Origin of the sequence: Vallitalea sp. (genome assembly GCF_025211055.1) — a bacterium.
GTDB lineage: Bacteria > Bacillota > Clostridia > Lachnospirales > Vallitaleaceae > Vallitalea.
This window is the reverse complement of record NZ_JAOARO010000023.1, coordinates 1-57,671: the sequence shown is the minus strand read 5'-3', so window position 1 is coordinate 57,671 and position 57,671 is coordinate 1. Positions and strand designations below refer to the sequence as shown.

Sequence of the window (57,671 nt, the reverse complement as noted above, 5' to 3'; positions counted from 1 at the left end):
ATTGTGGATAAAACATCATTTTATATGGTTTATACTTTATTATAATCCCCTTTAGCCATAAGAGCTGCAACTATAGCTGTTATAGGAATAGATATAATAAGACCTATTGTACCAGCTAAAGCTCTAACTATTTCTGTGGAGATCAATTCCATATTAACTATATCAACTAAGGTCATATCATTTACCATAAATAACAGCATTAAACACATTGATGTACCTGCATAAGCCAAAATCAGAGTATTTGACATAGTACCCATTACGTCTTTACCTATATTCATGCCTGATTTAAATAATTGTCCAACAGTCATTAAAGGATTATTATCTTTTAACTCTTTTATTGATGAAGATATGGACATACAAACATCCATTACAGCACCTAAGGTACCAAGTAGAATACTAGCAAACAATATTCCTTTAAAATCAAGATGCATTGATTCTGTAGAGTACAAGAGCATCTGTGATTCTGATGTCTCAAGTCCAGATAAATTAGCATAGTATCCAATTACAAGTGATATGGTTCCTGCTATTATGACACCTGATAAGGTTCCTGCTATAGCAGCTATAGCTTTTTTATTGAACCCACCTATAATTAACATAGTTATAATCGTAACTACAATAGATACTAATATAGATGTCACAACTGGATTCTGACCGTTTATTATACCTCTTAGCATATAATAAACACCTACGATAGTAATACCTAATGTAAATAGTGTCTTAACACCTTTCACTCCACCCACAATAATGGTCAATAATATAAATGCTATAACTAGATAGATTAGATACTTGTCCCTCTTAACATTAGTTATGTGACCTTGTAGTATATTTCCTTCTTCATCACGTTCAATACCAACATACAGCTCGTCTCCAACTTTTGCATCAAAACTATTAGCCATTATGCCGTCTACCGTATTGTATACTTCTATTAATTTTCCTTTTTCTTTTCCTCTAGTTAGTTTTACCTTCAACACTTGTACTTTTTGTATATAATCTCCACCTGATGTCTCTAAGGTTTCATATTCATCTTTTATAATTGCAATAACTTTACCTGGTATTATTTCTTCTTTATATACTTCCTCATCATATTCCTGAGTTGAGTCAGTTGCTTGTACACTACTTGTAAATAATCCAAAACAGAGTATCGTTGCTATTACAAATAATAATTTTTGTTTCACAGTAACTTCCTCCTTTCATGATCTAATCATAGTTAATCATTATTAGCGTTAATCCTTTAGCTGGAGCAGTAGCCCCTGCTTTACTTCTATCTTTTGAGTCTATAATATCTATAATATAATCGGGCTCAATCTTTCCTCTTCCTACATCTATTAATGTTCCTGCAATAATTCTAACCATATTGTATAAAAAGCCATTTCCATTAATACTAATGACAATCATTTCATCCTCAACGGTAACTACACATTTATAGATTTCTCTGACAGTACTTTTAACGCTGCTTCCCGTTGAACAAAAAGCTTTGAAATCATGTTCACCTATAAAATACCTGGCTGCTTTTTTCATCTTATCTATGTCTAAAGATTTATGATAAAAATGAGCATACCTATTATGTTGGGGCAATGGAAATCTAGAGTTGTATATTTTATACTCATATGTTTTATTTTTTGCATTATATCTTGGATGGAAACTACTAGTAACCAATTTTGCATCTCTTATTACTATATCCTCGGGCAAATAAGCATTTATTGCATAAGGTATCTTATTTATAGGTATTGATGTTTCTACTTTTAATACAACAATTTGACCTAATGCATGAACACCTGTGTCGGTTCTGCTTGCACCGACTATTTTTATTTCCCGGGAAAACAATTTCTGACAAGCTTCATAAATCTTTTGTTCAATAGTAATCGCATTTTTTTGAACCTGCCATCCACAATATTTTGTTCCATCATAAGCTACTACTAGCATAATATTGCCCATTATCTTCACCTTCAAGTTGTTTTATAATATTACCATACTTATTAAAGAATGATAAGTATAGTAATGTAAACTACCAATACAATCAATGCAACTAGATCATATTTGGTATACTTTAGTTGTTTCATCCTTGTTCGTCCTTCTCCACCTCTATAACATCTAGCTTCCATGGCTAATGCTAGATCATCTGCTCTTCTAAACGCAGATATAAATAATGGTACAAGCAATGGAATAAGACTTTTAGCTCTTTTTACAATACCTCCTGATTCGAAGTCAGCTCCTCTAGCCATCTGAGCCTTCATTATTTTATCAGTCTCTTCTAATAAAATAGGTATGAACCTTAATGCTATAGTCATCATCATAGCTATTTCATGTGCTGGTACTTTTATTTTTTTTAATGGATTCAATGAGTATTCAATACCATCTGTAAGTTGTATTGGTGAAGTAGTAAGAGTAAGTATTGAAGAACCAATTATTAGAAAAATAAGTCTAATAGCCATTAACGCTGCAAAATACAGTCCTTCCTTATATACTACAACACTTCCTATATTAAAGAGTTTTTCTTCTCCAGGAGTAAAAAACAAATTCAGTATAACTGTTAAAATAATTATAATAAATATTGCTTTTAACCCCTTTAACATAAATTTTAAGGGTACTTTTGATATTATTATTACTGTTCCTAGATATACAAATGCTACAATATATCCCCAAACATTATTCGCAATGAACAAGGAAATAATAAAAGTAAGGGTTCCTAATAATTTCATTCTTGGATCTAATTCGTGTATATAAGAATTAGCAGGATAGTATTGACCAATGGTTATGTCTCGAATCATATTTTCACATCCTTACTAATAGCATTCATTATCTCATCGTATGCTTCTTGTATTGTAGTTACTTCATTGGTAACAAGAAAACCTTTGTTCTTAAGTTCTTTCATTAAGTAGGTTACTTGGGGTACACCAAGCCCCATTGATTCCAATTCTTCAATATGATTAAATACTTTCTTCGGTATGTCATCATATCGTACTTTGCCTTTATCCATCACGATAATACGTTCAACGTATTTACCTACATCTTCCATACTATGTGATACTAGAATGACAGTTATACCTAGTTCTTTATGTAACTTAGATATCTCATCAAGTATCTCATCTCTACCTCTAGGGTCAAGACCAGCTGTTGGTTCATCTAGAATTAGTACATCTGGTTTCATGGCTAGAACACCAGCTATAGCTACTCTTCTTTTTTGACCTCCTGATAATTCAAAAGGGGATTTTTCATAGGTTTCTTCTCCTAATCCTACAATACTTATTGCTTCTTTGATTCTTTTATCGATTTCTTCTTTTTCTAGCCCCATGTTAGTAGGTCCAAAAGCAACATCTTTATAAACACTCATTTCAAATAATTGATGTTCTGGATACTGGAACACTAGTCCTACTTTTTGTCTTATTTCTCGCAAAGGCTTTTCTTTACTATATATATCTATATTATTAACATATACATTTCCACTAGTAGGTTTTAATAATCCATTGAAATGTTGAATTAATGTAGATTTACCAGAACCTGTATGTCCGATAAGACCTACAAATTCACCATCTTTTATTTCTAGAGATACATTATCAATAGCTTTTTTTTCAAAAGGTGTATTTTGACTATAAACATATGTTAAGTTATCTATTTTAATTGACATAGTGCATCAACCATTTCCTTTACATTAAGAATATTTGCTGGTATATTAATATTATTTTTTTTAAGCATGTAAGTTAGTTCTGTTACTTGTGGAACATCAAGTCCTAATGTCTTCATCTGCTCTACCTGCGTAAAAACTTCATCTGGAGTTCCTTGTAATGCTATCTTACCTTCATCCATTACATATACTCTATCTGCTTCTATAGCCTCTTCCATATAATGTGTAATAAGAATAATTGTTATATTTTCATGTTTGTTTAATTCTTGAACAGTTTCTATTACTTCTTTTCGTCCAGAAGGATCTAGCATTGCAGTAGGTTCATCTAATATAATACATTCAGGTTTCATAGCTAAAACTCCAGCAATAGCTATTCTCTGCTTTTGTCCACCTGATAGTTTATTAGGTGAATGGGTACTATATGCTTGCATCCCTACAGTATCCAATGCACTATCTACTCTTTTTCTTATTTTCCCTGACTCTATTCCTAGATTCTCTGGTCCAAAGGCTACATCTTCTTCTACTACAGTAGCAATTATCTGATTATCAGGGTTCTGAAATACCATTCCTGCCGTTTGCCTTATGTGCCATATATCGTCTTCTTTTTTTGTATCCATACCCTTTACCCATAGAGTACCTTCTGTTGGGGTTAAAAGGGCATTTAAATGCTTTGCCATAGTAGATTTCCCTGAACCATTATGTCCTAGTATGGCTATGAATTCTCCTTTATTGATATCTATATCCACATGGTCAAGTGCTATGTTTAATTCTTCTATTTCACCCATATCATTATGGGTATGATATTCATATACTAAACCTTTTGATTTAATCATTTCCATTTGTTACACCACCTGTTGCTATATTATCATTGTTAAGTAATATAGACTATTATAAACATCAATTTTCTGTATATTAAATATAAACATCTATACACTCATTTTAATAAGTTCAATATAGTTCCCTTGATTTTATAAACCTAATAGAACTAAACATCTACGTCTATAGTAATTATTAAATTCAACTTATATATCTCACTTTATAATCAGTATTGTAGAAATATAGGTAGTATAGAAATTGAATACTTATAATAGTATATATTACCCTATCTTAAAACTCAACATATTTAATTAATTTATATTTAATTACAAATAAGGGATTAAGTGCAAATATGCCTTAATCCCTATATTATTTACTAATGCAAAATTACACTAATTCAATAATTACTTCTTCTGCACCGTCACCTCTACGAGGTCCTATTTTAATAATTCTTGTATATCCACCATTTCTATCAGAATACTTTGGAGCAATCTCATCAAATAACTTATCTACTAAGTTAACTTGTTTAGTGTTTGCTTTTTTACCAGCATTCTTTACAGGCACTTCTTTTACTGGGTATAAAACCTTAAGTATTTGTCTACGTGCGTGTAATCTAGTAGCACTATCTTTTTTAATAGTTTTTTCGATATTTTCAAATTCAGTAACTTTTTTGCCATCTACTACTGTCTTAACTCTTTTTCCATCAGCAGTTTTCTTAGGTACTTTTTGAGTTACAGTTACTGTTTCATAATTATCTTTTTCCTTTACGGATAATGCTATTAATTTTTCAGTAATTTTACGAACTTCTTTAGCTTTACTAACTGTTGTTCTAATTTGTCCATGATAAATCAAATTAGTTACTTGGTTTCTTAGTAATGCTTTTCTTTGTGAAGAAGTTCTGCCAAGCTTTCTATATCCTGCCATTTCTGCTTAACCTCCTTTTTTCCAGATGTTATAATCTATAAGACTTAATTAGTATTACTCATCACTAGGTTTTAGAGATAACCCTAATTCTTTTAATTTTGCCAATACTTCTTCTAAAGATTTACGACCAAGATTACGTACTTTCATCATATCTTCAGATGTTCTATTGGTAAGTTCTTCAACAGTATTAATACCCGCTCTCTTCAAGCAGTTATATGAACGTACAGATAGTTCTAATTCATCAATACTCATTTCTAGAACTTTCTCTTTTTCATCATCTTCTTTTTCAACCATTACTTCAGCATTCTTAGCGTTTTCTGATAGGTCAATAAAAAGATTAAGATGTTCGCTAAGTACTTTAGCTGCTAAACTAACAGATTCATCAGGAGATAATGTTCCGTTTGTCCAAACTTCTAAAGTTAATTTATCATAATCAGTAATTTGACCAACACGAGTATTTTCAACTATAAGATTAACTCTTTCTACAGGTGTATATATAGAGTCAACTGGAATAACTCCTATTGGTTGATCTTCTGATTTGTTTTTGTCAGCACTAATGTAACCTCTACCTTTTGTAATAGTAAGTTCCATGAATAATTTACTGTCAGCTCCACCGCTAAGTGTAGCAATTGGTAAATCAGGGTTTATGATTTCAATATCAGGATCAGCTTGAATATCCGCAGCTGTTACGACACCTTCACCTTCAAACTCTATATATGCCACTTTTGGCTCTGGACTATCACTATTATTCTTAATAGCTAAGTGCTTAAGATTCATAATAACTTCAGTAACATCTTCTTTAACACCTGGTATTGAGGAAAATTCATGCAATACCCCTTCAATCTTAACGCTACTTATAGAAGCACCAGGTAGTGATGACAACATAATTCTACGAAGTGAATTACCTAAAGTAGTTCCGTAACCTCTTTCTAGAGGTTCTATAACAAAACGACCATATCTGTTATCCTCAGTTATTTCAACGATATCTATTTTTGGTTTTTCAAAATCAAACATTCAATGACCCTCCTTTTTCCTTTATTTTACCATAGGATTTATAGTTTTTATAAATACCTTTTTTCCTATGTAGACTTGAAGCGCTGGGAGCGCTATGTCCATGCTCTGAGGGTAGTAAACATCAAGTCAATTTTTGTGCACACATTTTACTTGACTTATAAGTTAAATAAATTACTAATATAGATTCTATATACCTATATATTATTATTTTGAATATAACTCGACAATTAGTGTTTCTTCGATATTAGTATCGATTTGTTCTCTAGTTGGAACAGAAACAACTTTCACTGTCTTGTTTTCTATATCAGCATCTATCCATTCTGGGACAATTCTTGAACTTGTAGTTTCTACAATATCCTTAAATCTTTGGATGCTTAATGATTTTTCTTTAACTTCAATAACATCTCCTGGTCTAACTTGATATGAAGGGATGTTAACTTTTTTACCATTTACTGTAATATGATTATGTCTAACCACTTGTCTTGCTTCAGTTCTTGAACGACCAAGACCAGCTCTATATACAACATTATCTAATCTAGTTTCAAGGATTATAAGTAAGTTTTCACCTGTAATACCTTTTCTTTTATCAGCATCTGCAAAGTAATTTCTAAATTGTGTTTCTAAAACACCATAGATTCTTTTTGCTTTCTGTTTTTGTCTTAACTGTAAACCATACTCAGAAATCTTTGTACGTCTTTTACCGTGATCTCCTGGAGCATAAGGTCTACGATCTATAGCACATTTTCCTGTATAACATCTTTCACCTTTTAAGAATAGTTTTTCACCTTCTCTACGGCAAAGTCTGCATACTGCACCTCTATATCTTGCCATTTTTTATTACACCTCCTAGCCGATTGAATTATACTCTTCTACGTTTTGGTGGACGACAACCATTATGTGGTACTGGTGTTACGTCTTTTATACTTGTAACCTCAAGTCCAGCAGCTTGAAGTGCTCTAATAGCAGCTTCTCTTCCTGAACCTGGTCCTTTAACCATTACTTCAACTATTTTTAAACCATGTATCATTGCTGCTTTTGCAGCAGTGTCAGCTGCCATTTGAGCAGCATATGGTGTAGATTTTCTTGAACCTCTAAATCCAAGTCCTCCAGCACTTGCCCATGAAATTGCATTTCCTTGAGTATCTGTTAACGTAACAATTGTATTATTAAATGTTGATTTGATATGCGCTTGTCCACGTTCAATATGCTTTTTCACACGCTTTTTGGTCCCTCTTTTGGACACTTTCTTTGCCATTAATCAAACCTCCCTTATGGGTTATTTTTTCTTATTAGCTACTGTTCTTTTTGGTCCTTTTCTTGTTCTAGCATTCGTTTTAGTCTTTTGTCCTCTAACAGGAAGACCTCTTCTATGACGAATACCACGATAACATCCTATTTCCATTAAACGTTTGATGTTTAATGCTCTTTCTCTTCTAAGATCCCCTTCAACCAATTGAGAATTATCTATAATCTCACGAATCTTAGCTGATTCGTCGTCTGTCAAGTCTCTTACTCTTGTATCGGGATTAATACCTGCTTCTTTTAATATACGATTAGAGCTTGCTCTACCAATACCATAAATATATGTTAGACCAATTTCTACACGCTTTTCTCTTGGTAAATCAACACCAGCAATACGAGCCATGTGTACTTCACACCTCCGTTTTTTAAGATAAGGAATGAATAATAATCTAATGCGGTGAAATATTAGATAATATTATCCCAACATATTTTTTCACAATATTAAATGACTTAGTGAGAATCATTTAATGATCATTTTTAATTTGTGTAATAACTTACTAGAACAACACATCCTGGTGAGTCATTACTCAGCCGCTTATATCTTACTTTTTAAAACTATCATTATGACAATCTCAAAAATGTAATTCATAATTAATCATTAAGGTTATTTTATAATTTCAACCCTAATTTTGTGCATAATATCACAATTAGTAATTATATACTATCTTAATATTATATGCAATACTTTTTTAGATTTTTAACAAAAGTTATATATATTATACATTGTTGTCATGTTTTTTCTTCAATGTATAATCCTATAATTATCGTGACATAGTCACTTTCTATTCCATAAACGTATCACCGTTTTTAGAATCTCAATAAAGAAAATCTAGTTTAACTATACTGATCAACCTTGTTTTTGTTTATGCTTTGGGTTCTCACAGATAACGCGAACTCGACCTTTTCTTTTAATTATCTTGCATTTTTCACACATAGGTTTTACGGACGCTCTTACTTTCATCTTATTGCTCCTTCCTAAACAATTGAGTTTTGTTTGGGTACATTTCAAAGTTTAAGATAGCTGTGTTCTGTTAAATTGTTGACCTTATTGTAGGTTTTATTCAACTTATATCAAACAATATCAATTGTTATTTTGCTTATTACTAAAGTTACTTCGGATATTTACATAAAATATCTCTATTATTTGTCTCTCCAAATAATTCTTCCCTTAGTTAAATCATATGGAGAAAGTTCAACCGTTACTTTGTCACCAGGCAAGATTCTTATATAATTCATCCTTAATTTACCACTGATATGAGCTAAGATTTTATGTCCATTCTCAAGCTCAACTTGAAACATAGCATTAGGTAACTTCTCTAATACTGTTCCTTCTACTTCTATTACATCCTTCTTTGACATTTTATCAACCTCCTCCACCATTTAACTTTGGTCGTTAACTTTGTAAACAGCTAAATTTCTTCTTATCTCTACATTTGTAACTTTTTTATCTCTAATTAACTTCTCTTTTATCTCATATATTACATGATTTGTCGGTTGTATATGCTTAAGTTTTTTCTGCTTAGGCTTTTCAATTCGTCTTAAATTACCGTCTGCTAAATAAGCATATTCACCTTTTATATTTATTATGACAAATATTTTGTCTTTATCTCTACCGGCCTTCGATTTTACTACTTGACCATATTGTAATTCGTTCATAGTATAACACCTCAGCCTTAAATAGTAAGAAGTTCATAACCATCTTCAGTAATACAGATGGTATTCTCATAATGGGCTGATAATGATCCATCCATTGTTACAACAGTCCAATCATCATCTAACCATCTAACTTCGTACCTTCCAATATTAATCATCGGTTCTACTGCAATTACCATATTCTTTAGAAGCTTCGGACCTCTACCAATTATTTTATAATTTGGAACTTGAGGTTCTTCATGTAATTTACGTCCAACACCATGTCCAACTAAGTCTCTTACAACTGAATAGCCTCTTTCTTCAACATAGTTTTGTATAGCAGATGAAATCTGGTGTAAATGATTACCTTCTTTAATTACTTTCAATCCTTCAAAAAAGCATTGCTTCGTAACATCAATCAGGTCTCTTGCTTCCTCACTTATCTCACCAACACCATGTGTTCTAGCAGCATCGCCATGAAACCCGTTATAGTAAGCACCAATATCAATACTTATTATATCGCCTTCTTTTAAAATTCTTTTCTTGCTAGGAATACCATGCACAACTTCTTCATTAATAGAAGCACAGATGTTAGCTGGATATCCATTGTAATCTTTAAAAGATGGAATGGCATTTCTACTTCTAATAAATTCTTCTGCGGCCTTATCCAGGTCAAATGTAGATATTCCTGGTTTTATCATTGATTCTAGTAATTCATGAGCACCAGCAACTATTTTGCCTGCTTCTCTCATGATTGCTATTTCTTCGTTGGTTTTAATTGTTATTGACATAACTTTACGCTCCTAATATCTCAACAATACTCTTAGTAACATCATCAATATCAACTGTTCCATCAACAGTTATCAAGATATCTTTTTCTCCATAATATTCTATTAACGGACTAGTTTGTTTGTGATAAATTTCTAACCTCTTGAGTACTGTTTCTTCTTTATCATCATCTCTAAGTATCAGTTCTCTTGTACAGTTATCACAAATATCTTCCTTTTTTGGTGGATTATACTTTATATGATAAGTTGCACCGCAATTTAGACATGCCCTTCTACCAGACATTCTTCTTACTATATTTTCATCAGGTACATCAATATTAATTGCATAATTTATTTTTGTTTCCATAGACATTAGTGCTTTGTCTAAACTCTCTGCTTGAGGTATTGTTCTTGGAAAACCGTCTAAAATAAAGCCTTCTTTACAATCCTCTTGTAATAGTCTATCAGCAACTATATCTACAACCAATTCATCTGGAACTAATAAACCTTTGTCCATATATTCCTTGGCTTTTATTCCAAGTTCAGTCTTGTTTTTTATATTGTCTCTAAATATATCACCTGTTGAAATGTGCGGAATATTATATTTCGCTGCTACCCTCTTTGCTTGTGTTCCTTTACCAGCACCAGGGGCACCTAACATAATTAATCTCATTTTATAACCTCCAAAGTTATATCTTATATTAGATTCAGCAATTTAAGATTTAGAATGAAGATAGAATATTATTTCTGGCTTCATTCTTAATCTATTTATTATGCATTTAAAAATCCTTTATAGTGTCTCATAACCATTTGGGATTCTATTTGTTTAATTGTCTCAAGGGCAACACCTACAACGATAATAAGTGAAGTACCACCAAATGTAACATTCATGCTAAACATATTTGATAGTATAACTGGAAGTAAAGCAATAAGTGCTAGTGCTAAAGCTCCAATTAATACAATTTTATTAAGAACATTTGATAAATAGTCTACAGTTGGTTTTCCTGGTCTAATACCTGGAACAAATCCACCATTCTTCTTCATATTATTAGCAACTTCAATTGGATTGAATATGATTGAAGTATAAAAATATGCAAAGAATAATATGAATACAAAATAAATAAGTGCTCCTGATATACTAGTAATCTTCAAGAAATCAATAACAGAAGCCCACCATCCATCTGGTTTACCAAAAAACTGAGTTACTGTTCCTGGAAATTGTAATAAGGATGAAGCAAAGATAACTGGTATAACTCCTGCCATATTTACTTTTAATGGAATATGTGTAGATTGACCACCATATACTTTTCTTCCTTGCATTCTCTTGGCATATTGTACTGGTATTCTTCTTTCACCTAATTGTATTAATACTACAAATGTAACCATTAATACATATATGATTAATAAGATAATTACAGGAATTAATTTTTTACTTGCTGTAGCAAGTGTATATAATTTCTTGGTTCCAAATGGTAATCTTGATATTATGTTAATGAAGATAATTAAAGAAATACCATTTCCAACACCTTTTACTGTTATTTGCTCTCCAACCCACATTAAGAATGCAGTACCAGCAGTCATTGCAGTTACAGCAATAATTACTGAGATTAGATTATAATCATAGAATAAGCTTCTACCAAGTCCAATTGATATTGCAACTGATTGTAGTAGTGCTAATACTATAGTACCGTATCTAGTGATTTTAGCAATTTTCTTACGTCCTTCTTCTCCTTCTTTTTGCATTTCCTCAAGTTTTGGAATAGCAATTGTTAGAAGGTTCATAATGATTGAAGATGTAATGTATGGAGTAATACCCATAGCAAACAATGTCATATCCTTGAACGCACCACCTGAGAATGCATCAAACATACCAAATAATCCAGCATCATCTGCATTTTTGAACATATTTTGAACAGCTGTCGGATCAATTAATGGTATTCTGATATGTGCTCCTATACGTATAGCAAAAAACATTAACATTGTATAAATTATCTTTTTTCTTAAATCAGGTATTTTAAATGCATCACGAAGTGTTCTAAACATCTAAATCACCTCTGCTTTCCCGCCAGCGGCTTCGATTTTTTCTACTGCTGATTTACTAAACGCATTAGCTTTTACTGTAAGCTTCTTAGTTAAATCGCCGTTTCCTAAAATCTTAACACCATCTTTAGGATTTTTAACAACGCCTTGTTCAATTAGAGTTTCAACAGATACTGTAGCTCCTGCTTCAAATCTATTTAAGACATCAACATTAATTCCAACGATTTCTTTCGAATTTCTACAAGTAAAACCTCTTTTGGGAAGTCTTCTATACAATGGCATTTGGCCCCCTTCAAATCCAGGTCTTACGCCACCACCGGAACGAGACTTTTGTCCGTTTTGTCCTCTTCCTGCAGTTTTACCATTTCCAGAAGCATGTCCTCTTCCTTTTCTATAATTAGATTTTCTTGATCCTTTTGCTGGTTTTAATTCTGTCAAATTCATTTTGTTACACCTCCTTGCTTATTTTAACCCGATTAAACTTCTTCTACTTTTACTAAATGTTGTATAGAATGGACCATACCTCTAATTGCTTTATTATCTTTTTGTTCAACAGTTTTATGAAGCTTTGTTAGTCCTAAAGCTTCTACTGTTTTTCTATGTTTAGGAATGGCTCCAATTGTGGATTTAACTAAAGTAATTTTTAATTTATCTGCCATCTTGGTTCCCTCCTATCCTAAAAGCTCTTCAATTGATTTTCCACGAAGTTTTGCTACTTCTTCAGGAGTTTTAAGTCCATCAAGCCCTGCAACAGTAGCTGTTACTACATTATTCTTGTTATTTGAACCTAATGATTTTGTTCTGATATTTTTGATTCCTGCAAGTTCAAGTACGGCACGAGCAGGACCACCAGCTATAACACCTGTTCCTTCTGGTGCTCTTTTCATTAAAACGGAAGCACTTCCGAATTTACCGATGTAATCATGTGGAATACTACCATTTTCATCTATAGGAACTTCAATAAGTCTTTTTTTAGCGTCGTCGATACCTTTACGAATAGCATCAGGAATTTCAGTTGCTTTACCTACACCTGCGCCTACATGCCCATTCTCATCTCCGACTACTACTAAAGCTGCAAAACGGAAGTTACGTCCTCCCTTTACTACCTTAGTAACACGTCTTATTGATACTACTTTTTCTTTTAGATCTAGCTTACTAGCATCAATCATTGTACGCTTCATGCTTCTACCTCCTTACTTAGAATTTTAACCCAGCTTCTCTAGCTGAGTCTGCTAATGCTTTTACTTTACCTTGATAAATGTATCCGCCTCTATCGAAAATTACTTCTGTAACACCTTTTTCTACAGCTCTTTTAGCAACAGTTTCTCCAACAAGAACTGCTGCTGCAACATTATTAGTTTTTTCTAAACCACTTTTAATGTCTTTTTCAACTGTAGAAGCTGCTGCTAAAGTATGACCAGTTAGGTCATCGATAACTTGCGCATACATATGTTTGTCACTTCTAAAAACCACTAAACGAGGTCTCTCTGAAGTTCCAACTATATTATTACGTATTCTTCTATGCTTCTTAACACGTACTTTAGTTCGTGATGTTTTCTTTATCATGGATTTCACCCCTTTACTTTTTTACTATTTACCAGTTTCTTTACGTCTGATTACTTCATCAGCGTACTTAATTCCTTTGCCTTTGTATGGCTCAGGTGGTCTCTTAAATCTTATTTCCGCTGCGTATTGACCTACTCTTGCTTTGTCAATTCCTTTTACGATAATAACATTTTGTCCTTCTACAACTGCTTCAAGACCTTCTGGATCTTCCATTTCTACTGGATGTGAATATCCTAAAGATAATACTAATTTTTTACCTTGCTTTTGTGCTCTATATCCAACACCATTGATTTCTAATTTCTTTTCGTAACCTTTAGTTACTCCTTCAATCATGTTCGCAACAAGAGTTCTAGTTAAACCATGTAATGATTTCATTTTCTTTAAATCATTTGGTCTATTTACTACCACTTGGTTTTCCTCTTTAGAAATTAACATTTCTTTTGGTAATTGTTGTTCTAAAGTACCTTTTGCTCCTTTAACAGTTATAAAGTTACTTTCTGTTATATTAACTTCTACTCCTGCTGGAATTTCTACAGGTAATCTACCAATACGTGACATGCTTGCACCTCCTCGGATTAAATACCTTTGCAACAATGCAAAGCTTCATCCATTATATTTTATTTTTTATGTCTAATTCTTTCAAGAGTAGTAATTACCATATAAAAGCAATTACTTCTCCACCAACATTTTGTTTTCTAGCTTCTTTATCAGTTATGATACCTTTATTAGTTGAGATGATAGCAGTTCCAAGTCCACCTAATACTTTTGGTAATTCATCTTTACCTGCATATACTCTAAGTCCAGGTTTAGATATTTTCTTGATTCCAGCTATTACCTTTTCATTTTTATCTTTACCATATTTCATTTCTACACGGATAGTTTTGATTAAACCATCTTCTATTAATTTATATCCTTTAACGTACCCTTCATTTACCAAAATGTCAGCAACAGCTTGCTTCATTTTTGAAGCAGGTACATCTACAAAATCATGTTTAGCAGTATTTCCGTTACGGATTCTTGTTAACATATCTGCAATTGGATCGCTCATTGTCATAATTTGTGGCCTCCTTCCTATTACTAAATCTTACCAACTAGCTTTTTTAACACCTGGGATTTGTCCTTTATACGCTAATTCACGGAAACAGATTCTACATATTCCATATTTTCTTAGATATCCGTGAGGTCTTCCACATATTCTACAACGGTTATAAGCTCTTGATGAAAACTTTGGCTTAAGTTGTTGTTTAACTTTCATTGATGTTTTTGCCATTTAATCGATTCCCTCCTTATTATTTTTTAAAAGGCATTCCGAATAATGTTAATAATTCACGAGCTTCTTCATCAGTCTTAGCTGTAGTAACGAAGATAATATCCATACCTCTAACTTTATCAACTTTATCATATTCGATCTCAGGAAAGATTAATTGCTCTTTAATACCTAAAGCGTAGTTACCTCTACCATCAAATGCGTTAGGATTAACACCTCTAAAGTCTCTAACTCTTGGTAGCGCTAAGTTAATTAGACGATCAGTAAAATCATACATTCTACTACCTCTAAGTGTAACTTTACATCCTATAGGCATACCTTCTCTTACTTTGAAAGCTGCAACAGATTTTTTAGCTTTTGTTATTATAGGCTTTTGTCCAGCGATTATTGTTAAATCACTAACAGCAGAATCTAGAATCTTACGATTCTCTTTAGCTTCTCCAACGCCCATATTTATAACTACTTTTTCAATTTTTGGTACAGCCATTTTATTTTTATAGTTAAATTTTTTCATCATAGCATCTACAATTTCATTATTGTAAACCTCTTTTATTCTACTCAAGTGAGATACCTCCTCTCTACTATTAATCTATAACTTCACCTGTTGATTTGGCTACTCTATATCTAACATTCTTAGTACGTCCATTTCTGTCTTCTTTTACTACTTTAACACCTAATCTTGTAGGTTTTCCTTTATGAACATACATTACTTTTGAAGCATTTAATGCTGATTCTTGGTGAACAATTCCACCTTGCCCATTAGCAGCACTTGGTTTTGTATGCTTTGTAACCATGTTAACGCCTTCCACAATTACTTTTCCATTTTTTCTATCTACAGTTAAAATCTTTCCTTCTTTTCCTTTGTCTTTTCCAGAAATAACTTTAACAGTATCACCTGATTTAAGTCTTGTTTTATACACTTATTACACCTCCCTATAATACTTCTGGTGCTAATGATAGGATTTTCATGTATTTTTTCTCTCTTAACTCTCTAGCAACAGGTCCAAAAATACGAGTTCCTTTTGGTGTCTTATCATCTTTGATTATAACCGCTGCGTTTTGGTCAAATTTGATATAAGAACCGTCTTTACGACGTGCACCTTTTTTAGTTCTAACTACTACAGCTTTAACTACTTCACCTTTTTTTACAACGCCACCTGGTGTTGCATCTTTAACAGTAGCAACTATAACATCTCCAATGTTTGCATATCTCCTAGTTGATCCGCCTAATACTCTGATGCAAAGGATTTCTTTTGCACCTGTATTATCTGCAACTTTAAGTCTGGATTCTTGTTGGATCATTAGATGAACCTCCTTTCAGCAAATACAAAGCTTATTTTGCTTTTTCTACTATTTCTACTAATCTCCATCTTTTATCTTTTGATAATGGTCTTGTTTCCATAACACGTACTCTATCGCCAATGCCACATTCATTTTTTTCATCATGGGCTTTTAATTTGTAAGTTCTTTTTACAACTTTTCCGTATAATGGATGCTTTACGTTATTTTCAACAGCTACAACAACTGTCTTATCCATTTTATCACTAACTACTCTACCTATACGAACTTTACGTAGATTTCTTTCAGCCACTTGAATTCCTCCTTCCAAGGTTACTTAGCAACCTTTAATTGCTCAGTTATAATTGTTTGAATTCTAGCTATATTTTTTCTAACCTCTTTAATTCTACCTGTATTATCTAATTGGTTAGTCGCATTTTGAAATCTTAGGTTAAATAATTCTTTCTTTGCAGTAACTAAATCTTCATTAAGTTCTGCAGCAGATTTATTTTTTAATTCTTCAATGTATTTAGTTGACTTCACAATTATCACCGCCTTCTAGCTCTGCACGAGAATAAACTTTGCATTTACATGGCAACTTGTGCAAAGCAAGTCTTAATGCTTCTCTAGCTACTTCTTCTTCTACTCCAGCAATTTCAAACATTACACGGCCTGGCTTTACTACTGCTACCCAGTACTCAGGTGATCCTTTTCCTTTACCCATTCTTGTTTCAGCAGGTTTTGCTGTAACTGGTTTATCAGGGAAAATTTTAATCCAAACTTTACCACCACGTTTGATGTAACGAGTCATAGCAACACGGGCAGCTTCTATTTGATTGGATTTTATCCAGCAAGGCTCTAATGCAACAATACCATATTCACCGTAATTGATTTTGTTTCCTCTTAACGCTTTACCTTTCATGTTACCACGAAATTGTTTACGGCGTTTAACTCTCTTTGGAATTAACATTACTTCCCTCTCCCTTCTCTCTTAGTAACTTGACCAGGAAGAACTTCGCCATTATAAATATATATTTTTACACCGATTTTTCCATATATAGTATTTGCTTCAGCAAATCCATAATCTATATCTGCACGAAGTGTCTGTAGAGGAATTGTTCCCTCATTATATGATTCTGTACGAGCCATTTCTGCTCCACCTAAACGTCCTGAGCAGATAGCTTTAATTCCTTTTGCTCCTGCTTTCATTGTTCTTCCCATTGATTGCTTCATAGCTCTACGGAAAGATACACGATTTTCAAGTTGAAGTGCAATGTTTTCAGCAACTAATTGAGCATTTTTTTCTGGTCTTTTAACTTCAACTATATTCACAATTACTTTACTAGCAGTCATTTTTTGTAATTCAGTTCTTAATTTTTCAATTGATGAACCGCCTTTACCAATAACAATACCAGGTTTAGCTGTGTGAATGTTAATTTTTACTCTTTCTGATGCTCTTTCTATTTCTATTCTAGATACACCAGCTGAATACAATCTTTTTTTAATATATGTTCTTAATTTATTGTCTTCTATTAAAAGGTCTGCAAAATCCTTTTCTGCGTACCACTTTGCATCCCAGTCTTTAATAATTCCGACTCTTAATCCATGTGGGTTGACTTTTTGTCCCATTCTTTCCCTCCTTATCTATCTTTCGTTAAGAATGATTGTGATATGACTAGATTTCTTTTCTATTCTATACGCTCTACCTTGTGCTCTTGGTCTTATTCTCTTCATTGTAGGTCCTTTGTTAGCAAAAGCTTCTTCAACGTATAAGTTAGCTGGATCTAATCCATTATTATTCTCAGCATTAGCTATAGCTGATTTTAAAACTTTTTCTATGATTCTAGCACCGTTTCTAGGTGTGTAATTTAATATACCTACGGCTGCACCTACATCTTTTCCTTTAATTGTATCAAGTACAATTTTAGCTTTTGTTGGTGAAACTCTAGCATAGGATACCTTTGCTTTAGGTCTAGTATCTTTGTTAGCATTTCTTTCTCTTTTTATCTGACTTCTATGCCCTTTAGCCATTATAAATTAGCCTCCTTCCATACTGCATTTACCGCATTAACGTACTTTTGATTTCTTTTCGTCTTTTCCGTGACCTCTATAAGTTCTTGTTAGCACGAATTCTCCTAATTTATGTCCTACCATATCTTCGCTTATATAAACAGGTACATGTCTTCTTCCATCATGAACTGCAATAGTATGACCTAGCATCTCAGGGAAAATAGTGGAACGTCTTGACCATGTTTTAATAACTTGTTTATCGCCTTTTTCATTTAATACTCTTACTTTTTTTAGTAAGTGTTCATCTGCGAAAGGTCCTTTTTTAAGTGAACGAGACATTAATTCAAACCTCCTTTTAGTGGTTATTATTTTTTACTTGAACGTTTTCTTATGATATATTTATTAGAATGCTTATTTTTCTTTCTAGTTTTGTAACCAAGTGCTGGTTTACCCCAAGGAGTCATTGGACTTGGACGACCAACAGGTGCTCTACCTTCTCCACCACCATGTGGATGGTCATTAGGGTTCATAACAGAACCACGAACTGTAGGACGGATACCCATATGACGTTTACGTCCAGCTTTACCAACTGTAATAAGTTCATGATCGATATTTCCAACTTGACCTATTGTAGCTTTACAAAGGATTGGAACTAATCTCATTTCTCCAGATGGTAATCTAAGTGTTGCAAATTTACCTTCTTTTGCCATAAGTTGCGCTACATTACCAGCTGAACGAACTAATTGTCCACCTTTACCTGGTTTTAACTCAATGTTGTGAATACTAGAACCTACTGGAATATCTTTAAGTTGTAATGCATTTCCAACTCTGATTTCAGCTTCTGATCCACTCATTACTTTGTGTCCCACTTTTAATCCGTTTGGTGAAAGAATATATCTTTTTTCTCCATCCACATATTGTACTAATGCAATATTTGCTGAACGGTTTGGATCATATTCAATAGCTACTACTTTACCTGGAACACCATCTTTATTTCTTTTGAAATCTATCATTCTATATTTAATCTTAGACCCGCCACCACGGTGTCTTACTGTAATCTTACCTTGATTATTACGTCCAGAATGTTTTTTTAGACTTACTACTAATGATTTCTCAGGAGTTTTTTTAGTAATCTCCTCAAAAGTAGAACCTGTCATATGTCTTCTGGAAGGTGTATAAGGGTTGTATTTTTTAATACCCATGAATTGCACTCCTTTCAAAAGTATATTGACACACGCTACCGTGTGTATCTTCTAACTATCTAACTACTAGTCGTTTATACTTTAATTATATTGTTTATTACATACCTTCAAAGAAATCTATTTCTTTGCTACCTTTTGTTAACTTAACAATAGCTTTCTTTGTCTTAGCAGTCTTACCAAAAGTCATACCTCTTCTTTTTACTTTACCAATATTATTCATAGTATTAACTTTTTCAACTTTTGTTCCTTCGAACATTTTTTCTACTGCTTCTTTTACTTGAGTTTTCGTTGCTTCTGGATGAACTAAGAAAGTGTATTTTCTGTCAGCCATAACTTCCATACTTTTTTCAGTAACAACAGGTTTTAATATTATGTCATAATATTTTAAATCAGCCATTATGCATACACCTCCTGAATTGTAGCAACCGCATCTTTAGTTACCACAAAAGTATCATATTTTAGAATGTCGTATACATTAATCGTATTTGTTAATGCTGTTTTTACACCTCTGATATTACGAGTTGATAATACAACATTTTTGTCATTATCATTTAAAACTACTAATGCTTTTTGTACCTTTAGATTAGCTAAAACTTCACTCATCTTTTTAGTTTTGATTTCATCAAGTTTTAATTCATCAACAACAATAAGTTTATTATCATTTACTTTTGCAGTTAATGCTGATTTTAATGCCGCTCTTTTTTCTTTTTTATTTAATTTAATAGAATAATCTCTTGGCTTTGGAGCAAATACAACTCCACCACCTGTCCAATGTGGTGCACGAATTGATCCTTGTCTCGCTCTACCTGTTCCTTTTTGTCTCCAAGGCTTAGCTCCGCCACCTCTTACTTCTGAACGAGTTTTTGCACTTTGTGTGCCTTGGCGTTTATTTGCAAGCTGTCCTACAACTGACATATGCATTAAGTGTTCGTTTATTTCTACACCAAATATATTGTCATTAAGTTCTATTTCTTCAACTTGTTTACCTTCCATGTTGTAAACAGAAACTTTTGCCATGATCGTTCCTCCTTCCTACGTATTAACTAAGCTTTTACGCTATTTACTATTGTTACTATTGATTTTTTAGGTCCTGGCACAGCACCTTTAATTAAAAGTAAGTTGTTCTCTACATCTACTCTTACTACTTCTAAGTTTTGAACAGTTACATTCTCACTACCCATATGTCCAGGTAACTTTTTACCTTTGAATACTCTTGAAGGTGAAGAAGCACCACCCATAGATCCAGATACTCTGTGAGACTTAGAACCGTGACCCATTGGTCCTCTTGATTGGTTATGTCTCTTAATTGAACCTTGGAATCCTTTACCTTTTGATACACCAGATACATCAACTTTGTCACCAATTTCGAATGTATCAGCTTTAATTTCATTTCCTACTTCAAATTCCTCTGCATTATCAAGTCTAAACTCTTTTATATGCTTTTTGAAGCTAACGCCTGCTTTGTCAAAATGACCTTTCATTGGCTTATTAGTGTGTTTTTCTTTTCTCTCACCAAATCCAACTTGTACAGATTTGTAACCATCGTTTTCAAGTGTTTTTACTTGAGTTACTACACATGGTCCAGCTTCTAATACTGTTACCGGTACTAACTCTCCACTTTCTTCAAATATTTGAGTCATACCAACTTTTTTTGCTATAATAGCTTTTTTCATTTCCTTTGCACCTCCTAATAATCTACAGCGGATTACACATAAGTGTAATCATCCTAGATGGTTTATAGTCTATATATAAACCTCTAAGGGATATTATACTATCGTATAATTATTTAACATCTACTTTGATATCTACCCCTGCAGGTAGTTCAAGTCTCATTAAAGCATCTACTGTCTTAGCTGTTGGCATAAGAATGTCAATTAATCTTTTATGAGTTCTTTGTTCGAATTGTTCTCTGGAATCTTTGTACTTGTGTACAGCTCTAAGAATAGTTACTACTTCTTTCTTAGTAGGTAGTGGAATTGGTCCGCTCACCTTAGCACCAGTTTTCTTAGCTGTTTCAATAATTTTCTTTGAAGATTGATCGATTAATTGATGATCGTATGCTTTTAAGCTAATTCTCATTTTTTGACTTGCCATAAAAAAAGTCGCCTCCTTTTCGTACTCTAGTACGACAAGTGGTGACTGTACATCGCTCCGTGCGTATCATATATCCTACACACCTCAAATCAAGCCTACATCGCTTTGACTTTATATTGTACAGTGACCTTGCCGCCAGTTTCTTGAACATGACATTCGCTCCATGTGAATTACCCGCTTATGCGGCAACCTCACACTTCTAAGCTATCTTTGTCACAGCATTTATTAGTATACACTAAGAATCACCATAATGCAAGGGGTTTTCAATATTTTTTATGTTTTTTCTTTATTTTTGTAAACAACTACATAAATGTAAAAAAGAGTCAGTTTTATTGGAATATATTATTATTTTTACCAAAAAACAGTACCCATAGGCACTGTCTATTAATTTTGTATACATTTTAAGCTAATCTATTGTATATTAATTCTATTCTACTATAATAATAAGTACATAAATTATCTATTATATTTTCTAAATATAGCATATGGTTTAATTATAAAAAAAACAATAATAATATAAATGAATAGTATTAACATATATATCCCGTTAATATCGTACATATATTTAGCAGTTTTATACATTGGTTTTTGTTTAATTATATCAGTAATATCCTTATTATTATTATCAAAACCCCTAATTTCTCCGATTTCAAAGGTATCACTACCTATATATTTAATAAAAAAATCATTATCATTAATATCAATAATCCTCTTATCTTTACCATCAAAAGAACTTATTTGAATTGTTTTCAAACTATTTCTATTATTACCAGCTATAAATAATCTACCTTTTATTCTATTAATGACAAATAAACCTTGTGAGTATGACCTATCTATCTCAAGTATTTTAATTCTACCACATAACCCTTTTTTAAACAATACTGTTAAACAACGTACATCATTATTATTATTAATCATTTTTGAAGAAACAAGATATAATACGAATTGATTATTTATATCAATAGATGTTTCAATTCTTAAGTCCTCTAAATCAATTTCCTTTTTGAGTTGTTTTTCTAATATACTAACTTCTGATGTAAATGAATATTCTATTAGATAGATACTAGTTAAAACTAAACATAAGCATATTAAACTGACTAATAGTTTCTTCCATTTTTTCATAACTATCTCCTAACTTTAATACTAGGATACCATAAAAAATTTTCAATATACAGAGATTAAATAATCTATATATTACTCCACAAAAAATGTTTTTACATCGCATTTAGTATCAACGAATGTTGTAGGCGTTATGCTAATCGAAAACTTACTTCCACTTAAACTTGCACTTGGTTTAATGGTAAATATTGAATGTCCATATGCCCACGATACTTGAACTGCAGTATTCGTAATATCTGGATTATACAGTATCCCGTTAAAGTATCCTTTTTTCACAACATCCAATGGATATTCATTTGTACTTAAATCAACAGGGAATTTTACGCTTGCAAGATTATCATTAACTTTAATTGAAACTGGATAGGCATTATACTCTGTATGTTGTCCATCTGTTATATGTTCTCTTGTTATAGCTACATTTACATTTGATTCATCAAATATCAAACTACCATCTGTTGTTTTCCACGCTAACGCCATTATATCTGTATACTTACATAATGGTGGCTTAACCCATTCAAATGACATTGTTATTGCAAATGCTGTTTTCATTATCCTTCCTTTATATTCAATATTATTTTTCAAATAATGTTGTGGCAAATATATTTCTACCTCACCAGCAACACCTTTTAACAATTCTATTGATCCATCATATGTTTTTACTGAATTAATTTGGCTTTCATTATACCCTTTTCTAGTTAATTCAACCTGTGATAAACTACTTAATTTTAGAGCATCAGCCTTTAATTGTTTAACTCTTTCGTTATTATTGTTTGCATTATCAATTGCTACTGCCATATCATATTCATTTATTCTCATTTTATGCTTAGCATTTTTTTTACTATATTCAAGCACCTCATCGACACTCATATTTTTAAATTTATTAATAATAGTACTTAAACTTGTATCCTCTTTAGCTAAGGATGTCGTATTAATCACTAAAATCAATGCAAAACACATAACAATAGAAAATAATTTCTTCATTCTTAATTGCTCCTTAATTTTTAAATTTTTATGTTATATATTACGCGCAATGTATTAACATTATTTATTATATATTATAATATTAAATTGTCAAGTTGTTTTATTGTTATATTTTAATTTATTTTATATATATTATATTTTGTTTGAATTAATTATAATTAAGTACATTTTAAATCTCCGTTCAAAATAATTCAAGCAAATCAATCTAATAAAACGCTTTATAAATATTGACATTATTCTTATAAAAGACAGTACCCGTAAGCACTGTCTTTTTGTACCTCATATTATTTTCTTTTCACCATTACCATTATATCCATTTCAGGCGGATTCTTAATAATATCAACTGGAGCACTCTGTACCTGCTGTGATATAGGATGATCTTTCAAACACCTATAATCATAATACTCTACAGCAAAATCACTTATCATATCATAATCACTATTAGGCAACCACGTCTGTAGAAGATAAGCCATAGCTTTATCCAAAGCAGCATTAGTCAATTCAAAGAAATTCTCAGCCGAAAAAGTACATACTACATACAAACCCTTTGGTACAACATATTGATGTAACCTATCATCATTACTATCAAATCTATCAACCTGTACTGATGCCAAATAATTAAATCTCCCTTGTTTCTCAGATGGAAAAGATATTCCACACTCCACCTTCACATCACTTTGATCAGGTATTTGACTCTTTACCTCAACATACTTATTCCAAGCCACCCCAAGAGTATCCTGTCCTGCCAACCCCATTTCACATTCTTCTACAATCCCCATTAACTTAATATCTTCACCTATTTCCTTAACACCAAATTCTATCACCACACCTAAAGCTACCAAAGGAACTCCTATATCCACAGCTCTATATTTCAGAGATAAATCAGGCTTATAAAAATGAGCAAGGGGTATCTCCCTCTTCTTATATTCACTAGGCGTCATACTATACCGACTTGAATGCCCTCGTAAAAGTCTCCGAACTATTAAAACCATTCTCAAAAGCGATATCCGTAATCTTTCTACCATCTTTGATATCCTCAGAAGCCCTAGCAACTCTTCTCAACCTAACATATTCCATTACTGTAACACCAACCAGCTTATAAAACAATCTCTGAAAATAAAACTTCGACAACATCCCCATCTCCGCCAACATATCAACACACATATCCTCATCCAAATGCACTTCAATATAATCAATAACTCCTTTCATTTCCTTATACTCATACATTATTTATTTCTCCTCCTTAGATTTATTGATTATATTATATCATCCCTCCATAACTCTTTCTTGATGATAAATGCCTTATTCTCAATATTTTTTTACTAGATCATAGATATATGATTACAAATTCTTTTCACATAATACTCTTAGTATACCTTATCATAAATAACAATTACCTTCTAAAATATGACAACCGAAACGTCCCCATATTCTGTAACCACTAGCCCAAACCATAGGGGTATTAGTAATAGGTTTAACGCAGACCGACCGCTTCTCAGGGTAAGGCAAGTTAAACCTATTACTAATACCCCCTCTACTGGAGTCAAAATACCCTACAAATAAACTTCTCAATATACACCAAAAAATACCCATAAAGATAGTTAATTTTGCAAAACAAAAAGCAGTGCATTCAAGCACTGCTTTCCCTATATTAAATAATCAACTTATATTATTCAATAATTTCTGCTACTGATCCAGCACCTACAGTTCTTCCACCCTCACGGATAGCGAAACGTAAACCTTTTTCCATAGCGATTGGAGCAATAAGTTCGATTTCCATTTCTACGTTATCACCAGGCATACACATTTCTACACCTTCTGGAAGGTTGATTACACCAGTGATATCAGTAGTTCTGAAGTAGAACTGTGGTCTATAGTTTGAGAAAAATGGAGTATGACGTCCACCCTCTTCTTTTTTAAGAACATATACTTGAGCTTTAAACTTAGTATGAGGAGTAATTGAACCAGGCTTAGCTAATACTTGACCTCTTTCAATTTCTGTTCTTTGAACACCACGAAGTAATGCACCGATGTTATCACCAGCTTGAGCTTCGTCTAATAATTTACGGAACATTTCTACTCCTGTACAAACAACTTTTCTTGAATCGCCAATTCCAACGATTTCAATTTCGTCAGATACGTGAAGTACTCCACGCTCAACTCTACCAGTTGCAACAGTACCACGACCAGTGATTGAGAATACGTCCTCTATAGGCATTAAGAAAGGCTTGTCAATATCTCTTTCTGGAGATGGAATATAAGCATCTACTTCTTTCATTAAGTCTAAGATTTTGTCTCCCCACTCTGATGATGGATCTTCTAATGCTTTTAAAGCAGAACCCATAACGATAGGAATATCATCACCTGGGAAATCATATTCAGATAATAATTCTCTGATTTCCATTTCAACTAATTCTAATAATTCTTCATCATCAACCATATCACATTTGTTCATGAATACAACGATGTATTGAACACCAACTTGGCCTGATAAAAGGATATGCTCACGAGTTTGAGGCATTGGACCATCTGCAGCTGAAACAACTAAGATAGCACCGTCCATTTGAGCAGCACCAGTAATCATGTTTTTAACGTAGTCAGCATGTCCTGGGCAATCTACGTGTGCGTAGTGTCTTCCTTCTGTTTCATACTCAACGTGTGCTGTTGAGATAGTAATACCACGTTCTCTTTCTTCTGGAGCCTTATCGATATTATCAAAAGCAACTGCTTCTCCAGTTCCTAATCTTTCGTGTAAAGTTTTTGTAATTGCAGCTGTTAATGTTGTTTTACCATGGTCAACGTGTCCAATAGTACCAATATTAACGTGTGGTTTGGTTCTTTCATATTTAGCTTTAGCCATTTAAAATCTTCCTCCTTTTATATCTAGGGCAAATCCCCTAATTTGTCCATTCATTTCTGAATTGGTCTCTTTTTCAATTATATTTTATTAAAATAAATTTTGCAAGTTTTTTATTGTTATTTAATATTACAATATTGTTATCGTATAAAACAACAATTAATTAGTTGCTCTACCTGCAATAATCTTTTCTTGAATTGATTTTGGTAGTGGCTCAAAATGATCAAATTGCATTACATAAGTTCCTCTACCTTGAGTCTTGGAACGTAAGTCTGTTGCATAACCAAACATTTCTGATAATGGTACAAATCCGTGGATTTGTTGAACACCATTACGTGGTTCCATACCTTCAATACGTCCTCTACGTGAGTTGATGTCACCAATAACATCACCCATGTAATCTTCTGGTACTGAAACGTCAACTCTCATGATTGGTTCACAAAGAGTTGCTCCACCTTTTTTCATAGCTTCTTTGAATGCCATTGATCCAGCAATTTTGAAAGCCATCTCAGATGAGTCAACATCATGATATGATCCATCATAACAAACCGCTTTAATACCAAGTACAGGATATCCTGCTAATAAACCACTACTCATTGCTTCCCTAATTCCATTATCTACTGCTGGGATATATTCTTTTGGAATAGAACCACCAACTATAGAATTAACAAATTCGTAAGTTTCTTCGCTATTAACGTCCATTGGTGAGAATCTAACTTTACAATGTCCGTATTGTCCACGTCCACCTGATTGACGTACAAATTTACCTTCTACTTCAACTTCTTTAGTAATAGTCTCTTTGTATGCAACTTGTGGTTGACCTACGTTAGCTTCTACTTTGAATTCTCTAAGTAAACGGTCAACAATGATTTCAAGGTGAAGCTCACCCATACCAGAAATAATTGTTTGTCCTGTATCGTGATCAGTACGTGTTTTGAATGTTGGATCTTCTTCAGCAAGTTTTGCAAGAGCAATACCCATTTTTTCTTGACCAGCTTTAGTTTTAGGCTCTATAGCAACGTGGATAACTGGCTCTGGGAATATCATTGATTCAAGTATTACAGGATGTTTATCATCACATAAAGTATCTCCAGTTGAAGTAACTTTTAATCCAACTGCTGCTGCGATATCTCCTGAGTAAACTTTATCAATTTCTTCTCTCTTGTTAGCATGCATTTGAAGGATACGTCCCATACGTTCTTTTTTATTCTTAGTTGAGTTATATACATAAGAACCTGAATTAGTTGTTCCTGAATAAACTCTAAAGAATGCTAATTTCCCAACAAATGGGTCTGCCATTATCTTAAATGCTAATGCTGAGAAAGGTTCTTCGTCTGAAGATGGTCTTTCTACTTCTTCTTCTGTATCTGGGTTGATACCTTGAATAGCAGGTACATCTATAGGAGCTGGCATATAATCAACAACTGCATCCAATAATTTTTGTGCACCTTTGTTTCTATATGCTGTACCACATAAAACAGGAATAATCTCAACGTTTATTACTGCTTTTCTTAGAGCTTTCTTCAATTCTTTTTCTGTAAGCTCTTCTCCTTCAAGATATTTTTCCATTAATTCTTCATCCGTTTCAGCGATTGCTTCAACCATAGCTTCTCTATATTCTTCTGCTTGATCAGCTAAATCTGCTGGGATGTCTTCTTCAGAGATATCTTGACCAAGGTCATCTTTATAAATAAATGCTTTCATTTTCATTAAATCTATAAGACCTACGAAGTCATCTTCTGCTCCGATTGGTAATTGAATTGGCACTGCATTAGCACCAAGTCTATCTCTCATCATATCTACTGCATTATAAAAGTCTGCACCCATAATATCCATCTTATTAACAAATGCCATTCTAGGTACTCTATATTTATCTGCTTGACGCCAAACAGTTTCAGATTGTGGCTCTACTCCACCTTTTGCACAAAATACACCTACAGAACCATCTAAAACACGAAGAGAACGTTCTACTTCTACTGTAAAGTCAACGTGCCCCGGTGTATCAATGATGTTAATCCTATGATTCAGCCATTGACAAGTTGTAGCTGCGGAAGTAATTGTTATTCCTCTTTCCTGTTCTTGTTCCATCCAGTCCATTTGAGCTGCACCTTCATGAGTTTCCCCAATCTTGTGAGTTCTTCCTGTATAGAATAAGATACGTTCTGTTAGTGTTGTTTTACCTGCATCAATATGAGCCATAATCCCAATGTTTCTAGTTCTTTCTAGTGGGAATTGTCTTCCAGCCAAAGTTATTCCTCCTTTGGTAATCTAAAGTTACTTAGCTACAATTTATTGATTATTATGCGGAAACATAAGCTTCCGCATATATTTGTTTAACAACACATTATCATATGCATTATTAGTAATTTTGTGAAATTATATACATTAACTTCAAAAATAATATTTGAGTAATGTATCTGGTTGCAACTACTATTAGAATCTGTAGTGTGCAAATGCTTTGTTTGCTTCTGCCATTTTATGAGTATCTTCTCTCTTCTTAACTGAAGCACCAGTATTATTTGCTGCGTCCATTATCTCAGCAGCTAAACGATCTACCATAGTTCTTTCTCCACGCTTACGTGTATAAATAGTTAACCAACGAAGTCCTAAGGCTTGTCTTCTCTCTGGTCTAACTTCCATAGGTACTTGGTAAGTAGATCCACCAACACGTCTAGCTTTAACTTCAAGAACAGGCATAATGTTATTCATAGCTTCTTTAAAAACTTCTACTGCATCTTTTCCAGTTTTTTCAGCTACCTTTTCAAATGCTCCATATACAATTTTTTGTGCAACTCCTTTTTTACCATCTAACATAATGTTATTGATAAGTTTAGTTACCACTTTATCACTGTACATTGGATCAGCTAATACTTCTCTTTTTTGGATATGTCCTTTACGTGGCACGGCTCTTCCCTCCTTAATAATAATTAATTCTTCGGTACTCATGAATATAATTAATATTCATGTTACGTGCTCGGTATATCGTAATATATATATAATCCTGCAACCTACAGGTAATATTCCAATTTTACCTAGCACTAATTAGCAAATTACTGAAGTCAGGCTTCATATGCTATTTACTAATTATCTAATTCTAGTAAACATTACTAAAGAATTATTTTTTTGGTCTCTTAGCTCCGTATTTTGAACGTGATTGTTTACGGTCAGCTACACCAGCTGTATCAAGTGTACCTCTAACAATATGATAACGTGTACCAGGTAAGTCTTTTACCCTTCCACCTCTTAGTAGAACAACACTATGTTCTTGTAGGTTATGTCCTTCACCAGGAATATAGCCTGTTACTTCAATACCATTAGTTAAACGAACCCTTGCAATTTTACGAAGAGCTGAGTTTGGTTTTTTTGGAGTGGCTGTTTTTACTGCAGTACAAACACCTCTTTTTTGTGGTGATGATACATTAGTAGTTCTCTTGTGTAAAGAGTTATAGCCTTTTTGAAGAGCAGGTGCTGTTGATTTCTTAGTTGATACTGCTCTACCTTTTCTTACTAATTGGTTAATAGTAGGCATCTATTTCACCTCCTGTAATTTCTTTAAGATGCCCTAACATCTTATTTAATTAGTGCTGCGGTTGCTGTTTTAACTTCTACATCGCAAACTGAACCTAATTCCTCCATAGTATCAATATAAACTACAGGGATTTGTTTACTCCCTGCTAATTCAATGGGTCTAATAGTTACTTCATCCTGTGCGTCTTTTGCAACATAAAGTACTTCTACCTCTTCATTTTCAAGAGCTTTGAGAGTCTGTTTTAACCCAATTACTTTGGAATTAGTTTTTAATCGGTGCACATAAATCATCCCTTTCGGTCACTTAAAAAACTATTACAATGCACACTGCTGAATTTTAACACTATTTTTTATAAATGTCAAGGATTTTAATAAAACACCCTAGATTTTATTAAAATCCAAGGTGTTATTTGCATTTTTAACTCTATTCTTCAAAGAGAACGTCGTCAATTAATGGTTCATCTTCAACGTATTTTTCAATTCCAACATTTCGGTATCTTTCCATACCTGTACCAGCTGGTATAAGCTTACCGATGATTACGTTTTCTTTTAATCCAATTAGAGGATCTGATTTACCTTTTATTGCAGCTTCAGTCAAGACTTTTGTAGTTTCTTGGAAAGATGCTGCTGATAAGAATGAATTAGTAGCCAAGGATGCTTTTGTTATACCAAGCATAACTTGAGTTCCTTCAGCTGATTCTAAACCATTGCTAGCAAGTTCTTCATTAATCTTTTCAAATTCTAACCTATCAACTAGACTCCCTGGTAAGAAATCACTATCACCACTATTTTCTATTCTTATTTTCTTTAACATCTGTCTAACAATAACCTCTATATGCTTATCGTTAATTTCCACACCTTGAAGTCTATAAACACGCTGAACTTCTTGGAGCATATAGTCTTGAACACTTCTGCTACCTTTGATTTTCAAGATATCGTGTGGGTTAACACTACCTTCTGTCAATTCATCACCAGCTTCAATTACATCACCATCCATTACCTTGATTCTTGAACCATATGGTATTAGATACGCTTTGCTTTCGCCAGTTTCTTCATTTGTGATTACTACTTCACGTTTTTTTCGTGTATCATTTATTCTAGCTAATCCACCAAATTCAGCTATTATAGCTAATCCTTTTGGTTTTCTAGCCTCAAAGAGTTCCTCTACACGAGGAAGACCTTGTGTTATATCGTCTCCAGCAATACCACCTGTATGGAAAGTACGCATTGTAAGCTGCGTGCCTGGTTCTCCAATTGATTGTGCCGCAATAATACCAACAGACTCCCCTACTTGAACAGGTAATCCCGTTGCCATATTAGAACCGTAGCATTTTGCACAAACTCCTATTTCTGATCTACAAGTAAGTACTGTCCTTATGTGAACATTATCAATACCTGCATCCACAACAGCTTTTGCTTTTAATGGTGTAATAAGAGTATCTTGTTCAACTATAACCTCACCAGTTTCTGGATGTTTTATTTCATCAACAGACCATCTACCAGTGATTCTTTCTTGTAGACTTTCAATTACTTCATTACCATCTTTGAATGCTTTTATCCACATACCGGGAGCATTGTCTTTATCACAACAGTCATGTTCTCTAATGATTAAGTCTTGAGAAACATCTACAAGTCTTCTTGTCAAATATCCTGAATCGGCTGTACGAAGAGCAGTATCAGCAAGTCCTTTTCTAGCACCGTGAGCAGAAATAAAGTATTCAAGTACGTCTAGTCCTTCACGGAAGTTAGATTTGATTGGTAATTCAATAGTCTTACCTGATGTATCCGCCATAAGTCCACGCATACCACCTAACTGTTTAATCTGCTTATCAGAACCTCTGGCTCCAGAGTCAGCCATCATGAAGATATTATTATATTTTCCAAGTCCGCCAAGTAAGGCTTCTGTAATTGTATCATCTGCATTTTTCCATGTTTCAATAACTTTTAAACGTCTTTCTTCATTAGTCATGAATCCACGTTTAAATTGTTTTGTTATCTTCTCTACTGTTTCTTCTGCATTTTTGAGTATTTCTTTTTTGCTTGCAGGTACTTCCATATCCGAAACAGATACAGTTAATGCACCTCTTGTAGAGTATTTGAAACCAAGTTTTTTAATACCATCAAGAACTTCTGATGTCTTGGTTGAACCATGTGTATTGATACATCTATATAGTATATCTTTTAATTGCTTTTTACCTACTAAGAAATCAATCTCATATTTGAATTTGTCTTCAGGCTTATTTCTAGTTGCAAAGCCAAGATCTTGTGGTATGGCTTCATTAAATATAATTCTACCAACAGATGTTTCAACGAATTGTTGTTTAACTTCGCCTTCTATTTCCATTGTTCTTCTTACGTATACTTTTGCATGTAGAGTTACTTCTCTATTTTCATATGCAAGCATAGCTTCATTTTCATCTTTGAAATAGTAACCTTCACCTTTTTCTCCCTCTTTTTCAAGAGTTAAATAGTAAGTACCAAGTACCATATCCTGTGAAGGAACAGATACTGGAGCACCATCTGAAGGTTTCAATAAGTTATTAGGTGAAAGAAGTAAAAATCTACACTCAGCTTGAGCTTCTACTGATAATGGTACATGGACAGCCATCTGGTCACCATCAAAGTCGGCATTATAAGCTGTACAAACTAAAGGATGTAGCTTAATTGCCTTTCCTTCTACTAATACAGGCTCGAATGCTTGAATACCTAAACGGTGAAGTGTAGGAGCACGGTTAAGCATAACAGGATGTTCTTTGATAACTTCTTCTAATACATCCCATACGTCTGATTCTAATCTTTCAACCATTTTTTTAGCTGATTTTATATTATGGGCTAAACCATCACTAACTAATTTTTTCATTACAAATGGTTTAAACAGTTCAATTGCCATCTCTTTTGGTAAACCACACTGGAATATCTTAAGTTCTGGACCTACAACGATAACTGAACGTCCTGAGTAGTCAACACGTTTACCCAACAAGTTCTGTCTGAAACGTCCTTGCTTCCCTTTTAACATATCAGATAATGATTTTAATGGTCTATTACCTGGTCCTGTTACTGGTCTACCTCTTCTACCATTGTCTATAAGTGCATCTACCGCTTCTTGAAGCATTCTTTTTTCATTACGTACAATAATATCAGGTGCTCCAAGATCAAGTAATCTTTTAAGTCTGTTGTTTCTATTTATAACTCTTCTATATAGATCATTTAAATCAGATGTAGCAAATCTTCCTCCATCCAATTGAACCATTGGTCTAAGATCAGGTGGGATAACTGGTACAACCTCCATAATCATCCATTCTGGCTTATTATTGGATTTGAAAAAGGCATCTACTACTTCTAATCTTTTTATTATTCTAGCTCTCTTTTGTCCTGATGATTCTCTTAGAGCTTTTCTTAATTCTATTGATTCTTTTTCTAATTGAATATTAGCTAATATCTCTTTTATAGATTCTGCTCCCATACCAGCTCTAAATTTATTGCCGTATTTTTCATAAGCATCTCTATATTCTTTTTCTGTCAAAATTTGTTTGTATTGTAATCCTGTTTCACCAGGGTCTATTACAATATATGACGCAAAGTATAATACTTTTTCAAGAGTTCTTGGAGATAAGTCAAGGATTAATCCCATTCTACTTGGAATACCTTTAAAATACCATATGTGAGATACAGGCGCTGCTAATTCAATGTGTCCCATTCTTTCTCTACGTACTTTGGACTTTGTTACCTCAACACCACAACGATCACATACTACACCTTTATATCGTATTTTTTTGTACTTACCGCAATGACACTCCCAGTCTTTGCTAGGTCCAAATATCTTTTCACAGAACAAACCATCTCTTTCTGGTTTTAGCGTCCTGTAATTAATTGTTTCAGGTTTCTTTACTTCTCCCTTTGACCATTCCCTAATTCTTTCAGGAGATGCTAAGCCAATCTTAATAGCATCAAAGCTTACTGATTGCTCTATATTCTCGTTTGGCACTCCCTTACACTCCCTTCTTACTTTTCATCGTCAAATAATGTTTTTTCGTCTGATATTATAAAATTATCTTCATCAAATTCATCATAACTCTCATGTTCTATATCATCAAACAGTTCATCCGTTTCTGAAGTCTCTTTTTTACCAGCTCCACCACTTACTGCATCTGGAGAAACATATTCATCTTCTTTTCCTTCTAAGTTAATAGATAAGTCATCTGCATCATCCATATTTTCCTTGATTTCTACTTCTGTAGCATCACTTCTAAGAATTTTAACATCAAGAGCTAAGGATTGTAATTCTTTTAATAATACCTTGAATGATTCTGGTATTCCTGGTTCTGGTATGTTTTCACCTTTTATAATTGCTTCGTAAGTTTTTACACGTCCTACTACATCATCAGATTTTACTGTCAATATTTCTTGAAGTGTATAAGCAGCACCATATGCTTCTAGTGCCCATACCTCCATCTCACCGAATCTCTGTCCACCAAATTGTGCTTTACCGCCCAAAGGCTGTTGAGTTACTAGTGAATAAGGTCCAGTTGATCTAGCATGAATCTTATCGTCAACTAAATGGTGAAGCTTAAGGTAATGCATATATCCTACGGTAACAGGATTATCAAAGTATTCTCCTGTTCTACCATCTTTCAAGTAAATCTTACCGTCTCTTGAAATTGGAACACCTGCCCACTCTTCACGATGAGCTTTGTTTTCATCTAAATATTTTAGCACATCAGGTCGTAATAACTCACCGTATTTAGAAGCAAATGTATCAAATTCTTCATTAACGTAATCATTAGCAAGCTCTAATGTATCCATAATATCATCTTCGTTTGCTCCATCAAATACAGGTGTAGCAATCTTGAATCCAAGTGCTTTTGCAGCTAATCCTAGATGGACTTCAAGTACCTGTCCTATGTTCATACGGGATGGTACCCCTAGTGGGTTAAGCACGATATCAAGTGGTCTACCGTTTGGTAAAAATGGCATATCTTCAACTGGTAAGATTCTAGAGATTACACCTTTGTTACCATGACGTCCAGCCATCTTATCTCCAACTGAGATTTTTCTTTTTTGTGCTATATATGCTCTAACGGATTGATTTACTCCTGGTGGTAATTCGTCTCCGTTTTCTCTAGTAAATACTTTTACATCAACTATAATACCTGTTTCTCCGTGTGGTACTCTTAGGGATGTGTCTCTAACTTCTCTGGCTTTTTCACCAAATATTGCTCTTAGAAGTCTTTCTTCTGCTGTTAATTCTGTTTCACCTTTTGGTGTTACTTTACCTACTAATATATCATTAGCACGTACTTCTGCTCCAATTCTTATGATACCTCTTTCATCAAGGTCTTTCAGAGCATCTTCACCAACACCTGGTACATCTCTAGTAATTTCTTCTGGTCCAAGCTTAGTGTCTCTTGCTTCTGCTTCGTATTCTTCTATATGAACAGATGTATAAACATCTTCTTTTACTAGATTTTCACTTAATAGGATAGCATCCTCAAAGTTATAACCTTCCCAAGTCATAAAACCGATTAGAGGGTTTTTACCTAATGCTATTTCACCATGATCAGTTGATGGTCCATCAGCAATGACTTCCAAGGCTTCGACTCTTTGACCTTTATTCACTATTGGTCTTTGGTTAATACATGTTCCTTGGTTACTACGTGAAAACTTTTGTAGTTTATAAATATCTCTTTGTCCGTCATCTGTTTTGATAACTACTTTTTTGGAAGCAACTCTTTCTACAACACCTGGTCGTTTAGCAATAATTACTACACCAGAGTCAATAGCTGCTTTATGCTCCATACCTGTACCTACAATTGAAGAGTCAGTCATTAGCAATGGTACAGCTTGTCGTTGCATATTTGATCCCATTAGCGCACGGTTGGCATCATCATTTTCCAAGAATGGAATCATTGATGTCGCAACTGAGAACAACTGTTTTGGTGATACGTCCATTAAATCAATGGTATTCGCATCCATTTCTAATATATCTTCTTTATGTCTACCTGTAACGTATTTGTGTAGGAAGTGTCCTTCTTCATCTAGTATTTCATTCGCTTGTGCTACTCTATAATTTTCTTCTTCATCAGCTGTTACATAGATTACTTCATCTGTAACTACTGGAACTCCAGAAGATTTATCAATTTTTCTATATGGTGCCTCAATAAATCCATATTCATTAATTCTTGCATAACAAGCTAATGAGTTAATTAGTCCAATGTTAGGTCCTTCAGGTGTTTCTATAGGACACATTCTACCATAGTGGGAGTGATGGACGTCACGAACCTCGAAACCTGCACGCTCTCTTGAAAGACCACCTGGTCCAAGAGCTGACAAACGTCTTTTATGAGTCAATTCAGCGAGAGGATTATTCTGATCCATAAACTGTGACAACTGTGAACTACCAAAGAATTCTTTAATAGCTGCTGTAACAGGTCTTATATTTATTAGTGTCTGTGGTGATATCCCATCGCTATCTTGTATTGTCATTCTTTCTCTAACAACACGTTCTAGTCTAGATAAACCTATTCTAAATTGGTTTTGTAATAATTCACCTACGGCACGAATTCTTCTATTACCTAAATGGTCAATGTCATCTTTATTTCCTATACCATATTCTAAAGCAATGTTATAGTTAATTGAAGCTAATATATCTTCTTTAGTTATGTGCTTAGGTACTAATTTGTGTATGTTTCTCTTAATAGCTTCCTTTATTTCTTCTATGTCATCGTATTCTTCTAATATTTCTTGTAATGCTTTGTAATATACTCTTTCATATATATCAAATTCTTTTGGGTCTATATCTACATATTTAGTTATATCTACTGCTAGATTAGACAGTACTTTTACTTTTCTATCTTCAACCGTAACCCAAATATATGGTATAGCAGCATCTTGAATATTATCTGCTATTTCTTCAGTAATTACAGTTCCAGCTTCTGCCATTACTTCACCAGTTGTTAAGTCAACAACTGATTCTGATAAAGGAAAACCTTTAACTCTATTTTTTAGTGCTAATTTTTTGTTAAATTTATATCGTCCTACTTTAGCCAAATCATATCTTCTAGGATCAAAAAACATTGTATTAATTAATGACTCAGCGCTTTCTACTGTTGGTGGTTCTCCCGGTCTTATACGCTTATAAATCTCAATTAACCCTTCTTCGTAAGACGTTGTTCCATCTTTTTCAATACTTGCAAGTATTTTAGGCTCTTCCCCGAATAAATCCACAATAGCTGCATCTGTTCCGATACCTAATGTTCTTATTAATACTGTTATTGGTACTTTTCTTGTTCTGTCAACACGCACGTAAAAAATATCGTTAGAATCAGTTTCATATTCTAACCATGCGCCTCTATTAGGAATTACTGTTGATGAGAATAATCTTTTACCAATCTTATCAAAATTAATTCCATAGTATATTCCAGGCGAACGAACTAATTGACTTACAATAACTCTCTCAGCACCATTAATTATAAATGTACCTGTTTCTGTCATTACAGGTAAGTCACCCATGAAAATTTCATGTTCATTAATTTCATCTTTTTCCTTATTAATCAGTCTGACTTTTACTTTTAACGGAGCTGCGTAAGTGGCATCTCTTTCTTTGCATTCTTCAATTGTGTACTTTAATTCTTTATTAAGTGAGAAGTCTATAAGTTCTAGTACCAAGTTCCCACTATAATCTGTAATAGGGGATATATCACGAAATACTTCCTTAAGTCCTTCTTTTAAAAACCATTGATAAGAGTTTTTTTGTACTTCTATTAAATTTGGCATGTCTAGGACTTCTTTTTTTCGGGAGTAACTCATTCTAAGGCCTCTCCCGATCTTCATAGGTCGAATTCTGTTTTTTTCCATGTACGTTTCACCCCTTGGCTAAATTTAAATTTATCTAAAAATACTATGATTTTTGGCTAAAAATTAATATATTGCCAGTATCATCATGTATCATTAATCATCTTTTATATCATTGACATCTATTATATTATTATTCATTTAGAATACTAAATGGTCTTATATCAGTTAAAATCAACTCTTGAGAGTTATTTTCGTTTTCTATTATTTGTTAAGTTTTTTGTATACACGACTAATGAGCATACAACTCCACAATAATGCATTATCAAATGTTACCACACATTAGAATGTGTGTCAATAAGTTTTTGGGTTTTTTTAGATTATTATTCTTCGAATTGAAATTTGTACTTTGGATGAATAAGTCTGTGTCACTAGAAATTAATAAAAGCGACCTGAGTCGCAATTTAATAAGAATTAATTAGAATAATAATTAACAATTTATTTACTTATAGATTTTATTTCTTCTTAATTAAGGTATTGTTTTTTATAAATTTAGCCTCTAGCTTAGCTAGAGGCTTTAATTCATTATTTTAATGTTACAGATGCGCCTACTTCTTCTAACTTAGTTTTCATTTCTTCAGCTTGATCTTTAGCTACGCCTTCTTTAACATTTGTTGGAGCACCTTCAACTAATGCTTTTGCTTCTTTTAATCCTAAACCAGTAATCTCTCTTACTGCTTTGATTACTTTGATTTTTTGTGATCCTGCTGCTGTTAATTCAACATCAAAATCAGTTTTTTCTTCAGCTGCTGCTCCACCTGCTGCTCCAGGAGCTGCCATTACAACACCTGCTGCTGCTGATACACCAAATTCTTCTTCACACGCTGTTACTAATTCATTTAATTCTAATACTGATAATTCTTTAATAGCATCAATTATTTCTGCTGTAGTTAATTTTGCCATTATTATACACCTCCGAAATTTTTATATTATTCTTCTGTTTGTTCTTGTGCTTCTTCAACTTTTTCTTCTACTTTATTAGCTGCTAATACTGCAGCTGTTTCAGCTCCTGTTTCCTCTGCCTTGTCAGCGATAGCTTTAACTGTACGAGCAAATGTTGAAATAGGTGATTGGAAGCTTCCAAGTAATTTAGCAAGTAATTCATCTCTTGCAGGTATTGAAGCTATTTTCTTAATACCTTCAACATCATAATAAGTTCCTTCTACAACACCAGCTTTAAAATCAAGATTCTTAAAGTCTTTTGCTGCATTTTTAAGTATTCTAGGTCCAGCTGTAGGATCTTCATAACTTATTGCAACAGCACTAGGACCTTCTAAATGATCTTTTAACTCTTCAAATTCAGTACCTTTGAAGGCAAAATTCATCATTGTGTTTTTGTAAACTTTATAAAGAACATTTCCTTCTCTAAGGTCTTTACGTAGTTTTGTATCCTCTTCAACTGTTAAACCACGATAATCAACAAGCACTATAGATGATGCTCCATCAAGTTTTGATTTAATTTCATCTACTATTGTTTGCTTTAATTCTACATTTGGCATCCTGTACACCTCCTTAAATTCAAAGTTACAGTTATTAGTACGATTCTCATCGTATTATATTTAGTAAAAACATTATGTTTTGTACTTAATAAATAAAACCTCTTTGTCCATAGACAAAGAGGTTAACAAATTCATATTAATCAACAATTAGAAATAATTTCTAGGTTGTTAATGTTTACTTGTAATACCTCGGTAGGTGGTTACCCTTTACACCAAATAATAGTACCTACTGTCTACAGTTAAGTTATCTCCAAAGAGATTACATTATTTAATTTTCAAACGTATTATAACATCTAGTAAATAGCTTGTCAACTATTTTTCTACAGATATTTTATCTCCGTTGATTTTAATTCCAGGTCCCATTGTAGAAGTTATGGCAACACTTCTCAAATATTGACCTTTGGCAGCCGATGGCTTAGCCTTTATAATTGCGCTCATTAAAGTGTGGAAGTTGTCCATAATCTTTTCTGTTCCAAATGATACTTTTCCGATTGGAACGTGAATAATATTTGTCTTATCTAATCTATACTCAATTTTACCTGCTTTTATATCCTTAATAGCTTTTGCAACGTCCATTGTTACTGTTCCAGCTTTTGGATTTGGCATTAATCCTTTTGGACCAAGTATACGTCCAAGTCTACCTACAACTGCCATCATATCAGGTGTTGCTACTACAACATCAAAGTCTAACCAACCTTCATTTTGAATCTTAGGAATTAATTCATTCCCTCCAACAAAATCTGCTCCTGCTTCTTCTGCTTCTGTTATTTTCTCACCTTTAGCAAATACTAATACTCTAACTGATTTACCTGTTCCATGTGGAAGTACAACAGCTCCACGTACTTGTTGATCAGCATGACGGCTGTCTACACCTAATTTAATATGACACTCAATAGTTTCGTCAAATTTTGCACTAGCTGTTTTTACAACAATGTCAGCTGCTTCTTTTGGATCGTATAGTGTTGTTCTATCGACTAACTTAGCAGCCTCTTTATATCTTTTTCCTCTTTTCATTTCATTAACCTCCTTGTGGTAATATCGGGAGCAACCCTCCCACAGTGTGAATTTTGTAGCGACACTGTCTATTCTACAACAATTCCCATGCTTCTTGCAGTTCCTGCAATCATACTCATAGCTGATTCAATAGAACTAGCATTTAAATCTTTCATTTTTAATTCTGCAATTTTTTGAACTTCTTCTTTAGAAATTGTAGCTACTTTTGTTTTATTAGGAACTCCTGAACCAGAGTCTATTTTACAAGCTTTTTTAAGTAATACAGCTGCTGGTGGAGTCTTAGTGATAAAACTAAAACTTCTATCTTGATATACAGTAATTACTACTGGAATAATCATTCCTGCTTGATCAGCTGTTTTAGCGTTAAATTCTTTTGTAAATTGCATTATGTTCACACCATGTTGTCCTAGTGCTGGACCTACTGGTGGTGCTGGTGTAGCTTTACCAGCTGGAATTTGTAATTTTATCATTCCTGTAACTTTCTTAGCCATTAAGGGCACCTCCTGAATTTTGTGGTATTTAACGGGATTTCCCTCCCACTAGTATGAACAAACGTAGTCCACACTATAAAACCAATAATAAATTAAATTTTTTCCATTTTTGTAAAGTCTAATTCTACTGGTGTTTCTCTACCAAATATTGAAAGATTAACTATTACAGTACGTTTATGCTCATGAATTTCCTTAACAATACCTACAGATCCTTCAAAAGGTCCTTCAGTAACTTTAACGGAATCACCAGTCTCTACCTCAATGTTAACAACCTCAATATCAATACCCATATTTTTTATCTCTTCTTCAGATAAAGGTACCGGTTTTGATCCAGGTCCAACAAATCCAGTAACACCTCTGGTGTTTCTTACAACGTACCAAGTATCGTCATTCATGACCATCTTAATGATAACGTATCCTGGAAATGTCTTTTTCTCAACTTCTTTTTTATTTCCATTCTTTTCTTCTACAACTTTGTATAGTGGTACAATTACCTCTAATATTTGGTCATGTAATTTTCTGTTATCAACTAATTTTTCAATATTAGCTTTAACTTTGTTCTCATACCCTGAATAAGTATGCACAACAAACCATTTAGCTTCTTCTGCCATAGAACCATCCTTCTTTACTTATTTCACTTGGATTATAATTAAAGTTATAATCTCTACATACTTGAAGAGTATACCAATTTTTTTAATAAATATACCCTACTCCTGCTTGAAACAATAGGTCTATTACAGTAATTATAGCTCCAACCAATAATGAAACAAATAATACGGTAACTGTTTGTTTTGCTAATGTTGTTCTATCAGGCCATATGATTTTTTTAAATTCACCTTTTAAACCTTTAAAAAAGCTTTTCTTTTTAACAACTTCTTTTTTAACAACTTTGGCTTCACCCATGTTTTCACTTCCTTTGTACAAATTATTGTAGAAAATTACTTAGTTTCTTTATGAAGAGTATGTTTTCTACAGAATCTGCAGTATTTTTTTGTTTCTTGTCTTTCTGGATGTAATCTTTTCTCTTTTGTTGTGTTGTAATTTCTTTGCTTGCATTCAGTACATTCTAAAGTTATTTTGACACGCACAACTTCCACCTCCACTTGTCTATAAGTTTAGAGAATTGCATATCATTTTACGGCATAAAAAAAAGAGCCCTACAAATATGCTTATATAATATATCATATTGTGGGTTCTACTGTCAAGGTTTTTGAAACAATTTTATTATTATAGTAATAATTTCAATACTCCTCGACTTATTTTACTTTTTTTGATCTAAGAAGTAAGATTTATCTTTAAAAGAGTTATTCATGTTCTTATAATAGTTTGTTGCTGTTTTCTTACTCTTTTTAAAAGTTTTTATTTCTCTTTTTTTATTATTGAAATGTTCTTCTATTATTACTTTATTCTTCTCTTCTAATACTTGTATATCAATACCTATTTCAGATACACTAGTTATTTTATTTTTAAGTAATTTTATTTTGTCTTTATGTGTGTAAACATTTCCTTCAAGCTCTTTTGATATTCTATCAAATGTTGACTGAAAACCTGAGTCTAGAATTTCTATTTCGTCTATATATTTTTGTTTTTCATCCATAAACTCATTAAATTCTTCTAGATCAAATTTATTATTATTAACGTATTCACTTTGTTTTCTAGTAACTTCATAGATGTTTTTCAGAACATCCGACTTCTTATCCAACGAATCTAATAATATACTAAGATAGGTGTTGATATCCGACATACAAATACCTCTTTTCTACTTATTTATAAGTAAATGTTAATCAAGTTCATTAAAGTCTAATATCTATATTAGCTCCTATATGTGGATTGACTGATGTTTCTAGTGATGCAGATTGTATAAGCTGATTTAACGCTTGCCCCTGTTGTTTTACCATATCCATACCCATCTTACTTAGTGAAATATTAACTTGAGACATAATTTTCCCTTGTGATAAAGATGTTGATAGTGTTGCTATATCCATAGTATCACTTCACTCCTTTATTCTGTAGCGTTAGTTGTGTCTTTATTTTTTGGAATCTTTGCAATCTTCATAGCTTCTTTCCATGTATCACGAAGCTCTCTTAGTAAGCTCAAAACTTCTTCTAATACTTCTTTATCTTTAGTTATATTAGCTTCTACTAGCCTATCATTTATGTAGTCATACATTTTTTTAAAATTTTCTGCTACTGGATATTTTTCATCTAATGTAACAACAAATTCTTCTATAATATCTTCTACTCTAGTAATGTAATTATGTGCTTTTTCCATTTCATTATTTTCTAAAGATATGATAGCTTGGTTGCAGAATTTTATTGCACCGTTATATAGCATTAGTGTTACTTCTTGTGGGGAAGCGGTTAAGATTGCGTTACTTTGGTATTTGTTATATCCAGTATTAGTTATCATTGTGCCCCACCTCCTAACATTGATGCTAGTGATGCACTCTGGTTGTTCATCATTTGGATAGCTTTTTCCATAGCAGTGAATTGTCTGTAATATCTTTTTTCTATGTTAGCTAATTTATCTTCTAATACGGTTATTCTGTCTTCGTAATCATCTATTTGTTTGTCCATTTGTTTGTCATTAAAGAAAGTAAATGCACTACTTATTTCTGTTGACTTCATTTTTTTCTGCATTTTTGAGTATAATTTTTCACCTATTTTGTTTAATAGAGCAGCTACTTTTTCTGGATCTTTCTCAATTGCTTCTTTTAATTTATTTGTTTTAGAAGCATATAATGGATCATCTCCATCACCATTAATATGTAACAATCCTCTTTCATTATGATCTCCTGTTACAATTCCTAAATCAGACAAATATCGATAATCAAGCCCTGATGTATCCACACCAATACTACTTCCAACAATACCTCTCATTGAATGAACTAAACTAGTTAGAATATCATCTCTTCTTAATAATGAACCTTTTATTTTTTGCTCCCATAATTTTATATCATCTTGGGACATTGCTTTCTTTTCTTCTTGGGTCAATGGTTCATATCCTGCAACTCTATCCGCACCAAGTTTTTCATTAATTTCAACAAGAAGTTTATTATACTCTGTTATAAAATCTTTTACATTGTCATACATAGCTTTAGTATCTTGATTAACTGTTATATTAGCTTCACCTTTTGATTTTAATGTTACAGTAAGGCCATTAACAGTTATTTCATTACTCTTTGATTCTAATTGTGTTCCATTGTAGGTAATTTTAGCATTTTGTCCATTACTACCTACTTTACCTTCTAAGCCTAATTTTTTAATTAACTCAGCATCTCCACTAACTATCTCAATTTTCACTCCGTCTCCTTGTTCTTTACTGGACATCATTATTCTCTTGAAATTGTTATCAAATGATGCATTTATATCTCCAACTTTCTCTTTTATTTTATTAGTAATGCTATTAATGGTATCTTTAGCAGTTATCTCAACATTAACCGTTTTATCTCCTAATTTTATACCTATAGTCTTTTTTTCATCTTTTGTAAAATTCACTAATTGTTCTGCTTTGGTTGAATTAGTTATTTCCTTCCCATCTTTATCTTTGTCTAACTTATCACCAGTAAGAAATGAACCTTTTGCAAGCTGAGTTACAGTAAATGTATGAGTTCCTTTTGTAGCTTTTGCATTAGCTTTTGCAGATATAATAGATTCATTAGAAGATACTGCATTTTTTTTCATAAATGTTCCTTTAGATCTTAAAATATGAACTTGTTTAGTAAAGAAAGAATAAAGCTTCTTATTCATGTCTTTCCAGATATCTTTTCTCCATTCAAGTTTTGTCTTCTGTTTCTTTACTTTGTCAACTTTCATTCTTTCTGCTTTCATTAGTTCTTTAATAATATTATCTGTATCAAGTCCAGAAGCTAAACCAGAAAATTGTACTGCCATATTAATCACTCCTTATCTTTTCTCATCTACAAAAATCCCAGCCATTTCCCATAACTTTGCAACCATATCTAATATTTTTTCAGATGGAATCTCTCTTATAACAGAATCATCTTCTGTATTAATTACTTTAACCATGATTTGTTTTGTTTTTTCATGTATAGAGAATTTTAATCTTCGGTCGTATACTTTGAAGTGTTTATTAGCTTTTTCTATGGCCTCAATTACTTCATGTTCTTCAATTTGTTGTTTGCTTTCAATATTTATTGATACATCACGAGCAATTTCATCTTTAACTTTTTCTATTTTTACAGATGAACTGACTTCCTTTTTTAGCATATCAACTTGAGAGTTTGCATTATACATATTTGCGGTATTGCATTCAATTCTCATTATTTAAAACCTCCTTATTTAATGTTCTCATCTGTATAATATATCGTAAGTTTGATGTAATAACTTAATATCTTTTTAAAAAGATTAAATAAATGATTATTTTTACTTATTTCATTCACGTCATACCTAATTAAGTTATAATGTTATAGTGTATGTTACTTATTTATATATAATTATATCTTTAAAAAACATAACATTTGGCATTTTCATTATATGCATCTATTCTTTCAACAAGTATTTGTTTTAAATTATTTTCATTTTTTAATAACATCTTAAACATTAACAATAAACTATTATTATGTAAAAAGTTGTTTATTGGTAATACAAAATCTTCAAGTCCTAAGTCTAAAGCAATACCTTTAGATTTCACAGAATAACCAATTGCAATCGTTGGTATGCTAGATGAGTAAGCAGAAATTGTTGCATGAGTTCGTGCAAAAATACCAAATCTGCATTTAGAAATTATGTATTTATATTCCGCAACATTCAGTTTATCTGAGATTAAACATATCCTATCTTTTAGTTCTATTTTATTATATATTTTTTGTAATAATAAGAAATCATTATCCATTGGCATTACTACATGAGGAATCAGAGCAATATTCATATCTGTATTATTAATTATATATTCAATCAAAGTATTTATGTTTTTAACTATGCTTCCTTTTATTAATTCCCTACGTACTACTAGTGGACTAATATTTATTGCTACTGTATTATTTACAATAAAGTTTTCTGGAAGTTTTGTTTTTTTTGGATGTAATAAAAACGCAACATCAGAACAAAGTTCTACGTTATCTAGTCCTTTTTCAATCAAAGCATTATATGTTAATCTTTCTCTTACAGTAATTAAATGGTGTGTTCTTAATGTATTAACCATTTCTTTAGATATCATTGATGGTTCAATTGAACAACTCCACAGTATACTTTTTGCACCTTGCTGAATTACTATATCATGAATCGTTTTCCATCTATGCCAATTATCATAACAATAATTATCACCACCAACTGATAAACATATAGTATTTGTCTTGATTCTTTCAATCGTAGATTTATAAATAAAAGTATCATAAAATCCTTTTTGAGATGTGTTTTTATCTAATGAAACATAATGAAAATCGCGTTCACAATATTCATCTACAGGCATATCAAATTCTATATCCTGTTCTTTAAAATGTGTAGAAAGTATTATTTCACTTTCGGGATATTTATTTTTAATTAAATTTACAGTACATTTCACAATAGCTTCTGCACCATGATTATATGCACCGCCATGACCATAAATTAAAAAGTTGTTACACATTGTTTTCCTCCATGTATTCTTTAAGTTTTATAATTTCTTTATCATTAGGACTCATTTCTAATAAATCGTTGAGTGCCATTAAAGCATCTTCTTTTTTTCTATTTTTAATAAATAATTGTGTTTGTATTTTTTTTGCATATATAAAAATTTCTGCGTTCTCAAGTATTGCTGAAACATTAAGACACGTAAATACTATTTCTTCTTGAAACGGTTTATCATCTATATTAGATAATATTTTAATCATTTTTTTCAAAGCATGATGAAAATTATTAATATATATATCAGAAATTACATCACTATATTGTAAAACAAAGTTTTTGTTATCTATCCAGTTTAGGAGAATGTTATCTTCAAAACAATCTTTTAGAATTTCCCATTCAATCCTCATTAATACTGCAGTATCTAATGACGATAATGATTTCTTTAGTATTTTTTTAATATCTAAGTTAATTATAGATAGAATAAAATCATTATTTTTTATATGTTGTGATAAATCTTTTCTTAAAATGAAAATAGGAATATCTTCATTCAACAAACCAATATTATAGTAGATTAAATCCATTATATCTTGATTATTTATATTTTGGATTCCATATTGCAAAAATATTTCAAGCATATTTCTTTTAAATATTTTCAATTGATCCATATTATGAAGTACATTGAACATTTCCTGAGTTAGTTCATTACTAATTATTTTTTGTATTTCTGAGAGCTTATCAGTTATACAAAAATTACATTCTAATGCTACGTTTATTGTATCTATTATCGAATTAATGTAAACACAATATATAAATATATAATTCTCATCGCTAATTTTACTAAAAGATTCAAGAAAATTTTTAGCTTGATGAAACAAAAAAACATCAGAGTTAAAACGATTAACATTATAATTAAAGGACAAAGAGTTCATATGTACCCTGTAATTATGTAAAATTTTTTGTGAAACTCCAACTTTGTTTACATATTTTAATGATTCAATACAAAATGATGTATCTCCACCATAAAATAATTTCTTAGTATCTGTATAATCAATTGAATTCAATAAAGAAACTTTAAATAATTTCCCCCATACTGGTCTTATAAATTGATATAATTTTATAAATTGATTGGCTAATTCACTACCTTCTATAATCAGTTCCTCGCTAATTCTTCTATACCCTATATTATCTGTACCCATATAATAAAACTTAGAACCACCAATAGCTATATCTAAATCTTTTTTTTCAGCAAGATAATATAATTCATCAAGGAAATTTTCTTCCCAATAATCATCACTATCTAATGTAGTAAAATATTTACCTTTTGCTTTACTTTTAATTAAATCAAACCAAAACCCACGTTGATTTTTTTCTAATCTCAGTACTTTTATTCTATCATCTACGTTTGAATAAGCTGAAATTATTTCTTTTGTTTTATCAGTTGAACCGTTATCAACTATTATATATTCAAAATCCTTAAAATTTTGTTTTAATACGCTTTTAATACACTGTTCTATATATTTACCAGTATTATACGCTTGAGTATAAACAGTTACACTACATGCCAAAGGTATTCAACTTCCTTTCTTAATTATAAATATTACTTTTCAATATAAGCATATAACTTCATCCACTTGTGCACTATTTTATAATTAGGATTTGCTTTTAATATTAAATCTTCAATTACTTGTGGATCATCTGGTAAATGATATGTGCAAATTGCTAACATTGGTGAAAATTTCTTCAATGTCTCTACCGCTCCCCTAATTAATTGTCGCTCTGCTCCTTCAATATCAGCTTTGATAAAGTCTACTCTATTTAGTTTATTTATCTTAACAAATTCATCTACCGATATTGCATTAACTTCCACAAATTCTGTTGCTCCATTTTGCATAACAAAAGAATTCTCTCCCGAAGAATAATTACTAATACCAAAAGATACTTTACCTGGTTTATCAGAAATGGCATAATTACATGGTATAATCAAATTATTATTTAAATTTGAATGTTTCTTTAGAATTTTTCCTAAGGATTTTGTTGGTTCAAAACAATATGATGTATATCCTTTAGTAGCTGCGTAACAAGAAAACAATCCCATATTAGCTCCACAATCAAACACTACTCCTTCCTGAGTATTCTCTAATACTACTTGTCCATACTCATAAGGTCCTTCCATAACCAAGGAATAATCATTAAAAATACTAGGTAGAATAAGATCTCCAAATTCGCTAAACATAGGAGCTAATTCATTTTTATTATTACTACTTGAAAAAGGATTTAATATAGAAAAATTACTAAAATTAATTATTTCTGTAGAATAATCAACTTTTTTTTCATTAAAATATTTTTCATAATAAACAGCAAATAATTGTCTTCTTAATTCAGGTGTTAATAATATATAATTATTGTAACCCTTTTCATTTAATGTATTTTTTATTTCATCCCAAAAAATAATTGATGCACATATTAAAATTAAAGTATCCCTATTTTCATTATTAATGTCCGAAATATTATATACAGGTATATCATTTAATTTTGATTTATGATTTTGTCCATCACTAACAACAAAACAATCGACTAATATATTACATTCTTTTAGACATGGATATATTAGTTGTGCCATTTTACCAGCACCATATACTATGATAGAATGTTGATTTTGAAGTCTTTTTATTATATTCATAGTCATTTCATCTTTATCATTTACATAATTAACCATGGTACATCGTCCTTTCGATATAATTTAATTATTTCTATACCTAATTCTGTATAATGTTTTAGACCATTAAATATTTCGTCTGTATAGTTATAATTAGTAATAATGATACAATCTGGTTTTATATTGTCAATTTCATCCGGATTATGTATAAGATAATTATTTTCCTGTTTTCCCCACAATGATGGATTGCTGTCAAAAACACAAAAAATGAAATCTAATTTTCCGAATAAATCACGATATAAATTTAAAAAATTATTAGTAGCAACTCCAGCAGGATAGAATCCAATACATTTATAATCTTTACATTTTAGTTGCTCCATTCTCTTCTTCTTTGCAGAAATATTGTAACAACATTTCTCTGACATCTCGTAAATCTCTGAAATACGTTGTTGAATTGGTAGTTTCTGAGTACATTTTTTTTCACATGCTCCACAATTGATACATGGATTTTTATTGTCATTAAGTATAATATTAAAATCAAATTTAATCTTATGAAATAAATTTATTTTCTTTGCAATTTCTATATCCTTGCAACGACATATAGATGATTCTTTACTAAAAAACAAAGTATTGTAACTTTGCATAAAATCGGAGATTGGTATTCCAGCGGGACAATTAGTACAATAATTACATCCTGTACAATATCCATCTAAATTATTTATTTTTAGATTAACATAATTACTTCGTTGATTTTCAAATTTATCTACTCCTTTAAAAGCAGATAAATTTTCATTTAACTCCTTTAATGTTGCCATACCAGAAAGCATGGATGTAATTTCTTTATGTGAATATATGAATTTCAAAGCAGCCTGTACAACGCTTTCATTTTCGCTCATTCTTATAAAATCAAAGAATCTATTATTTGATGGTATTATCCCACCACCTAACGAATTCATCGTAATAATACCCATATTATTACACCTTGCAACACGAAGAATTTGGTCCATAATCTTATAATTAAGTAGTGAGTATGATATAGTAACTCCTTCAAATGCTCCTTCATTTATTATTTTAATAATATCTGGTACTACTGCATGAGTAGAAAAACATATATGAGAAATTAGGCCCCTGTTTTTAGCTTTTATTGCTCCTTCATATAATCCACCTTTTTTCATAATTTGTTCATATTCTTGATAACTTTTTATGTACCAGACACAAAAAAAAGTAGATTTGTTCACCCCCATCACTTTAAGTGAATTTTCAATTCTTCTCAAAACATCATCTGCTGTCTTATCCATATCAAAACGAGCCTTAGTAGTGACATGAAATTCTTTTTTTATATTCTTAAAAGCAATGTTTAATATTCTCTCAGCCTTTCTTTGTGAATAAATGTATGATGTATCAATATAATTAACTCCATTATTAATAGCTTCACATACTATCTCAGCTGCTCGTTCAAGTCCATCATTATCCTTTAAATCATTTGGACTAAAACGATTTGTTCCTATACTAAGAGCAGATAACTGAATGTCTGTATTACCAAATGGTCTATAAATCACACTTTTCACCTCATAAACTATAACTGCTCAGCAGGTATATAACGTTTTGAATCCTCACACAATCCATTACAATATGCACATGCGGTTAGACTTTTACATTTTAAAATATCAATTATTTTTTCACGTTGTTGCTCTATTGTGAGTTTGTCATCATATAAATTAATATATTCATTATATTTTACAGGAATCTTTCCTAATTCTAACCCCCTTCTGGAGTAACCACATGGATGAATTAAACCATCACGTATTGCAAAACAAAATTTAGTCTTAGCATAATGACATTTTCTCATTTTTTCTTCTATTTCTTGTTGAGTGAAAACGATCTGTTCAAAATTACCAAAATCAACCCAGCCACCACAATGAGCATCTTCCCCATAATATTTTTTCATTATAAATTCTAAATTATTATCATTTAAAAACTCTAAAATATTATCAATTTCTTTAGACAATTCTCCATAGTGATCCAGCCACAATAGTATTTTACCTGAATTTTGCAGTAATATATTTTGCAGCTTTTCTGTAGGAAACAAAGTTCCATTAGTAAATATTAATACTCTACCTATTTTATCAGTATATTCCATAAGTTTTTCAAGAACTTCAGATAAGTATTTATAAAATAAAGGCTCTCCTCCTGTAACAGAAAAGTCTTCAACATAATCCACTAATTTAAAAAACATATCAATTTCATCTGTCAATTCTTTAAGAGTATATGGTTTATGAATTTTATAGTGTGGAGAAAAAGAAGCACATAATTTACATTTTAATGTGCAATTTTTCGTAACATGCAAACTACTATGTAACAAACTAATAATATTCTTTTTATTCATTTTAAAATCCCTCCATTTATAACTGTTCAGCAGGTTTATACCTTTGTGAATCTTCACACATACCATTACAATATGCACATGCACCAAAATACTTTAGATTTAAGATATTCCTTAACTTATTTTTTTGTTGTTCAACAGTATTATCATCAAATAAATCAATATACTCAGATTTATTTCTAGTAATGATATTAAGCTCCATTATTCTATGAGAAAATGTACAAGGATGCATTTCTCCATTTTTTATTGCGAAACAAAAATTAATTTTAGGTAAACCACATTTTCGAAATTTTTTAATAATATCTTTTTCGTTATGAGATTTCAAAGAAAAATCATTAAAATTCACCCATCCACCACAATGTGGATTATCTCCATGATAAATTCTAATTCTATGATCAATTTTTTTGTCTTCAAAATAATTTTTAATTCTAGATACTTCAGTTGATAGTTCTCCATAATGATCCACCATTACTATTAGACAACCATCTTTTTTGCCATATTTTTCTAGTGTAGATTGCAATTCATTGTTAGGAAATATTGTACCATTTGTAATAATTTCGATCTTATCAAATTGATTTCTATATTCAATAATTTTCTCGATTATTCTTGCTAAATCTTCGTGTATTAATGGCTCTCCTCCTGTTACTGTGAATTTTTCAACATGATCAACAATTGAAAAATATCTATCAATAATATCCGATAATAGTTCAAGACTATAATGGGGTTGTGGATTATAATAAGGTGAATATCCTGCACATAGTTTGCATTTCAAACTACACCTCTGTGTTATAGTTAATCCACTATGTAATAATTTTAATTTTTCATTCATAATAATTATCCTTTCACTAAACCAGTATTTATTATACTAGTCATTAATTCTTCAAAATCCATGCTATCAATTTTTTCAAAAAAATAATTTCTTTTGTTACCTTTCATAACTGAATCAATCCCACATTGATTAAAACTTATTGCTTTATCAATAGCATTTTCTTGTTTAAAAATTTGATCATCTATATTTTCAAAATATTTCTTCCCCTTCTGTGAATTAATAATTACAAGTGATGTTCCCCTATCTGTATCTATGCTTTCATCATTCAATTTAACTCCCCAAAAATCTCCAAGAGTTAAATCTGAATTCCGAGGAAATCCCTTAAAACTACAATTTGAACAAGACGGACGCATATATAAATTATATTTTAGGTAACCACGCATATATAAATCTGTATATCTATCTGCATAATATTCACTACCATTTTCAAATTCTATTTTTGTACAAAATTTATTCCAACCGTCTTTTTTATTTTTGAACCAAACCTTTTTAATCTTTGAATTATATTTCTTTTTAATACTATCTAAATATTTTAAATAGGCCTTTGGAGAATTAGACCCTCTACAAATAAAATCACATAGTAGTAAATTATCATAATCCTTATTTAAGAAACTTAATAAACCTGCACCCTCACATGGAGTACCTACAAACATAACAAGTTCTTCATTGTCTAAAAGTTCTTTTATATCTTTTAATACAAATCCAATTTCACTTTGAACATATTTTGATTGTCTTAATAAGCAAATCTCTTCCATATCACTTATAATATAATGCTCTACTAAATGAGATGAATTATATCTAGCACCAACAACATAACCTCCCTGTAAAATCACATAATTGGCAAGTTCAGTAAATATTCCACCTGATGTACTATCAAATCTTACTTCATTATCCAAAGACCAAGCAGCATATACCATAGGTGATAATTCATTTTTGCATACTGATTTATTAAGTACAGGACAAACTTGTTTACAAAGATTACAGTTAGTGCATTGGTCTTCATCTATATTCGGATATAAAAATCCTTCATCATCAGCAATCATTGTTATACATTTATTCGGACAAATATTATTGCATGCTCCACAAGCAGTACAATACTCTGTTATTGAATTTAACATAATTTTATCTCCAGTTAATATTTTTTTTAATTACTTTAGCAGGAACACCAGCAGCAATACAATTTGCTGGAATATCATTTGTAACAACAGAACCAGCAGCAATAATTGAACCATCTCCAATAGTAACACCTTTTAAAATCGTGGAATTTACACAAATCCAAACATGTTTCCCTATATTTATAGCATCTGGTTTATTTATAACATTCTTTTCATTATCCATTATCAAATGATGATCCCCATCATAAACATATACTCCTCTAGCTATTGTTGCTCCATCCCCTATTGTTATATTATTGCAACAAGCAATAACAGAATTTGAATTTATGTATCCATTCCCTAATACCAATTTTGCATTTTTAAATATCTGAATGGTTGACCCATAAAATAGTTTAAAAATTCCATTTACATCTAATATACAATTCTCGTGCATTTTTAAATAACTCTCAGCATTTGAACCTTTAAAATGATTTGAATTGATATAAAAATCATTATATAGGTTGATTTTGGCCGTTTTATGTATATCCAACACAGCATTTTTATAAATAATTAATTTACCATTTTGACTATTTATATTTTTACACAACCTATTATAATATAATGATTTTATCTTATTCTTCTCAAACATACTATAACACCTTAATATATTTTTCCATTAATTCTTTTTCAAATTCTTGGGTATGATTTCCATTATAAAATTTAAAATAGTTTTTAGTTAGTTCATTTTTTATAAACTCTAACTGTCTTTCACAGTTTGTTAAATTATTTATGGAAATCTTGTTACACATAGATATCATATAAGACCATTCACTATATTGTGCGTACTCTGCTATTTCTGGCAACATTTTTGAAAGATATTCTGTTCTTTCTCTAAAAGCAGAAAAATACTCTTCTAATTGTCTAGGATTTAATAACTTATCATTTGTAGTAAATGCAGAATTATTACTTTGATGTCTTCTAAAACAATATTTTGGTAATCCATGTGCTATTATTTTTTTTGCGTTTGCTAGATATTTATACCCTACTGTAATATCATCGTAATTTCCTATTTCCAAAAATTTTATCTTATCAAATAAATCTTTTTTTATCAATTTTGTTGGCATCGCAACATTAAATCTTTTACGTTTCAACATTTCCACAACTGCTTCACCCGAATTCATAATCAAACAATCATCAAAAACATAATTGTCTAGAATTTCTCCATTAACTTCTTTGGTTGAACCACAAATGGATATATCTGCTTTATTTTCAATTATAAGATTATATAAAAATTCTAACATATCTTGCTCTGCTATATCATCATCATCTATAAAAGTTATATATTGTCCATTTGCATGATCTAACCCTCTATTTCTACCTGCACCAATTCCACAATTACCAGGTAAATTTATAACTTTAATTCTAGAATCATGTTTAGAAAATTGCTTTACTATTTTACCACTTTTATCTGTAGAACCATTGTTAACAATTATAAATTCAAAGTTTCTATACGTTTGATCTATAATAGATTCTATAGCATTTGCTACATAATCTTCACGATTATGAGTGAGCATAATTACACTAATATTTAACACTATTTCTCCTCCTAATCTACTACTACCATTTTTTCCATAAAGCTCTATTCTGTATCCATAATTTTTCTAAAAATCCCTTATCCCTCTGAGTATCCATGCATTGCCAAAAGCCATAATGTTTATAAGCATTAAGTTTTCCTTGTTTTGCTAAATCCTCTAATGGGCTTCTTTCAAAAATGGTTTCGTCTCCTTCTATAAAATCAAACACTTCTGGTTCTAAAACCATAAATCCACCGTTAATCCATCCCCCATCTTCCTTAGATTTTTCCACAAATTTATTTATACCATTTGTTGTATCATCAATATCAAGTACACCAAATCTTCCCCCAGGTTGTATAGCTGTCATTGTAAGATATCCATTTGATTTATCATGGTATTTTTCAAGCTCGTTAATATTTATATCGGAAACTCCATCCCCATAAGTAAGCATAAATCGTTCATTTTCAACATATTTTTTAATTCTTTTTATTCTACCACCTGTCATGGTATGAAGTCCAGTATCAACCAATGTAACTTTCCATGGTTCTGAAACATTATTATGTATAGTCATCTTATTTTCATTTTTAAAATCAAATGTTATATCAGATGTATGTAAATAATAATCTGCAAAAAATTCTTTAATTAAATATCCTTTGTAGCCTAAACAAATAATAAAATCATTGTACCCATAATGACTATAAATCTTCATAATGTGCCAAAGAATTGGCCTTTCTCCTATCTCAATCATTGGTTTAGGCTTTAAGTGACTTTCTTCGCTTATTCTCGTCCCAAAACCACCTGCTAATATTACTGTTTTCATGATATTCCTCCTTATGCCGGTTCCTTTGATTTCACGAAGTAGTGTCTTTATATATTTATTTACTTTTAATTAATTTCAATATAAACTATTTAAGTTGTCATTTATTTTATCTATACTCATTTTATCATTTGTATTATGCAATGATTTTTTATAATAAGCTATAGCTAATTCATTTTGTTTATTGTATTGATAAAGATACGCTAGATTATATAATAAATCAAAATAATTTTCCTCTTTAGAAAGTCCTTCTTTTAATATTTTCTCTGCATCTTCTATTTTACCTTCCATCATAGCTATAACACCTTTAATGGAATAGACATCTATATCATCATTGACTATCTTTTCATATTCTAGGATTAATTCTTTAGCCTCTTCTAATTTACTGTCTTCTACTAAAGTAATTATATTATTTTTTACATGCTCTTTATTTTTATAAAACTCACTACCTAAATACGGATCATCTGTATTTTTGTTATTAATTATCTGCTCTAATTTCTCTATTTCGTAGTCTCTTTTTTCTTCTTTTAACAATGCAATTAACTCTTCAATTCCAACATTATGTATATTTCTATTATCTAAAACAGCTTCTTTCAGCTTGTCAATTGATTCCCTTTTTTTATTTTGAAGCAATAGTACTTTACCCCATTGAATCTTAGCAAGAAAACTACCTGTACCATATCTTGATACACCTTTTTCATATTCACCAATATTAATTGCTTTATCAAAATATTCAATTGCTAAATCATGTTCATCTATATTAACATAGGCTATACCACAGTAATAGTATATATCAGGTATTTTACCTATGTATATATCCTTAGATACTTCAGTCACAAGATTTATAATCTGATTATAATTTTTAAGTGCCATCATACACTTTATTAATTCTAATACCAAGTTATCATGAAAACTATACCTTCTCTTATTAGTTAATTCATTACTCTTTAGAAAATCGTCAATAGCTGTGTCAAAGTTCCCACTTATCATCTCCATAACCCCTTTATTATACCAATGGAAAGGATTATTAGGCTCTATCTTTATTTGTTTTTTTATAATTTTCATATTTCTTTTTTCTTTATTTTTTTTATTATATACTGACTTATAGTAACCATAATGGTATATCTTACATATATTACCATCTATAACTTCACCAACATAATTCTTATCATTAATATATAGCTGTTCGTGAATCGCTCCAGAATAATGAGGTTTATTATTTTTAAACAACCTAACCATAACAGACGTCACTTCTATGTTATCATTATTCATTAAATTATATATCGGAATTATAAATGCTTGTTCTATGGTATTATTAATAATACCTTCTAATTCATTTCTGTCAGCAAATAGTCTCTCATCAGCATCTAATATAATAATCCAATCACCTGAAGCATATCGCATAGATAAATTTCTAGCTTTACTAAAGTCATTTTCCCACTTATGATGTATTATCTTTACACATGTCTTCTCAGTAGAATATTTATCTAATAATTCAACTGTTTTATCAGTAGAACCAGTATCAACCACTATAGCTTCATCAACAACCTTCATAGCACAATCTAAACAATTAATTATATTTTCTTCTTCGTTTTTAACTATCATACAAAGACTTATTTTCACTATAATTAACCTCCTCTAATTTAAACCTTTTAGAATAATTATTTGCTATTAAAATAGCCAGTGGAATTATCCCCTGACTACTTTAATAATAAAAATTTTAGTACTATTGTACTATCTTAATAATTGAAGAACACCTTGTGGATTCTGATTAGCTTGTGCTAACATTGATTGTGCTGCTTGCATTAAGATATTTTGTTTTGTAAAATTCATCATTTCTTTAGCCATATCTACGTCTCTCACTCTTGATTCTGCA

Annotated in this window: 72 protein-coding genes and 1 other annotated feature; all 72 genes read right to left on the bottom strand. The window is 31.6% G+C overall.

Features of this window, described 5'->3' with window-relative positions; all coding sequences use genetic code 11:
- Nucleotides 1–29: 29 nt before the first annotated feature.
- Nucleotides 30–1,175: a YibE/F family protein gene (locus N4A55_RS03280; protein WP_293754077.1), complete on the bottom strand. Its 1,146-nt coding sequence runs from the start codon at nt 1,173–1,175 to the stop codon at nt 30–32.
- A 22-nt stretch (nt 1,176–1,197) separates the two neighbouring features.
- The gene (truA, locus tag N4A55_RS03275) at nt 1,198–1,935 is read right to left on the bottom strand and encodes a tRNA pseudouridine(38-40) synthase TruA (RefSeq protein WP_293754076.1); all 738 of its coding nucleotides are present in this window, start codon (nt 1,933–1,935) and stop codon (nt 1,198–1,200) included.
- A 41-nt stretch (nt 1,936–1,976) separates the two neighbouring features.
- Complete coding sequence (locus N4A55_RS03270) at nt 1,977–2,768, bottom strand: energy-coupling factor transporter transmembrane component T family protein (RefSeq protein WP_293754075.1); 792 nt, start codon at nt 2,766–2,768, stop codon at nt 1,977–1,979.
- Complete coding sequence (locus N4A55_RS03265) at nt 2,765–3,625, bottom strand: energy-coupling factor transporter ATPase (RefSeq protein WP_293754074.1); 861 nt, start codon at nt 3,623–3,625, stop codon at nt 2,765–2,767. Before N4A55_RS03265 ends, N4A55_RS03270 begins: the two co-directional genes overlap by 4 nt.
- Complete coding sequence (locus tag N4A55_RS03260) at nt 3,610–4,461, bottom strand: energy-coupling factor transporter ATPase (protein ID WP_293754073.1); 852 nt, start codon at nt 4,459–4,461, stop codon at nt 3,610–3,612. The genes N4A55_RS03265 and N4A55_RS03260 overlap by 16 nt, the downstream gene beginning before the upstream one ends.
- A gap of 364 nt (nt 4,462–4,825) precedes the next feature.
- Entirely contained in the window at nt 4,826–5,362 is a 537-nt protein-coding gene (locus tag N4A55_RS03255) for a bL17 family ribosomal protein (RefSeq protein ID WP_293754072.1), read from the bottom strand.
- 54 nt (nt 5,363–5,416) lie between these two features.
- Nucleotides 5,417–6,376 carry a DNA-directed RNA polymerase subunit alpha gene (locus N4A55_RS03250; RefSeq protein ID WP_293754071.1) on the bottom strand — a complete coding sequence of 320 codons (960 nt, stop codon included), beginning with the start codon at nt 6,374–6,376 and terminating at the stop codon, nt 5,417–5,419.
- Between the two features lie 204 nt (nt 6,377–6,580).
- The gene (gene rpsD, locus N4A55_RS03245) at nt 6,581–7,207 is read right to left on the bottom strand and encodes a 30S ribosomal protein S4 (RefSeq protein WP_293754070.1); all 627 of its coding nucleotides are present in this window, start codon (nt 7,205–7,207) and stop codon (nt 6,581–6,583) included.
- A 28-nt stretch (nt 7,208–7,235) separates the two neighbouring features.
- A complete protein-coding gene (gene rpsK / locus N4A55_RS03240; RefSeq protein ID WP_113672512.1) occupies nt 7,236–7,631 on the bottom strand; it encodes a 30S ribosomal protein S11 in 396 nt (131 codons plus the stop codon).
- 21 nt (nt 7,632–7,652) lie between these two features.
- Entirely contained in the window at nt 7,653–8,021 is a 369-nt protein-coding gene (rpsM, locus tag N4A55_RS03235) for a 30S ribosomal protein S13 (RefSeq protein WP_113672513.1), read from the bottom strand.
- A 504-nt stretch (nt 8,022–8,525) separates the two neighbouring features.
- Entirely contained in the window at nt 8,526–8,639 is a 114-nt protein-coding gene (rpmJ, locus tag N4A55_RS03230; protein WP_113672514.1) for a 50S ribosomal protein L36, read from the bottom strand.
- Nucleotides 8,640–8,818: 179 nt separating this feature from the next.
- Complete coding sequence (gene infA / locus N4A55_RS03225) at nt 8,819–9,037, bottom strand: translation initiation factor IF-1 (RefSeq protein WP_113672515.1); 219 nt, start codon at nt 9,035–9,037, stop codon at nt 8,819–8,821.
- 21 nt (nt 9,038–9,058) lie between these two features.
- On the bottom strand, nt 9,059–9,334 hold the full coding sequence (locus N4A55_RS03220) for a KOW domain-containing RNA-binding protein (RefSeq protein ID WP_293754069.1): 276 nt from the start codon (nt 9,332–9,334) through the stop codon (nt 9,059–9,061).
- A 17-nt stretch (nt 9,335–9,351) separates the two neighbouring features.
- Complete coding sequence (gene map / locus N4A55_RS03215) at nt 9,352–10,101, bottom strand: type I methionyl aminopeptidase (protein WP_293754068.1); 750 nt, start codon at nt 10,099–10,101, stop codon at nt 9,352–9,354.
- 4 nt (nt 10,102–10,105) lie between these two features.
- Nucleotides 10,106–10,750, bottom strand: a complete 645-nt coding sequence (locus N4A55_RS03210; protein WP_293754067.1) for an adenylate kinase — start codon at nt 10,748–10,750, stop codon at nt 10,106–10,108.
- A 98-nt stretch (nt 10,751–10,848) separates the two neighbouring features.
- The gene (gene secY / locus N4A55_RS03205; protein WP_293754066.1) at nt 10,849–12,120 is read right to left on the bottom strand and encodes a preprotein translocase subunit SecY; all 1,272 of its coding nucleotides are present in this window, start codon (nt 12,118–12,120) and stop codon (nt 10,849–10,851) included.
- Nucleotides 12,121–12,561, bottom strand: a complete 441-nt coding sequence (rplO, locus tag N4A55_RS03200; RefSeq protein ID WP_293754065.1) for a 50S ribosomal protein L15 — start codon at nt 12,559–12,561, stop codon at nt 12,121–12,123.
- 32 nt (nt 12,562–12,593) lie between these two features.
- Complete coding sequence (gene rpmD / locus N4A55_RS03195; protein ID WP_293754064.1) at nt 12,594–12,776, bottom strand: 50S ribosomal protein L30; 183 nt, start codon at nt 12,774–12,776, stop codon at nt 12,594–12,596.
- 12 nt (nt 12,777–12,788) lie between these two features.
- Complete coding sequence (gene rpsE, locus N4A55_RS03190; protein ID WP_113672522.1) at nt 12,789–13,298, bottom strand: 30S ribosomal protein S5; 510 nt, start codon at nt 13,296–13,298, stop codon at nt 12,789–12,791.
- Between the two features lie 16 nt (nt 13,299–13,314).
- On the bottom strand, nt 13,315–13,683 hold the full coding sequence (gene rplR, locus N4A55_RS03185; RefSeq protein ID WP_293754063.1) for a 50S ribosomal protein L18: 369 nt from the start codon (nt 13,681–13,683) through the stop codon (nt 13,315–13,317).
- Between the two features lie 24 nt (nt 13,684–13,707).
- Entirely contained in the window at nt 13,708–14,241 is a 534-nt protein-coding gene (gene rplF, locus N4A55_RS03180) for a 50S ribosomal protein L6 (protein WP_293754062.1), read from the bottom strand.
- Nucleotides 14,242–14,335: 94 nt separating this feature from the next.
- The gene (rpsH, locus tag N4A55_RS03175) at nt 14,336–14,737 is read right to left on the bottom strand and encodes a 30S ribosomal protein S8 (protein WP_212693108.1); all 402 of its coding nucleotides are present in this window, start codon (nt 14,735–14,737) and stop codon (nt 14,336–14,338) included.
- A gap of 30 nt (nt 14,738–14,767) precedes the next feature.
- Nucleotides 14,768–14,953, bottom strand: coding sequence for a type Z 30S ribosomal protein S14 (locus N4A55_RS03170; RefSeq protein WP_293754061.1), 186 nt, complete (start codon nt 14,951–14,953; stop codon nt 14,768–14,770).
- Between the two features lie 19 nt (nt 14,954–14,972).
- Nucleotides 14,973–15,512: a 50S ribosomal protein L5 gene (rplE, locus tag N4A55_RS03165; protein WP_293754060.1), complete on the bottom strand. Its 540-nt coding sequence runs from the start codon at nt 15,510–15,512 to the stop codon at nt 14,973–14,975.
- Nucleotides 15,513–15,534: 22 nt separating this feature from the next.
- A complete protein-coding gene (gene rplX, locus N4A55_RS03160) occupies nt 15,535–15,870 on the bottom strand; it encodes a 50S ribosomal protein L24 (protein ID WP_293754059.1) in 336 nt (111 codons plus the stop codon).
- A 13-nt stretch (nt 15,871–15,883) separates the two neighbouring features.
- Entirely contained in the window at nt 15,884–16,252 is a 369-nt protein-coding gene (rplN, locus tag N4A55_RS03155) for a 50S ribosomal protein L14 (protein WP_113672529.1), read from the bottom strand.
- Between the two features lie 31 nt (nt 16,253–16,283).
- The gene (gene rpsQ, locus N4A55_RS03150) at nt 16,284–16,541 is read right to left on the bottom strand and encodes a 30S ribosomal protein S17 (RefSeq protein WP_113672530.1); all 258 of its coding nucleotides are present in this window, start codon (nt 16,539–16,541) and stop codon (nt 16,284–16,286) included.
- Between the two features lie 20 nt (nt 16,542–16,561).
- A complete protein-coding gene (gene rpmC, locus N4A55_RS03145) occupies nt 16,562–16,771 on the bottom strand; it encodes a 50S ribosomal protein L29 (RefSeq protein ID WP_293754058.1) in 210 nt (69 codons plus the stop codon).
- Nucleotides 16,758–17,198 carry a 50S ribosomal protein L16 gene (rplP, locus tag N4A55_RS03140; RefSeq protein ID WP_293754057.1) on the bottom strand — a complete coding sequence of 147 codons (441 nt, stop codon included), beginning with the start codon at nt 17,196–17,198 and terminating at the stop codon, nt 16,758–16,760. The genes rpmC and rplP overlap by 14 nt, the downstream gene beginning before the upstream one ends.
- Nucleotides 17,198–17,857 (bottom strand): 30S ribosomal protein S3, encoded by a 660-nt coding sequence (rpsC, locus tag N4A55_RS03135; protein ID WP_113672533.1) that lies wholly within the window; start codon nt 17,855–17,857, stop codon nt 17,198–17,200. Before rpsC ends, rplP begins: the two co-directional genes overlap by 1 nt.
- Before the next feature lie 15 nt (nt 17,858–17,872).
- Nucleotides 17,873–18,259: a 50S ribosomal protein L22 gene (gene rplV / locus N4A55_RS03130; protein ID WP_293754056.1), complete on the bottom strand. Its 387-nt coding sequence runs from the start codon at nt 18,257–18,259 to the stop codon at nt 17,873–17,875.
- Between the two features lie 36 nt (nt 18,260–18,295).
- The gene (gene rpsS / locus N4A55_RS03125; RefSeq protein WP_293754054.1) at nt 18,296–18,577 is read right to left on the bottom strand and encodes a 30S ribosomal protein S19; all 282 of its coding nucleotides are present in this window, start codon (nt 18,575–18,577) and stop codon (nt 18,296–18,298) included.
- A 26-nt stretch (nt 18,578–18,603) separates the two neighbouring features.
- Nucleotides 18,604–19,440: a 50S ribosomal protein L2 gene (gene rplB / locus N4A55_RS03120; protein WP_293754052.1), complete on the bottom strand. Its 837-nt coding sequence runs from the start codon at nt 19,438–19,440 to the stop codon at nt 18,604–18,606.
- A gap of 97 nt (nt 19,441–19,537) precedes the next feature.
- Complete coding sequence (gene rplW, locus N4A55_RS03115; protein ID WP_293754051.1) at nt 19,538–19,837, bottom strand: 50S ribosomal protein L23; 300 nt, start codon at nt 19,835–19,837, stop codon at nt 19,538–19,540.
- Nucleotides 19,837–20,457: a 50S ribosomal protein L4 gene (gene rplD, locus N4A55_RS03110; protein ID WP_293754050.1), complete on the bottom strand. Its 621-nt coding sequence runs from the start codon at nt 20,455–20,457 to the stop codon at nt 19,837–19,839. Before rplD ends, rplW begins: the two co-directional genes overlap by 1 nt.
- Before the next feature lie 26 nt (nt 20,458–20,483).
- Nucleotides 20,484–21,113, bottom strand: coding sequence for a 50S ribosomal protein L3 (rplC, locus tag N4A55_RS03105; protein ID WP_212693109.1), 630 nt, complete (start codon nt 21,111–21,113; stop codon nt 20,484–20,486).
- Between the two features lie 109 nt (nt 21,114–21,222).
- On the bottom strand, nt 21,223–21,534 hold the full coding sequence (gene rpsJ, locus N4A55_RS03100; RefSeq protein ID WP_113672540.1) for a 30S ribosomal protein S10: 312 nt from the start codon (nt 21,532–21,534) through the stop codon (nt 21,223–21,225).
- Nucleotides 21,535–21,990: 456 nt separating this feature from the next.
- Complete coding sequence (locus N4A55_RS03095; protein ID WP_293754047.1) at nt 21,991–22,656, bottom strand: hypothetical protein; 666 nt, start codon at nt 22,654–22,656, stop codon at nt 21,991–21,993.
- Nucleotides 22,657–22,728: 72 nt separating this feature from the next.
- Complete coding sequence (locus N4A55_RS03090) at nt 22,729–23,634, bottom strand: hypothetical protein (RefSeq protein ID WP_293754045.1); 906 nt, start codon at nt 23,632–23,634, stop codon at nt 22,729–22,731.
- 284 nt (nt 23,635–23,918) lie between these two features.
- Complete coding sequence (locus tag N4A55_RS03085; RefSeq protein ID WP_293754044.1) at nt 23,919–24,575, bottom strand: GyrI-like domain-containing protein; 657 nt, start codon at nt 24,573–24,575, stop codon at nt 23,919–23,921.
- A 1-nt stretch (nt 24,576) separates the two neighbouring features.
- The gene (locus N4A55_RS03080) at nt 24,577–24,861 is read right to left on the bottom strand and encodes a helix-turn-helix transcriptional regulator (RefSeq protein ID WP_293754042.1); all 285 of its coding nucleotides are present in this window, start codon (nt 24,859–24,861) and stop codon (nt 24,577–24,579) included.
- A gap of 442 nt (nt 24,862–25,303) precedes the next feature.
- On the bottom strand, nt 25,304–26,494 hold the full coding sequence (tuf, locus tag N4A55_RS03075) for an elongation factor Tu (protein ID WP_293754040.1): 1,191 nt from the start codon (nt 26,492–26,494) through the stop codon (nt 25,304–25,306).
- Nucleotides 26,495–26,650: 156 nt separating this feature from the next.
- The gene (gene fusA, locus N4A55_RS03070) at nt 26,651–28,738 is read right to left on the bottom strand and encodes an elongation factor G (RefSeq protein WP_293754039.1); all 2,088 of its coding nucleotides are present in this window, start codon (nt 28,736–28,738) and stop codon (nt 26,651–26,653) included.
- A 186-nt stretch (nt 28,739–28,924) separates the two neighbouring features.
- Nucleotides 28,925–29,395: a 30S ribosomal protein S7 gene (gene rpsG / locus N4A55_RS03065; RefSeq protein WP_293754037.1), complete on the bottom strand. Its 471-nt coding sequence runs from the start codon at nt 29,393–29,395 to the stop codon at nt 28,925–28,927.
- Nucleotides 29,396–29,606: 211 nt separating this feature from the next.
- Nucleotides 29,607–30,020 carry a 30S ribosomal protein S12 gene (rpsL, locus tag N4A55_RS03060; RefSeq protein WP_293754036.1) on the bottom strand — a complete coding sequence of 138 codons (414 nt, stop codon included), beginning with the start codon at nt 30,018–30,020 and terminating at the stop codon, nt 29,607–29,609.
- Between the two features lie 41 nt (nt 30,021–30,061).
- Nucleotides 30,062–30,301 carry a ribosomal L7Ae/L30e/S12e/Gadd45 family protein gene (locus tag N4A55_RS03055; protein WP_330666295.1) on the bottom strand — a complete coding sequence of 80 codons (240 nt, stop codon included), beginning with the start codon at nt 30,299–30,301 and terminating at the stop codon, nt 30,062–30,064.
- Nucleotides 30,302–30,443: 142 nt separating this feature from the next.
- The gene (gene rpoC / locus N4A55_RS03050; protein WP_293754033.1) at nt 30,444–34,004 is read right to left on the bottom strand and encodes a DNA-directed RNA polymerase subunit beta'; all 3,561 of its coding nucleotides are present in this window, start codon (nt 34,002–34,004) and stop codon (nt 30,444–30,446) included.
- A 17-nt stretch (nt 34,005–34,021) separates the two neighbouring features.
- A complete protein-coding gene (gene rpoB, locus N4A55_RS03045; RefSeq protein WP_293754032.1) occupies nt 34,022–37,873 on the bottom strand; it encodes a DNA-directed RNA polymerase subunit beta in 3,852 nt (1,283 codons plus the stop codon).
- A 522-nt stretch (nt 37,874–38,395) separates the two neighbouring features.
- Nucleotides 38,396–38,773, bottom strand: coding sequence for a 50S ribosomal protein L7/L12 (gene rplL / locus N4A55_RS03040; RefSeq protein ID WP_113672549.1), 378 nt, complete (start codon nt 38,771–38,773; stop codon nt 38,396–38,398).
- Nucleotides 38,774–38,799: 26 nt separating this feature from the next.
- The gene (gene rplJ, locus N4A55_RS03035) at nt 38,800–39,369 is read right to left on the bottom strand and encodes a 50S ribosomal protein L10 (protein ID WP_293754031.1); all 570 of its coding nucleotides are present in this window, start codon (nt 39,367–39,369) and stop codon (nt 38,800–38,802) included.
- Between the two features lie 83 nt (nt 39,370–39,452).
- Nucleotides 39,453–39,626: a sequence feature (ribosomal protein L10 leader region), on the bottom strand.
- Between the two features lie 55 nt (nt 39,627–39,681).
- A complete protein-coding gene (rplA, locus tag N4A55_RS03030; RefSeq protein ID WP_293754029.1) occupies nt 39,682–40,383 on the bottom strand; it encodes a 50S ribosomal protein L1 in 702 nt (233 codons plus the stop codon).
- Nucleotides 40,384–40,451: 68 nt separating this feature from the next.
- Nucleotides 40,452–40,874 carry a 50S ribosomal protein L11 gene (rplK, locus tag N4A55_RS03025; RefSeq protein ID WP_113672552.1) on the bottom strand — a complete coding sequence of 141 codons (423 nt, stop codon included), beginning with the start codon at nt 40,872–40,874 and terminating at the stop codon, nt 40,452–40,454.
- A 92-nt stretch (nt 40,875–40,966) separates the two neighbouring features.
- Nucleotides 40,967–41,485 carry a transcription termination/antitermination protein NusG gene (gene nusG / locus N4A55_RS03020; protein ID WP_113672553.1) on the bottom strand — a complete coding sequence of 173 codons (519 nt, stop codon included), beginning with the start codon at nt 41,483–41,485 and terminating at the stop codon, nt 40,967–40,969.
- 82 nt (nt 41,486–41,567) lie between these two features.
- On the bottom strand, nt 41,568–41,777 hold the full coding sequence (gene secE, locus N4A55_RS03015) for a preprotein translocase subunit SecE (protein ID WP_293754027.1): 210 nt from the start codon (nt 41,775–41,777) through the stop codon (nt 41,568–41,570).
- A gap of 35 nt (nt 41,778–41,812) precedes the next feature.
- A complete protein-coding gene (gene rpmG, locus N4A55_RS03010) occupies nt 41,813–41,962 on the bottom strand; it encodes a 50S ribosomal protein L33 (protein ID WP_113672555.1) in 150 nt (49 codons plus the stop codon).
- A gap of 173 nt (nt 41,963–42,135) precedes the next feature.
- On the bottom strand, nt 42,136–42,618 hold the full coding sequence (gene flgN / locus N4A55_RS03005) for a flagellar export chaperone FlgN (protein ID WP_293754024.1): 483 nt from the start codon (nt 42,616–42,618) through the stop codon (nt 42,136–42,138).
- Between the two features lie 49 nt (nt 42,619–42,667).
- Nucleotides 42,668–42,859 (bottom strand): YjfB family protein, encoded by a 192-nt coding sequence (locus N4A55_RS03000; protein ID WP_293754022.1) that lies wholly within the window; start codon nt 42,857–42,859, stop codon nt 42,668–42,670.
- 17 nt (nt 42,860–42,876) lie between these two features.
- Nucleotides 42,877–43,284 (bottom strand): flagellar export chaperone FliS, encoded by a 408-nt coding sequence (gene fliS / locus N4A55_RS02995; protein WP_293754021.1) that lies wholly within the window; start codon nt 43,282–43,284, stop codon nt 42,877–42,879.
- Nucleotides 43,281–44,768, bottom strand: a complete 1,488-nt coding sequence (gene fliD, locus N4A55_RS02990) for a flagellar filament capping protein FliD (protein WP_293754019.1) — start codon at nt 44,766–44,768, stop codon at nt 43,281–43,283. The genes fliS and fliD overlap by 4 nt, the downstream gene beginning before the upstream one ends.
- A gap of 12 nt (nt 44,769–44,780) precedes the next feature.
- Nucleotides 44,781–45,158 (bottom strand): flagellar protein FlaG, encoded by a 378-nt coding sequence (locus tag N4A55_RS02985; RefSeq protein WP_293754017.1) that lies wholly within the window; start codon nt 45,156–45,158, stop codon nt 44,781–44,783.
- A 181-nt stretch (nt 45,159–45,339) separates the two neighbouring features.
- Complete coding sequence (locus tag N4A55_RS02980) at nt 45,340–46,461, bottom strand: polysaccharide pyruvyl transferase family protein (RefSeq protein WP_293754016.1); 1,122 nt, start codon at nt 46,459–46,461, stop codon at nt 45,340–45,342.
- Nucleotides 46,454–48,007 carry a glycosyltransferase family 2 protein gene (locus N4A55_RS02975; protein WP_293754014.1) on the bottom strand — a complete coding sequence of 518 codons (1,554 nt, stop codon included), beginning with the start codon at nt 48,005–48,007 and terminating at the stop codon, nt 46,454–46,456. The genes N4A55_RS02980 and N4A55_RS02975 overlap by 8 nt, the downstream gene beginning before the upstream one ends.
- Before the next feature lie 32 nt (nt 48,008–48,039).
- Nucleotides 48,040–49,158: an FkbM family methyltransferase gene (locus N4A55_RS02970; protein ID WP_293754012.1), complete on the bottom strand. Its 1,119-nt coding sequence runs from the start codon at nt 49,156–49,158 to the stop codon at nt 48,040–48,042.
- Nucleotides 49,143–50,657 carry an aldo/keto reductase gene (locus tag N4A55_RS02965; RefSeq protein ID WP_293754011.1) on the bottom strand — a complete coding sequence of 505 codons (1,515 nt, stop codon included), beginning with the start codon at nt 50,655–50,657 and terminating at the stop codon, nt 49,143–49,145. The genes N4A55_RS02970 and N4A55_RS02965 overlap by 16 nt, the downstream gene beginning before the upstream one ends.
- 17 nt (nt 50,658–50,674) lie before the next feature.
- The gene (locus N4A55_RS02960; RefSeq protein ID WP_293754010.1) at nt 50,675–51,484 is read right to left on the bottom strand and encodes a radical SAM protein; all 810 of its coding nucleotides are present in this window, start codon (nt 51,482–51,484) and stop codon (nt 50,675–50,677) included.
- A 16-nt stretch (nt 51,485–51,500) separates the two neighbouring features.
- Nucleotides 51,501–52,310: a radical SAM protein gene (locus tag N4A55_RS02955; protein WP_293754008.1), complete on the bottom strand. Its 810-nt coding sequence runs from the start codon at nt 52,308–52,310 to the stop codon at nt 51,501–51,503.
- 5 nt (nt 52,311–52,315) lie between these two features.
- Nucleotides 52,316–53,428 (bottom strand): Coenzyme F420 hydrogenase/dehydrogenase, beta subunit C-terminal domain, encoded by a 1,113-nt coding sequence (locus N4A55_RS02950; RefSeq protein WP_293754006.1) that lies wholly within the window; start codon nt 53,426–53,428, stop codon nt 52,316–52,318.
- A 4-nt stretch (nt 53,429–53,432) separates the two neighbouring features.
- Nucleotides 53,433–54,053, bottom strand: coding sequence for an acyltransferase (locus tag N4A55_RS02945; RefSeq protein WP_293754004.1), 621 nt, complete (start codon nt 54,051–54,053; stop codon nt 53,433–53,435).
- 1 nt (nt 54,054) lies between these two features.
- A complete protein-coding gene (locus tag N4A55_RS02940; protein WP_293754002.1) occupies nt 54,055–54,999 on the bottom strand; it encodes a glycosyltransferase family 2 protein in 945 nt (314 codons plus the stop codon).
- Between the two features lie 22 nt (nt 55,000–55,021).
- Nucleotides 55,022–55,798: a glucose-1-phosphate cytidylyltransferase gene (gene rfbF / locus N4A55_RS02935; protein ID WP_293754000.1), complete on the bottom strand. Its 777-nt coding sequence runs from the start codon at nt 55,796–55,798 to the stop codon at nt 55,022–55,024.
- Between the two features lie 75 nt (nt 55,799–55,873).
- Entirely contained in the window at nt 55,874–57,418 is a 1,545-nt protein-coding gene (locus tag N4A55_RS02930) for a tetratricopeptide repeat-containing glycosyltransferase family 2 protein (protein WP_293753998.1), read from the bottom strand.
- 111 nt (nt 57,419–57,529) lie between these two features.
- Nucleotides 57,530–57,671, bottom strand: a 142-nt coding sequence (locus N4A55_RS16910) for a flagellin (protein ID WP_293754101.1), incomplete at its 5' end; no start/stop codon positions are given.

Excerpts from the sequence above, each read along its gene's own strand:
- truA (WP_293754076.1), bottom strand. The coding sequence starts at position 1,935 with ATGGGCAATATTATGCTAGTAGTAGCTTATGATGGAACAAAATATTGT.
- N4A55_RS03270 (WP_293754075.1), bottom strand. The coding sequence starts at position 2,768 with ATGATTCGAGACATAACCATTGGTCAATACTATCCTGCTAATTCTTAT.
- N4A55_RS03265 (WP_293754074.1), bottom strand. The coding sequence starts at position 3,625 with ATGTCAATTAAAATAGATAACTTAACATATGTTTATAGTCAAAATACA.
- N4A55_RS03260 (WP_293754073.1), bottom strand. The coding sequence starts at position 4,461 with ATGGAAATGATTAAATCAAAAGGTTTAGTATATGAATATCATACCCAT.
- N4A55_RS03255 (WP_293754072.1), bottom strand. The coding sequence starts at position 5,362 with ATGGCAGGATATAGAAAGCTTGGCAGAACTTCTTCACAAAGAAAAGCA.
- N4A55_RS03250 (WP_293754071.1), bottom strand. The coding sequence starts at position 6,376 with ATGTTTGATTTTGAAAAACCAAAAATAGATATCGTTGAAATAACTGAG.
- rpsD (WP_293754070.1), bottom strand. The coding sequence starts at position 7,207 with ATGGCAAGATATAGAGGTGCAGTATGCAGACTTTGCCGTAGAGAAGGT.
- rpsK (WP_113672512.1), bottom strand. The coding sequence starts at position 7,631 with ATGGCAAAGAAAGTGTCCAAAAGAGGGACCAAAAAGCGTGTGAAAAAG.
- rpsM (WP_113672513.1), bottom strand. The coding sequence starts at position 8,021 with ATGGCTCGTATTGCTGGTGTTGATTTACCAAGAGAAAAGCGTGTAGAA.
- rpmJ (WP_113672514.1), bottom strand. The coding sequence starts at position 8,639 with ATGAAAGTAAGAGCGTCCGTAAAACCTATGTGTGAAAAATGCAAGATA.
- infA (WP_113672515.1), bottom strand. The coding sequence starts at position 9,037 with ATGTCAAAGAAGGATGTAATAGAAGTAGAAGGAACAGTATTAGAGAAG.
- N4A55_RS03220 (WP_293754069.1), bottom strand. The coding sequence starts at position 9,334 with ATGAACGAATTACAATATGGTCAAGTAGTAAAATCGAAGGCCGGTAGA.
- map (WP_293754068.1), bottom strand. The coding sequence starts at position 10,101 with ATGTCAATAACAATTAAAACCAACGAAGAAATAGCAATCATGAGAGAA.
- N4A55_RS03210 (WP_293754067.1), bottom strand. The coding sequence starts at position 10,750 with ATGAGATTAATTATGTTAGGTGCCCCTGGTGCTGGTAAAGGAACACAA.
- secY (WP_293754066.1), bottom strand. The coding sequence starts at position 12,120 with ATGTTTAGAACACTTCGTGATGCATTTAAAATACCTGATTTAAGAAAA.
- rplO (WP_293754065.1), bottom strand. The coding sequence starts at position 12,561 with ATGAATTTGACAGAATTAAAACCAGCAAAAGGATCAAGAAAATCTAAT.
- rpmD (WP_293754064.1), bottom strand. The coding sequence starts at position 12,776 with ATGGCAGATAAATTAAAAATTACTTTAGTTAAATCCACAATTGGAGCC.
- rpsE (WP_113672522.1), bottom strand. The coding sequence starts at position 13,298 with ATGAAGCGTACAATGATTGATGCTAGTAAGCTAGATCTAAAAGAAAAA.
- rplR (WP_293754063.1), bottom strand. The coding sequence starts at position 13,683 with ATGATAAAGAAAACATCACGAACTAAAGTACGTGTTAAGAAGCATAGA.
- rplF (WP_293754062.1), bottom strand. The coding sequence starts at position 14,241 with ATGTCACGTATTGGTAGATTACCTGTAGAAATTCCAGCAGGAGTAGAA.
- rpsH (WP_212693108.1), bottom strand. The coding sequence starts at position 14,737 with ATGACAATGAGCGATCCAATTGCAGATATGTTAACAAGAATCCGTAAC.
- N4A55_RS03170 (WP_293754061.1), bottom strand. The coding sequence starts at position 14,953 with ATGGCAAAAACATCAATGAAAGTTAAACAACAACTTAAGCCAAAGTTT.
- rplN (WP_113672529.1), bottom strand. The coding sequence starts at position 16,252 with ATGATCCAACAAGAATCCAGACTTAAAGTTGCAGATAATACAGGTGCA.
- rplP (WP_293754057.1), bottom strand. The coding sequence starts at position 17,198 with ATGTTAATTCCAAAGAGAGTTAAACGCCGTAAACAATTTCGTGGTAAC.
- rpsC (WP_113672533.1), bottom strand. The coding sequence starts at position 17,857 with ATGGGACAAAAAGTCAACCCACATGGATTAAGAGTCGGAATTATTAAA.
- rplV (WP_293754056.1), bottom strand. The coding sequence starts at position 18,259 with ATGGCTAAAGGGCATAGAAGTCAGATAAAAAGAGAAAGAAATGCTAAC.
- rpsS (WP_293754054.1), bottom strand. The coding sequence starts at position 18,577 with ATGTCTCGTTCACTTAAAAAAGGACCTTTCGCAGATGAACACTTACTA.
- rplB (WP_293754052.1), bottom strand. The coding sequence starts at position 19,440 with ATGGGTATTAAAAAATACAACCCTTATACACCTTCCAGAAGACATATG.
- rplW (WP_293754051.1), bottom strand. The coding sequence starts at position 19,837 with ATGGCTGATTTAAAATATTATGACATAATATTAAAACCTGTTGTTACT.
- rplD (WP_293754050.1), bottom strand. The coding sequence starts at position 20,457 with ATGGCAAAAGTTTCTGTTTACAACATGGAAGGTAAACAAGTTGAAGAA.
- rplC (WP_212693109.1), bottom strand. The coding sequence starts at position 21,113 with ATGAAAAAAGCTATTATAGCAAAAAAAGTTGGTATGACTCAAATATTT.
- rpsJ (WP_113672540.1), bottom strand. The coding sequence starts at position 21,534 with ATGGCAAGTCAAAAAATGAGAATTAGCTTAAAAGCATACGATCATCAA.
- N4A55_RS03095 (WP_293754047.1), bottom strand. The coding sequence starts at position 22,656 with ATGAAAAAATGGAAGAAACTATTAGTCAGTTTAATATGCTTATGTTTA.
- N4A55_RS03090 (WP_293754045.1), bottom strand. The coding sequence starts at position 23,634 with ATGAAGAAATTATTTTCTATTGTTATGTGTTTTGCATTGATTTTAGTG.
- N4A55_RS03085 (WP_293754044.1), bottom strand. The coding sequence starts at position 24,575 with ATGACGCCTAGTGAATATAAGAAGAGGGAGATACCCCTTGCTCATTTT.
- N4A55_RS03080 (WP_293754042.1), bottom strand. The coding sequence starts at position 24,861 with ATGTATGAGTATAAGGAAATGAAAGGAGTTATTGATTATATTGAAGTG.
- tuf (WP_293754040.1), bottom strand. The coding sequence starts at position 26,494 with ATGGCTAAAGCTAAATATGAAAGAACCAAACCACACGTTAATATTGGT.
- rpsL (WP_293754036.1), bottom strand. The coding sequence starts at position 30,020 with ATGCCTACTATTAACCAATTAGTAAGAAAAGGTAGAGCAGTATCAACT.
- rpoB (WP_293754032.1), bottom strand. The coding sequence starts at position 37,873 with ATGGAAAAAAACAGAATTCGACCTATGAAGATCGGGAGAGGCCTTAGA.
- rplL (WP_113672549.1), bottom strand. The coding sequence starts at position 38,773 with ATGGCAAAATTAACTACAGCAGAAATAATTGATGCTATTAAAGAATTA.
- rplJ (WP_293754031.1), bottom strand. The coding sequence starts at position 39,369 with ATGCCAAATGTAGAATTAAAGCAAACAATAGTAGATGAAATTAAATCA.
- rplA (WP_293754029.1), bottom strand. The coding sequence starts at position 40,383 with ATGAAAAGAGGAAAAAGATATAAAGAGGCTGCTAAGTTAGTCGATAGA.
- rplK (WP_113672552.1), bottom strand. The coding sequence starts at position 40,874 with ATGGCTAAGAAAGTTACAGGAATGATAAAATTACAAATTCCAGCTGGT.
- nusG (WP_113672553.1), bottom strand. The coding sequence starts at position 41,485 with ATGGCAGAAGAAGCTAAATGGTTTGTTGTGCATACTTATTCAGGGTAT.
- secE (WP_293754027.1), bottom strand. The coding sequence starts at position 41,777 with ATGGGTGAAGCCAAAGTTGTTAAAAAAGAAGTTGTTAAAAAGAAAAGC.
- flgN (WP_293754024.1), bottom strand. The coding sequence starts at position 42,618 with ATGTCGGATATCAACACCTATCTTAGTATATTATTAGATTCGTTGGAT.
- N4A55_RS03000 (WP_293754022.1), bottom strand. The coding sequence starts at position 42,859 with ATGGATATAGCAACACTATCAACATCTTTATCACAAGGGAAAATTATG.
- fliS (WP_293754021.1), bottom strand. The coding sequence starts at position 43,284 with ATGATAACTAATACTGGATATAACAAATACCAAAGTAACGCAATCTTA.
- fliD (WP_293754019.1), bottom strand. The coding sequence starts at position 44,768 with ATGGCAGTACAATTTTCTGGTTTAGCTTCTGGACTTGATACAGATAAT.
- N4A55_RS02985 (WP_293754017.1), bottom strand. The coding sequence starts at position 45,158 with ATGAGAATTGAATGCAATACCGCAAATATGTATAATGCAAACTCTCAA.
- N4A55_RS02980 (WP_293754016.1), bottom strand. The coding sequence starts at position 46,461 with ATGTGTAACAACTTTTTAATTTATGGTCATGGCGGTGCATATAATCAT.
- N4A55_RS02970 (WP_293754012.1), bottom strand. The coding sequence starts at position 49,158 with ATGGTTAATTATGTAAATGATAAAGATGAAATGACTATGAATATAATA.
- N4A55_RS02960 (WP_293754010.1), bottom strand. The coding sequence starts at position 51,484 with ATGAATAAAAAGAATATTATTAGTTTGTTACATAGTAGTTTGCATGTT.
- N4A55_RS02955 (WP_293754008.1), bottom strand. The coding sequence starts at position 52,310 with ATGAATGAAAAATTAAAATTATTACATAGTGGATTAACTATAACACAG.
- N4A55_RS02950 (WP_293754006.1), bottom strand. The coding sequence starts at position 53,428 with ATGTTAAATTCAATAACAGAGTATTGTACTGCTTGTGGAGCATGCAAT.
- N4A55_RS02945 (WP_293754004.1), bottom strand. The coding sequence starts at position 54,053 with ATGTTTGAGAAGAATAAGATAAAATCATTATATTATAATAGGTTGTGT.
- rfbF (WP_293754000.1), bottom strand. The coding sequence starts at position 55,798 with ATGAAAACAGTAATATTAGCAGGTGGTTTTGGGACGAGAATAAGCGAA.